The sequence below is a fragment of the Streptomyces sp. NPDC001450 genome (assembly GCF_053597295.1).
The window spans coordinates 1-46,888 of the sequence record NZ_JBSFHY010000058.1 but is presented as its reverse complement, the minus strand read 5'-3'; the positions used below and the strand labels follow the sequence as shown (position 1 = coordinate 46,888).

42 protein-coding genes are annotated in these 46,888 nt (G+C 69.7%); 36 read left to right on the top strand and 6 right to left on the bottom strand.

All coding sequences use genetic code 11. From position 1 onward, the window contains the following. Positions 1-321: 321 nt before the first annotated feature. On the top strand, positions 322-684 hold the full coding sequence (locus ACWC5O_RS40910) for a hypothetical protein (RefSeq protein ID WP_450591428.1): 363 nt from the start codon (positions 322-324) through the stop codon (positions 682-684). Between the two features lie 293 nt (positions 685-977). Here the strand turns inward: ACWC5O_RS40910 and ACWC5O_RS40905 are convergent, their stop codons facing one another. Continuing rightward, positions 978-3,353: a hypothetical protein gene (locus ACWC5O_RS40905; RefSeq protein WP_450781212.1), complete on the bottom strand. Its 2,376-nt coding sequence runs from the start codon at positions 3,351-3,353 to the stop codon at positions 978-980. Between the two features lie 127 nt (positions 3,354-3,480). Here ACWC5O_RS40905 and ACWC5O_RS40900 point away from each other — a divergent pair, with 127 nt between their 5' ends. Next, positions 3,481-3,687, top strand: coding sequence for a hypothetical protein (locus ACWC5O_RS40900; RefSeq protein ID WP_450591426.1), 207 nt, complete (start codon positions 3,481-3,483; stop codon positions 3,685-3,687). Between the two features lie 249 nt (positions 3,688-3,936). Here the strand turns inward: ACWC5O_RS40900 and ACWC5O_RS40895 are convergent, their stop codons facing one another. From ACWC5O_RS40895 to ACWC5O_RS40875, 5 genes are all read right to left on the bottom strand, one after another. Continuing rightward, on the bottom strand, positions 3,937-4,353 hold the full coding sequence (locus ACWC5O_RS40895) for a hypothetical protein (RefSeq protein WP_450591425.1): 417 nt from the start codon (positions 4,351-4,353) through the stop codon (positions 3,937-3,939). Between the two features lie 48 nt (positions 4,354-4,401). Further along, positions 4,402-5,085: a hypothetical protein gene (locus ACWC5O_RS40890; RefSeq protein WP_450591424.1), complete on the bottom strand. Its 684-nt coding sequence runs from the start codon at positions 5,083-5,085 to the stop codon at positions 4,402-4,404. Between the two features lie 844 nt (positions 5,086-5,929). Continuing rightward, positions 5,930-6,604 carry a zinc finger domain-containing protein gene (locus tag ACWC5O_RS40885; protein WP_450591423.1) on the bottom strand — a complete coding sequence of 225 codons (675 nt, stop codon included), beginning with the start codon at positions 6,602-6,604 and terminating at the stop codon, positions 5,930-5,932. Beyond that, positions 6,601-7,647 carry a hypothetical protein gene (locus ACWC5O_RS40880; protein ID WP_450591422.1) on the bottom strand — a complete coding sequence of 349 codons (1,047 nt, stop codon included), beginning with the start codon at positions 7,645-7,647 and terminating at the stop codon, positions 6,601-6,603. The genes ACWC5O_RS40885 and ACWC5O_RS40880 overlap by 4 nt, the downstream gene beginning before the upstream one ends. A gap of 479 nt (positions 7,648-8,126) precedes the next feature. Further along, positions 8,127-8,324: a hypothetical protein gene (locus ACWC5O_RS40875; RefSeq protein WP_450591420.1), complete on the bottom strand. Its 198-nt coding sequence runs from the start codon at positions 8,322-8,324 to the stop codon at positions 8,127-8,129. Positions 8,325-8,643: 319 nt separating this feature from the next. Between ACWC5O_RS40875 and ACWC5O_RS40870 the strand changes: the two genes are divergently transcribed. The 34 genes from ACWC5O_RS40870 (at position 8,644) to ACWC5O_RS40705 (ending at position 46,698) form a co-directional block, all read left to right on the top strand. Beyond that, positions 8,644-8,817 (top strand): hypothetical protein, encoded by a 174-nt coding sequence (locus tag ACWC5O_RS40870; protein WP_450591419.1) that lies wholly within the window; start codon positions 8,644-8,646, stop codon positions 8,815-8,817. 309 nt (positions 8,818-9,126) lie between these two features. Beyond that, on the top strand, positions 9,127-9,471 hold the full coding sequence (locus ACWC5O_RS40865) for a hypothetical protein (RefSeq protein ID WP_450591418.1): 345 nt from the start codon (positions 9,127-9,129) through the stop codon (positions 9,469-9,471). 194 nt (positions 9,472-9,665) lie between these two features. Next, positions 9,666-10,826 (top strand): DUF2637 domain-containing protein, encoded by a 1,161-nt coding sequence (locus ACWC5O_RS40860; protein ID WP_450591417.1) that lies wholly within the window; start codon positions 9,666-9,668, stop codon positions 10,824-10,826. Between the two features lie 413 nt (positions 10,827-11,239). Next, complete coding sequence (locus ACWC5O_RS40855; protein WP_450591416.1) at positions 11,240-12,436, top strand: hypothetical protein; 1,197 nt, start codon at positions 11,240-11,242, stop codon at positions 12,434-12,436. A gap of 32 nt (positions 12,437-12,468) precedes the next feature. Further along, on the top strand, positions 12,469-12,954 hold the full coding sequence (locus tag ACWC5O_RS40850) for a hypothetical protein (protein WP_450591414.1): 486 nt from the start codon (positions 12,469-12,471) through the stop codon (positions 12,952-12,954). A gap of 14 nt (positions 12,955-12,968) precedes the next feature. Next, positions 12,969-14,003, top strand: coding sequence for a hypothetical protein (locus tag ACWC5O_RS40845; RefSeq protein WP_450591412.1), 1,035 nt, complete (start codon positions 12,969-12,971; stop codon positions 14,001-14,003). Positions 14,004-14,372: 369 nt separating this feature from the next. After that, complete coding sequence (locus tag ACWC5O_RS40840; RefSeq protein WP_450591411.1) at positions 14,373-14,522, top strand: hypothetical protein; 150 nt, start codon at positions 14,373-14,375, stop codon at positions 14,520-14,522. Positions 14,523-14,847: 325 nt separating this feature from the next. Beyond that, positions 14,848-16,131 (top strand): ParA family protein, encoded by a 1,284-nt coding sequence (locus ACWC5O_RS40835; protein ID WP_450591409.1) that lies wholly within the window; start codon positions 14,848-14,850, stop codon positions 16,129-16,131. Further along, a complete protein-coding gene (locus tag ACWC5O_RS40830; protein WP_450591408.1) occupies positions 16,128-17,345 on the top strand; it encodes a ParB/RepB/Spo0J family partition protein in 1,218 nt (405 codons plus the stop codon). The genes ACWC5O_RS40835 and ACWC5O_RS40830 overlap by 4 nt, the downstream gene beginning before the upstream one ends. Before the next feature lie 509 nt (positions 17,346-17,854). Continuing rightward, on the top strand, positions 17,855-20,134 hold the full coding sequence (locus ACWC5O_RS40825) for a type IV secretory system conjugative DNA transfer family protein (protein ID WP_450591407.1): 2,280 nt from the start codon (positions 17,855-17,857) through the stop codon (positions 20,132-20,134). A 210-nt stretch (positions 20,135-20,344) separates the two neighbouring features. Further along, positions 20,345-21,757 (top strand): DUF2637 domain-containing protein, encoded by a 1,413-nt coding sequence (locus ACWC5O_RS40820; protein WP_450591405.1) that lies wholly within the window; start codon positions 20,345-20,347, stop codon positions 21,755-21,757. A gap of 948 nt (positions 21,758-22,705) precedes the next feature. After that, on the top strand, positions 22,706-23,812 hold the full coding sequence (locus ACWC5O_RS40815) for a conjugal transfer protein (protein WP_450591403.1): 1,107 nt from the start codon (positions 22,706-22,708) through the stop codon (positions 23,810-23,812). Continuing rightward, on the top strand, positions 23,809-24,138 hold the full coding sequence (locus ACWC5O_RS40810) for a hypothetical protein (RefSeq protein WP_450591402.1): 330 nt from the start codon (positions 23,809-23,811) through the stop codon (positions 24,136-24,138). Before ACWC5O_RS40815 ends, ACWC5O_RS40810 begins: the two co-directional genes overlap by 4 nt. Next, positions 24,135-24,425 (top strand): hypothetical protein, encoded by a 291-nt coding sequence (locus ACWC5O_RS40805; protein ID WP_450591401.1) that lies wholly within the window; start codon positions 24,135-24,137, stop codon positions 24,423-24,425. Before ACWC5O_RS40810 ends, ACWC5O_RS40805 begins: the two co-directional genes overlap by 4 nt. After that, positions 24,422-25,033 carry a hypothetical protein gene (locus ACWC5O_RS40800; protein WP_450591400.1) on the top strand — a complete coding sequence of 204 codons (612 nt, stop codon included), beginning with the start codon at positions 24,422-24,424 and terminating at the stop codon, positions 25,031-25,033. The genes ACWC5O_RS40805 and ACWC5O_RS40800 overlap by 4 nt, the downstream gene beginning before the upstream one ends. Then, complete coding sequence (locus ACWC5O_RS40795) at positions 25,030-27,657, top strand: ATP-binding protein (protein WP_450591399.1); 2,628 nt, start codon at positions 25,030-25,032, stop codon at positions 27,655-27,657. The genes ACWC5O_RS40800 and ACWC5O_RS40795 overlap by 4 nt, the downstream gene beginning before the upstream one ends. A gap of 201 nt (positions 27,658-27,858) precedes the next feature. Next, positions 27,859-28,347, top strand: coding sequence for a hypothetical protein (locus ACWC5O_RS40790; protein WP_450591397.1), 489 nt, complete (start codon positions 27,859-27,861; stop codon positions 28,345-28,347). After that, positions 28,344-30,698 (top strand): hypothetical protein, encoded by a 2,355-nt coding sequence (locus tag ACWC5O_RS40785; protein ID WP_450591396.1) that lies wholly within the window; start codon positions 28,344-28,346, stop codon positions 30,696-30,698. Before ACWC5O_RS40790 ends, ACWC5O_RS40785 begins: the two co-directional genes overlap by 4 nt. 98 nt (positions 30,699-30,796) lie before the next feature. Next, positions 30,797-31,807, top strand: a complete 1,011-nt coding sequence (locus ACWC5O_RS40780) for a C40 family peptidase (protein ID WP_450591395.1) — start codon at positions 30,797-30,799, stop codon at positions 31,805-31,807. Between the two features lie 347 nt (positions 31,808-32,154). Next, complete coding sequence (locus ACWC5O_RS40775; protein ID WP_450591394.1) at positions 32,155-32,433, top strand: hypothetical protein; 279 nt, start codon at positions 32,155-32,157, stop codon at positions 32,431-32,433. 230 nt (positions 32,434-32,663) lie between these two features. Beyond that, entirely contained in the window at positions 32,664-33,254 is a 591-nt protein-coding gene (locus ACWC5O_RS40770) for a hypothetical protein (protein WP_450591392.1), read from the top strand. Then, the gene (locus ACWC5O_RS40765) at positions 33,212-34,111 is read left to right on the top strand and encodes an ATP/GTP-binding protein (RefSeq protein ID WP_450591390.1); all 900 of its coding nucleotides are present in this window, start codon (positions 33,212-33,214) and stop codon (positions 34,109-34,111) included. The genes ACWC5O_RS40770 and ACWC5O_RS40765 overlap by 43 nt, the downstream gene beginning before the upstream one ends. Before the next feature lie 149 nt (positions 34,112-34,260). Further along, on the top strand, positions 34,261-34,857 hold the full coding sequence (locus ACWC5O_RS40760; protein WP_450591389.1) for an SAF domain-containing protein: 597 nt from the start codon (positions 34,261-34,263) through the stop codon (positions 34,855-34,857). Continuing rightward, complete coding sequence (locus ACWC5O_RS40755) at positions 34,857-35,699, top strand: hypothetical protein (RefSeq protein WP_450591387.1); 843 nt, start codon at positions 34,857-34,859, stop codon at positions 35,697-35,699. Before ACWC5O_RS40760 ends, ACWC5O_RS40755 begins: the two co-directional genes overlap by 1 nt. Then, the gene (locus ACWC5O_RS40750) at positions 35,689-37,170 is read left to right on the top strand and encodes a CpaF family protein (RefSeq protein ID WP_450591386.1); all 1,482 of its coding nucleotides are present in this window, start codon (positions 35,689-35,691) and stop codon (positions 37,168-37,170) included. Before ACWC5O_RS40755 ends, ACWC5O_RS40750 begins: the two co-directional genes overlap by 11 nt. Further along, entirely contained in the window at positions 37,167-38,084 is a 918-nt protein-coding gene (locus ACWC5O_RS40745) for a type II secretion system F family protein (protein ID WP_450591385.1), read from the top strand. The genes ACWC5O_RS40750 and ACWC5O_RS40745 overlap by 4 nt, the downstream gene beginning before the upstream one ends. Before the next feature lie 90 nt (positions 38,085-38,174). After that, positions 38,175-39,857: an RNA-guided endonuclease IscB gene (gene iscB / locus ACWC5O_RS40740; RefSeq protein ID WP_450591384.1), complete on the top strand. Its 1,683-nt coding sequence runs from the start codon at positions 38,175-38,177 to the stop codon at positions 39,855-39,857. After that, positions 39,857-40,729, top strand: coding sequence for a type II secretion system F family protein (locus ACWC5O_RS40735; protein WP_450591383.1), 873 nt, complete (start codon positions 39,857-39,859; stop codon positions 40,727-40,729). The genes iscB and ACWC5O_RS40735 overlap by 1 nt, the downstream gene beginning before the upstream one ends. A 51-nt stretch (positions 40,730-40,780) precedes the next feature. Next, a complete protein-coding gene (locus ACWC5O_RS40730; RefSeq protein ID WP_450591382.1) occupies positions 40,781-41,017 on the top strand; it encodes a hypothetical protein in 237 nt (78 codons plus the stop codon). Positions 41,018-41,028: 11 nt separating this feature from the next. Beyond that, positions 41,029-41,439: a TadE family protein gene (locus tag ACWC5O_RS40725; RefSeq protein WP_450591381.1), complete on the top strand. Its 411-nt coding sequence runs from the start codon at positions 41,029-41,031 to the stop codon at positions 41,437-41,439. Further along, positions 41,436-41,882, top strand: coding sequence for a TadE/TadG family type IV pilus assembly protein (locus tag ACWC5O_RS40720; protein ID WP_450591380.1), 447 nt, complete (start codon positions 41,436-41,438; stop codon positions 41,880-41,882). The genes ACWC5O_RS40725 and ACWC5O_RS40720 overlap by 4 nt, the downstream gene beginning before the upstream one ends. After that, positions 41,879-42,325 (top strand): pilus assembly protein TadG-related protein, encoded by a 447-nt coding sequence (locus ACWC5O_RS40715; protein WP_450591378.1) that lies wholly within the window; start codon positions 41,879-41,881, stop codon positions 42,323-42,325. The genes ACWC5O_RS40720 and ACWC5O_RS40715 overlap by 4 nt, the downstream gene beginning before the upstream one ends. 5 nt (positions 42,326-42,330) lie before the next feature. Further along, positions 42,331-45,672 carry a LysM peptidoglycan-binding domain-containing protein gene (locus ACWC5O_RS40710; protein WP_450591377.1) on the top strand — a complete coding sequence of 1,114 codons (3,342 nt, stop codon included), beginning with the start codon at positions 42,331-42,333 and terminating at the stop codon, positions 45,670-45,672. 297 nt (positions 45,673-45,969) lie between these two features. Further along, complete coding sequence (locus ACWC5O_RS40705) at positions 45,970-46,698, top strand: prepilin peptidase (RefSeq protein ID WP_450591376.1); 729 nt, start codon at positions 45,970-45,972, stop codon at positions 46,696-46,698. Positions 46,699-46,888: the final 190 nt, after the last annotated feature.

Genomic DNA, 46,888 nt, shown 5'->3' with positions numbered 1-46,888 from the left:
CGAGGCCGCGCTCGGCGGCACCGACGAGGTCGTCGTCGACTACCTGCGCAACGGCTGGAAGACCGGAGCCGACCTCACGTGCAGGTGCGGTCGGCCGCCACCCGGGCAGTCAGGTGGAGGAGGAACGCGTGAGGCCGACCACGCGGGAACGGTCCGGCGGCCGCAGCCTGACCCTGGCCCGGACCCCCGCGCTCCGTCGGTGGGCACGGCGGTCCGGGCACACCTATCTCCCCAATCATCCGAGGGTTTTTAGTAGCATCCGTGAGCCCTGCCGGGTCGACCGGCGCAGATTCGACCGGCACAAAGGAGCGCCAAACCGCCATGGCCAGCTACCGCAAACAGGACCTGTGGGTGTTGGACACCGTGTGGGAGGACGCCAAGGCCCGCGCCAAAGACGTCGACCACATGCCCCTCGGCACCGTCCTGGACCACCTCCTGCGCGAGTACGCCGCCGGCCGCATCCCCCTGGAGATCCCCCAGGACGCCGACCGGGGCCCCGGCCGCAGCGCCAAGGGCGCCGGCGTCGATCCCGACAACTGGAAGGCCGCCGCAGAGCGCGCCGAGGCAGACGGCCTGTCCGGCTCCCGCGTGGCCGAGCTCCTGCTCACCGACTACGCCGCCGGCCACCTCGAACTGACCGTGTCCGTACGCGTCAAGAAACGCCCTCGCCGCACCGCCGCCTGACTCGCCAGACGACATACAACTCCCGCGGCCAACCTCGGTGATGCGGCGGGCGGCGGGCAACCAACCCGTACGGAAGGGGCGGGGCAGCACCGTCTGGTGCTGCCCCGCCCCATACGACGCCCGCGAAGGGCTTCCAGGGGCGGTGCTGCGGCTTCGGCGTTAACGAAGAGGAGGAGGCCACCCCCGCCGACCCGGCTCAACACGTCTACGGCTCCCTGACTGAACTCCCGCACATTTGCTCAGGGGCGGCCGTGTGACAGCTGCGCGCGGATATCTCGCCGTAGTGGGATCCGTCACCATGGGGCAGATGGCGTGCCGTCAGGGTTAAGCCCGTGCGGCCAGAGACCCCACATCCAGACGAACTTGACCAGGTCATAGTTGTAGCCGGTGGCAGCGTCGGCGGCTTGGCGTAGGAGGCGTTCGGCTCCGTCTCGGTCCCCGGACTCCCGCCGCATTCGGGCGAGCTCAGCAAGGGCGGAGACGCTGCCAGCGTCGGCGGCTTGTTCTAGTAGGCGTTCGGCTCCGTCTCGGTCCCCGGACTCCCGCCGCATTCGGGCGAGCTCAGCAAGGGCGTAGGCGCTGCCGGTGGTGGCGGCCTTGTGTGCGAGTTGTTCGGCTTCGTCTCGGTCTCCTGTTTCCTCCCGCATTCGGGCGAGCTCGGTCAGGGCGGAGACGTCGCCGGCGTCGGCGGCTTGTTCTAGTAGGCGTTCGGCCCCGCCTCGGTCCCCGGCCTCGTCCCGCATCCGGGCGAGCTCAGCCAGGGCGTAGGCGCTGTTGGTGGTGGCCTCGTGTGCGCGGGGTTCGGCTCCGTCTCGTTTTCCGGCTTCCTCCTGTATCCGTGCGAGCTCGGCCAGGGCGTAGGTGTCGTTGGCGTCGGCGGCTTGGCGTAGGAGTTGTTCGGCTTTGTCTTGGTCTCCTGTTTCCTCCCGCATTCGGGCGAGCTCGGTCAGGGCGGAGACGTCGCCGGCGTCGGCGGCTTGTTCTAGTAGGCGTTCGGCCCCGCCTCGGTCCCCGGCTTCCTCCCGCATCCGGGCGAGCTTGATCAGGGCGTAGGTGTCGTCGGCGTCGGCGGCTTGTTCTAGTAGGCGTTCGGCCCCGCCTCGGTCCCCGGCCTCGTCCCGCATCCGGGCGAGTTCGATGAGAGCGTGGGTGTTGCCGGTGCCAGCGGCCTTGTGCCACAGATGGTGGGCCCAGTAGGTGCGGAGGCGGGTATCGGCGGCGCGGGCGAGCCGGTTGAGGTCGCCGGGGCGGGTGAGGTGGTGGTAGGCCGCCTCCCAAAACGACGTTGGAGGGCACAGCATCCGACGCCTGCGGTGTCCGTGTTGTTCAAGGTAGTCAGCGAGCAGGTAGGCCGGGGGCGACGGTTGTTCCGTGGCCTGCGTTCCGGGGGTGCGGCGGGCTGGGCGGTGGCGTACCCGGCGCAGCGGGGCGAGGTTGCCGTGCACGGGTTGGCCGAGATCGGCGAGGGCTTGTTCGAGCCAGTTTTCGCCGAGGGCGTGGTAGTCCTCGTCGCTGAGGTAGTCCTGGGCCGCATGCTCAAGGAAGGCCATCGGCAGGTGGAGGCCGACACCGAGGCGGCGGGCGTCCATGGCCGCGTGCAGAACGGCGCAGGCCGCCGGGGAGGCGGTGGCATAGCGGTGTAGGAGCTCCGGTGCGCCGGCCAAGAACTGGGTCAGGCACCCATTACGGGCATGGGCAAGAGCGTGGGCAAGCTGCTGGTCGCCGTCATCAGCCAGACTCTGCGCCGCGTGAGTCGCTGCGGTGTCGAAGCGGTCAGGCAAGTGAATCAGCCGTCCGGCCAGCAGTTCCCGGGTCCGGGAGTGTGGGTCGGGCTGCCATGGGGCGGGGCACGCGGTATAGGTGGTGACGTATTCGGGCCACAGCGTGCCCAAGACCAGAACTGGGCCGCGTGCCCGATCGGTGAGCAGGTCGTGGAGGGCGGCGGCGATACGCTCGCCCACTCCTTGCTCCGCGCCCACGTAGTGCTGGGCCTCGTTCAGCCACACGACGGTGTGCGGCGTGACACGGGCTAAGTCGGCCAGGACCGCGTCGGCACGGGTGGGGTCGAAGGGATGCCACAGTCGCCAGCCGAGCTCGGCGAGCGCTTGCACGGCTTCCCAACAGGCTCGCGTCTTGCCGGTAGACGAGGAGCCGACCAATACCGCCAACTGGCTGCTGCCCTTCGCAGCGGCGCCGACAAGCCTGGCCAGAGCGGCATCGTGGGGCCGGAACACATAGCGGGGCAGCCGGACCGCCGCCCGCGGCTGCATGGTGGTCGTAGCCGTGCCAGCGCTGTGGTGTGGCGGTTCGGCAGCTGGGTGGACCTCAAGGTCGTGGGGGTCCCACTCAGCGATTGGCCGACCCACCCCACGCGAACCGCCGGTCGTTGCTCCCGCCGTTGAGGGCGAGGCCGCTATACCAGCGGCGATGGCGCGCAAGTCTAGTAAGTCGCGGGCTTCCAGCCCAAGTCCGCGTGCGATCGCGACCACGGTGTGCGCCGAAGGCGCAGGCGCGGAGTGGCTGAAGGCGCTGCTGACGGTGGTGCGGCCCAGCCCGACCCGGCCGGCCAGCGTTGTCTTGGACAGACCAGCTGCGGCCAAGCCCGCCTCCAAGCAGGCGCGCAGCTCACGCAGTGCTGCCACCGGGTCCTGGGCATCCTCTGTGCTCATGCCGTTCCCGCCTTGCATGTGGCCGGTGTTCGTCGGTGTTCATCTTCGACCGCCCGCACCATGGCGAACACCAGCTTCGAGATATTCGGCCTACAACACCCGCCATGCCGAAGAGGAAGTTACGATCATGCCCGATCACACCGCCGTAATCCTGCTCGCCTGCACCGTGATCGTCGTGGTCGCCGCCCTGGTTGGGGCCGCCGCCGGCTACCTCGCTCGCCGCGACCACGCCACTTACCCGGCTGCCGTCACCCGCGCTGCCATCGCCTTTGCCGGGGCGCTCACCCTGGCCGCCGTCCTCACTACGGCACTGTCCGCGTTGCCCCACAGATAGCCGCTGGTGGTGTCTGTTGCCCGGACGGCGACGAGCAGCAGGCGTTCAGGGCGCACTGACCGTGGCCGTGCGGGTCAGAAAGCGCCCCCGCCGCACCGCTGAATGACACGGCCTGCTCCCGCTGCGCCAGGAGGTGTACGCCGGGCCGGTGGACGGTCCGATGCGTGGGTATAGTGCAGGCACGTTACTCAGGCACAAGAACCCCCGCCGATTGCTCGGCGGGGGTTCTTGCTTTCGAGGCGGACCCGGTCAGGCGACCTGCAGGTTGGGGCGTCCCTCGGCAGGTGGCACGGCGGCGTAGGCGGGCAGCTTGAGGTTGGGCAGGTCGCCGGCTTTGATGCCGGCGATCGCGGTCCGGAAGGCCGCCTCCATGTCATCGGGGCTGGCGTACTTCGCCGCCAAGGGGTGGAGACGGTAGGAGTTGCCCTTGCTGCCGTCCTCGTTCTGCGGGCGCAGCACGATGTTCAGTTCGCACAGCGGCGCGATGAGGTTGCTGACGGCCTGCGGGGTCACCTGGTACTCGCGCGCCATGTCCTTCTGCCGTACGGGCAGCTGCCCGCCGAAGTCGGAGCGGTAGAGCAGGTACTGAAGGAACTTCACCGCCGCTCCGGAGACCGGCAGGGCCCAGATGCGCTCGGACACGACCGGCGACATGACCTCGGCCATCACTATCCCTTCCTTGTGGGTGTGCAGCAGGGCGGTCGGCGGGGTGCCTCACCCGGTACGCCGTCCGCTTCCATACTGCGGGCGCTGGGCCAAGTCGAGGTCCAGCTCCTCCTGGTGGATCTCGGGGCCGATGGCATTGGGGAACGCCTCGGGGTCCCGTTGGTGCCCGACGGCCAGCTGCGCGAGGACGGCGTGCTGGGCGTTGCTGTTGCCGTGAAACCACAGGCGGACGTTCAGCTGGATCAGGCCGTTGCCGAGCTGCTCCACCCACTTGTAACCGACCAGGGCCTTGATGGCTCGGTTGACCGTCGAGCGCGTGATCCGTTTGCCGCCCGTCATTGTGGCGATCTTGTTCAGCCCGTCGGTGATCTCCTGCTGGGTGTACCGGGCGATGCCGGTGCCGCGCTTTTGGCCACCGGCGACGTACAAGAACACGCACAGCTGGGACTTGGTGATCGAGTTGGCCACCGCGAGCTGGGCCAGAAGCTGGGTGAACCAGTTCGAGGCCAGGCTGTAGCCGGCGCCCCCGGCCATGTCGTGCACGGCCGTGGGGTCAGGCTCGTACTCGAAGGAGACGCGCGTCAGCTTGCGACGGGTCCGGGGATCGGCGCCCTCGGTCGCCTCGCCGAGCTGCTCCCCCAGGACCTGCAGGAGGTCCTCGAAGCCGACGTCGTCGGATGCAGCGTCAGGGACAGCGCGCGGCCTCCGACGTGATGGTGGATCAGATGTCACCGGGACCTCCTCGTTACTCAGGCGTCCCGAGACTAACCCGAAAATCAAGCAGGACTTGTCTTTTGCTGGCAGCGGCGCGCCGACGGGTCTCGCTCGCGGCCGTTCGCCGCTGGACGGGCCCAGAAATCAACCAGAACTGGAGTTTTCGAGCCTCTCGGCGCCACTAATCAAGCAGAGCTTGTTTTCCTGTGCCGGCATTGCGGCACATTCCCCGGCTGCCGGGCCTGCGTCACGACGGTACGGATACACCTTGCACGCGCTTGTGACCTGCGACGTTGCCGACCGAAGCGACGCCCTCCGTAAATCAACCACAGCTTGATCCAAGGGCCGGAATGTGCGCGCCGGACGGACATCTCGACCTCTCGAATGTGCTCTCCAGAACACCATGGGTCACGGAAACCGGCAGGTCAGGAGCCTGATGCCGTCCGCGCCTCTTACTAAAGAGCGATCGCCGGACAGCTCGCCGACGAACTCTCCCCCGCCCTGATGGGCGACCCCTGAATCCCGCAGCATCTCCGACCTGCCCGCTCGTACCAGCACCACCGAAAGGCAACCCCCATGACGCCGCGGCCGCAAACGAACGAACGGAGGCCACCTGCACCACGCACGGACATCAGCCACGCTATCCACTCTGTGACCCCAACCACCCACTGCCGATACCGCGTTGGCCACATCCCCTATTCGCCGATGCTGCGGACAAGAACGAGGGCACGACAAGGACAGCAGCGCCGAGGGGCGGTCGCCGTCATACCGTTACCGGCTGCGACCGCCCCTCGGCGGCAGGAGACAGGACGCCCCTCTATGGACGCCCGCGGCTCAAAGGCCTCGCGGACCGGGTCCGGTGTCAGCGGCGGCTCTGCGACACCAGGGTCCGCCGTTTGATATGGGCACGGGGTGAGCCATCCACATGCGTGTACGGCGCGCGCGAGGCGAGCTTGGTGTCGACGCAGGGCTGGCCGGCCGGCGCGTGGCAGACCGGGCAGGCGACGGTGAAAGCCCGGCACTCTCGCTGGTTCCGCTCACGGGTGGCCTGCTCGAGCGTGCGGATGGGCTGCTGGTCGGAGCAGAACCGGGCGTGCAGCCCCGCCGCCTCCTCGACCTCGGCGCGCTTGCGCTTGCGGCACTCCCAGTCGCACTTGCGGCAGCGCGCGACGTAGAAGGCACGGCCGGGACAGCGCGGGTCGCGCTCGGGGAGCTGGCGGTGCCGGCCCTTTCCGGTGCGCGGGCAGCGCGTGCCGTCCTCATGCTCTGCGGTCAGCCGCCACTGGGACTGCTTGAGACTCACCAGCGTGCCGGGGGCGACGCTGGTGTCGGAGTAGTGCAGACCTCCGCCGTGATGGTGGTGACCGTCGTGCTGGTCACCATGGGCGCCGACGGCGACCCAGCGGGCCATGTGCACCCCTATCGTGCCGGGACACAGCTCGCCCGGCGCCGCGCCGCACGTGGGACACGGCACCGATGTGGCTGCCGCGTCCGGCAGCAGCTCGATCTCGTCGTCCTGCATCTTCCCTGCCCTCACCGCGTGATTGCTGGTGCTGCCAACGCGTACGCCGCCGGCACCGTGCCGTTCACGCCGCCCGCGAGCGCCTGGTCCTTACGGCACTCCCGGCACAGACCATCTGGCGTCCGCCCCCCCATCCGTACCCGGCACCTGCCGCACCGAGGCTTGTCGAACCCGGAATCCTCCGGCGCGAACTGCGACCGCACGTACGGCGTGCCCTTTTTGGGCAGACGCACGCGAGCGTACCGGTAGGGCAATTTGAGCGCAGTGCTTCCGCGGTGCGGGCGCTCCCGCAGCTTCTGCATGAGCAGTTCCTCCGGCCACCCGCTGCGGATCAGCGACGCCATCAGGTTCACGATCCAGTCGGCTTCCTTGTGGGTCGGGTCGAACCACTCCGTCTGGTCATGCAGACGCTCCATGAGCCCATCCTTGAACCCGTCCCCGGTGTAGGGCATGCGGTATGTGCCCAGGCGGGTCTGTTCCGGGGCGAGGATGAAGCGGTCCGGGCGGCGGACGATCAGGGGCTTGTTGTTGCGGTCGCGGCCGGTGACTTCCCCTTGGGCGTCGAACGCGACCAGGCCCGCGGCGGCGAGACTGTGCCCGATCTTCTCCACTGTGTGGCCGGTGCGCAGGTGCATGCGCACCGTCCACTCACTCAGTTCGAGACGCTCAGCGAGCGTGCGCATACTGATCTGACCGGCCCAGTCGCCGCGCGCGATTTTCGCCAATTCGCACAGGATGCACCGGCACGTCCGGCAGGATTCCGGCAGAGCGACCGAGGACGCCCACTGCAGCGGCGTGGGCGGTTCCTCATCAGGGGCCTGCGGCAGCGGGGGATCCAGCGGCACGCCCGTGGGAATGCCGTCCTTCACCAGCCCGTACAGGGCCAGGTGAGCGGTGTGAACCTGGACGGCGCGGCGCCCCAGCCCCGAACGTTCCATCACGGCCGCGGTCGTCGGGACGACGGCGGGATTCTCGGCGGCCAGCTCGGTGCGCGCGGAGAGTGTGATCCGACACGTTTTGCAGTCGTTCGGTGGGCAATCACGGTGCTGCTGTGCCACGGGTGGCCTCTTTCTGGCTGCTGCCTGGTGGAGGGAGAACAGCACCCCCGCTACACTCGACAGCAGACCTACGCGCTGGTCACGCTCCAGCCCCGAAGTCCGGCCCAGGATTGCCGTCCTGGGAGTCCCCGGCTCGGGGCTTTTGCGTGTCTGGAGTTTCTGGAGATCCTACGCCTGATCAGCAGCGCGGTGTCCACGGCGTGCGGGGGCGAGCCGTCGTCCCGACGAACTCTCATCTCCACTGTTCGACCGGGCACTTACCGTCTCGCTTGCCACCACCAGGCCACGGATGTCACCGAGTCATAACTCTCGCCTGGTGCGACCGTGGTGAGTAGTCAGTGGGCTCGTGGTGAGGGGCGCTGCCGACTCCGTATCCCCGCAGGGGCTGGGGGCTGTCGTACGTCATGACGCCGCTCACGGATGAGCGCCGGCGGGCTCCGGTTGACGGGAGGTACGCCGCGCCGCCGGGTTGACGCGGGTCACTCCTGCTTGGCCTTCGAGGGATCAATCAGCGTTGGCGGCTGCCCGATGGCGTCGACGGCCTGGCGGTACCAGTGGACCGGGACCAGGACGGCGACTTCGTCCTTGTAGCGCCGCAGGACGATCGCGCCCCGGACCCGGGCGCGGATCTCGGTCAGCAGGTTCCCCCAGTTCTTGCGCGCTTCTTCGGTCGTCATGACTTCTTCCATGCCGGTGAGCGTACGGGGCGTCACAGGATCTAGAGAACACCACGAGTCGCGAGATCTCAAGAGACTTGAAAGTCAACGACTTTTGTGTGAGTCTCGACCTGCCGCAGAAAACACGGCGGCCCCGGACATCGGTGCGTGCAACACCGACCCGGGGCCTGGACCACGCATCCCTGCTTACCAGAGCTGACAAGGGAGTTATGGCCGTGAGCCAGACTGTACCGCCGCAGGTCCCGCCCGTGGACCGCAGGTCCTCCGCACAGGCCGCCGAGCGCCTGTCCCGCACCTGGACCCCCGCCGGGGGTGCCCGGTGAGCCAGCAGGACCTGGAGACCTACCGCCAGCACCAGCAGAACCGCGCCGCCCTCGCCGGGGCAGCGCGTGACCAGCTCGCGCTCAGCCGCAGCCACGCCACCGACAACCTGCCGAAGTCCACCGGCGCCGGCACCCCGTCGGGCAAGGCCCCCACCGGGGGTGAGCACTGATGCTCGGGCGCAGCAGCAAGAACAACAGCGGGACGAGCGGCGGCGGTTGGACGCCGAAGCAGAAGGCCGGACAGGACAGCCTGAACGCCCGGCGCCACGCTGCCCGAAGCGCCCCGGTCCAGGGGCGCGAGGTTCCTGAAGAGGCGCGCCGGTCCGGACGCATGGACGACTGACCGGCCGGGTCGTAGTCGCTCCGGGCCGGCACCGACACCGCACCACGCGGAAGCGCACCGGACCGGGGCGGCCACGGCCGACCGGCCACGCCGCCTACACGGCGGGATCGTCCAGCACAGAACAGGAACCGTGCTCGTGAACAAGCGAATGGCCGCCGCCGTCGCGGCAGTCACCACCACCGCAGCCCTCGCCACCCTGGGCACCGCGACCGGCGCAGCCGCCGACACCACCTACTCGGCCGAGTACTTCGGCACTCCCAAGACGGGGACCGGCGGCCTCATCCTCCGCACCAAGTACGGCACCCCCACCAACAGCGGCATCGGTGAAGGAACCCGCTTCCAGTTCCTCGGCCAGTGCGTACACGCCAACGGCATCGACCTGATCAAGATCCGCCAGACCGAGCCCGGCGGCTGGGGCCCCTCCTACACCGGCTACATCCGGCGCCAGTTCGCCAACGTGCCGCCCAACCTGCCGTGCTGACCCGCACCTGAACACCACGCCCCCGGCCCCGGTCGGGGGCTCCAGCCCTCGTAGCCCAACAGCAGAGGCACCCGCCCAGTTACGCGGCCACAGTCCGGGCGCGAATCCCGGCGAGGGCACCACGACCAGCAGCCCAACACCCTCCGCACGGAGCCGTCATCACCCCTGACCCCGTCACCAGCAAGGAACCTCGCATGGCCATCCCCGTGGACGTCGACACCATCGACCAGACACTGTCCGAGTACGAGACCGAGATCAAACGCATGGCCGAGGCCGGACTGCTCGTCGACTCCAGTCCCGCCGCAGAGCAGCCGTCCGAGCAGACCCCGGACACGCCCGAGCCCCCCAGCGAGCCCCGCCGCTGGCCCCTGTGGCTCCTCCTCGCAGCCTCCGTCCTCGGGGCGGTCATCGTCGGCGTCATCGGCTTCGCAGGTTCCTACAGCGCCGTTCAACATCTCGCCCTCGACCACGGCATCAGCCCGTCCATCGCCCGATGGGTCCCGATCGGCGTGGACGCCGGGATCGGCGCGTTCCTCTGCCTTGATCTCGCGCTCGCCATGATGCGCCTGCCCGTCCCCGTGCTCCGCCCCGCCGCGCACCTGCTGACCGCGGCCACGGTGTGGTTCAACGCCGCCGGCACATGGGCGCAAGGCGACTGGACCGGCACCGGCCTGCACGCTGTGCTGCCCGTCCTGTTCGTGATCGGCGTCGAATCCGGCCGTAACGCCGTCGCCCAGCTCGCGGGCATCGAGGACGGGACCCGCATGGACGGCGTCCGCCTCTCCCGCTGGCTTCTGGCCCCCGTGCCGACCTTCCTGCTGTGGCGCCGCATGCGCCTGTGGGAGATCACCTCCTACACCGGCGCCCTGAAGCTCGAACGCCTCCGCCGCGCCTGCGCCCGGTACATCAAGCAGCGCTACGGCAAGGTCCGCAAGGCGCCGGTAGAGGTCTGCTCCTACTGGGAGGACGTCAGCGACGGAAGCGTCCGCGACCTTGACCGTGACGGGATGCTCGCCGCCCTCGCCGCCATCTGCGACGAGGCCGACGCCAACGCCCGAGCGATGGCACGCAACAGCCGCAAGCCTTCCCGGAAACGACCTGCCGACATGGCTACAACCCTTGCCGGTAAAGGGAAGCAGGCCACTTTGGGGGAGAAGGGCGACGCCGACGAACGGCCGCTGAGGCCGGTGGATCTGGCAAAGGTCCGCAAGGTCGCGAAGGCTCTCGGCGGAGCCGACAAGCTCTCCGTCCGCATCGTGAAGCACGCCATCGGCGGCGGACAGAACCGCTACCTCATCCGGCTTCGCAACGCGGTTCAGGAAGAGGCCAAGGCCTCCGCCCAGACCACCGACTAACCAGCAACGACGCGGCGCCCGGCCCGAGTTGTCGAGGCCCGGCCGGGCGCCGCTACTCCCGAACCTCTACGAGCACCAGGAGCACCACGCATCATGCCGAAACCGGAATCGACAATGCGTTCCCGTCAGGCGGGAACCTCACCTCTGATCGACTCTCGCGCGCACGCGAGCACCACCGCGAACGCCGACCTCGGGACCGCTGCACCGGCAGCGGTGGGCGTGGGAACCCAGACCGAGGAGCACGACATGGACATACAGGCGCCCGGCGCGGACGAGAACCGCGCCCGCGCCCTCCTGCTCGCCTGCATGCGCCGTCCCGGCGCCTGGCAGCGCCCGATCTGCGCAAACACCCCGGTAGAGCAGTCCGTAGACCCCTCTTCCGCCCCTCTTCTGACGGGGGAGGGAAGGGGCCAGTGAGCACCGATGAGGAGAGCCCGGACTGGTGGAGCACCCAGGAGCCGGACAAACCCGAGCCCGCGCCGTCCCGGCCCGCCACACACCCCGCGGACTGGCCCCCCGGTCCCTTTCTGACTGCTGAGGCCATCTCCGGCAGCACCGCCACGGCAACCCTGGACGCACCCCCCAGGCTGGAGTCTGCCCCCGCCGACAACGAGGACGACAGCGAGGGCAATGACGACGAGGGGGAGCCCGCGCCGGTCGACGACGGTGAGACCGTCGAGAAGACCGACAAGGCGGCCAAGAAGCCGAAAGTCAAGAAGAAGCAGCCGAAGAAGAGCAAGAAGGGCAGCGGGAAGAAGGGCGGGAAGGGCGCGCCCCAGAAGCCCGGGGATCCGTGCGAGTGCTGTGGCGATGAGGGGTGCTCCTGCAACTGCCTCACGCGCGGCGATCACGCCCACGATCAGGGCTGCTGCCCATGCTGCCCCTACAACGGGGGCGCCCCCCAGACCGGCACCGAACCCGTCAGCCACGAGCAAGCCGAGCGGGACGCCGAGTACGCCGAGCGTGCCCGCGACCGAGCCCGCAAAGCGGGGGCGGCCCTGTATCGCCGCCGCATGCTGGCCGCGAAGTACGGGACCGGTGCCGCCATCGGGTGGGGCCTCGGCCTTGTCACCATCGGTGATGACCACGGCTACGCGGAACAGCTCCTGGCCGGTGTTCACGCCGACCCGTCCGGGGTGATGTTCACCGCCGCCGCAGCAGCCGGCGCATACGGCGCCTGGAAGGGACTCGGCCGTATCCAGCACGGCCTGCAACCCGCGCTGAAGAGCGTGGGGGACATCATCGGGTCCATTGGCCGCGTGTTCGGCGGCATCCCGGTCGTCGGCTCCGTGGTGAACCTGTGCACGGAGCTGTTCCACGCGGTGTTCACCAACTTCGTACCGTTCAGGATCCTCGCATCCGGCACCGCCGCGGTGTTCGCCGCCCCCTGGGGATACGTCGCCACCGGCTACGCCTCCGCGCACGGCATCGACCCCGCCACCTACACCCCCCACGTCATCGGCCTCACCGTGACCGGCGGCCTGTGGTGGCTGATCGACCGGCGCACCGCCCGGTGGGAGACCACCCGGCTCGGCACCGCCGTGAGCTGGGTCTTCACCACCCCCACCGCGAGCGCAGGGCTCGCCACCCTCCTCTACATGGCCCCCTGAAACCCCCCTCTGACTTGCGAAGGAATACCGAAATGACCCGCGCCCAGAGCGCCGCTGCAATGTTCCTGCACGACAACGGCTACACCATCCTCGCGGCCGACGGCAGCGGCCTCTCCTCCAGCCTCGGCCGGTGGGGCTCCGGCGGCCTGTGCCTCATCCTCTGCGTTCTCCTGCGCGGCCTGCTCAAGTCCGGCAAGGCCAACAACAAGCCCTGGATCCTCTCCGGCCTCGGCGCCCTCGCCGCCGCCGCGTTCGCCAACGCCGCCGGCGTCTGGGGCGACCTCCTCGGCTCCGTCCGCGACATGACCACCCTGGTCAACGATCTCGGCCTCGGCGAGGCGACCCCGGCCGCCATCGGCGTGTGCGTCGGCCTGGTGCTCTGGCTGTTCGACCTCAAGCCCGTTCAGCGCGTCGCCTGGGGCTTCATCGCCTTCGTCGTGTGGTCCGCCTCCGACGGGTCGCTGTTCGAGGCCGTGACCGACTTCTTCGCCAACCTCGCGAACAAGTTCGGCGGCTGAGGGGAGCGGACGACATGAGCACACCCCAGCCCGACAAGACCATCGTTGACCCGGCCGCCACCACAAAGCCCCTGCTCCAGCTCGCTCCCACCCCGCAGGAGACGGAGCAAGGGCCCCGGCCGACCCTGGCCAAGGAGGACGCCGAAGCGCAGCCCGAAACACTCGGGGAGCACCTGCCCGAGCACGGCAGCGACGAGTACACCCCCGGCGAGGACGCCGAGCCGGACGAGGAGTACGACCAGGAAGACGACGATGACCAGGAGGACGAGCAGGGCCCCGGCCTCCTGATCCGCCTGTACCAGGAGGTCATCGGCCCCCTCGAACTGCGCGAGTTCTTCTCAGGCGTCGTCGATGACTTCGTGGTCGGCACCGTCTACCTCGTCCGCAAGGGGACTGACTGGGTCTTCGCCCCAGAAGGCGAGGACGCATGGAAGAAGATCGGGCTCCGCGCTCTGGTCATCGTCGGCCCCGGCTTCATCATCGCCCGCGCGATCTTCGTCAGCCGTCGCGGTGAGCTGGTGCCGGTGACCTTGTTCGCATGGGTCATCGCTACGTGGCTCGTCGCCGCAGCCGCCCACCGGGACGCGAAGCGCCGGCGGAAGGAGAAGAAGCGCAAGGAGAAGGAGAAGCGGAAGGCCCAGGAGAAGAAGGGGAAGAAGGGCAAAAAGAACAAGAAGGAAGTTGATCAAGAAACGGGAGAGCAGGGGAGTAGCACCACCCCCCAGCCCCCCAGCGAAGAGGAGATCCGCGCCCGCGTCGCCCTGTGGATCCGACAGAAGATCCAGGAAAACCCCCACGGCAACAACGGCATCCACCTCGGCCCCCTCTACGACGCAGCGCTCAAAGAGGGATGGACCACCCCCGAGACAGACCGCCCCACCTTCCGCAAGGTGCTGGAGCACCGCGGCATCAAAACCGGTCAGGTCAACGTCGGCGGCAAGAACCTGACCGGCGTCAAGGCCAAGGACGTTCCGGCCGCGCGCCCCGGTGACCCCGACTGGAAGGCCCACGCGAGCGTCACCCGGCACCTCCAGAAGACCCCCGAGTGAGGCCCCACCCCCACCCCTCCCGAGCGGCCACCAACACCCCACACACCCGGGCCCGATCACCACCCCGCCCACACCCCTCTCCCGCCCCACGCGAGAGGGGCCCGCCAACCCCCGCCCCACACCCGGCCGGACGGCACCCAGGGGAGCGGCACCGGCCACGAACGCGGGCCGCCCCTCTCCCCCACCCCGGGTCGGTCTACCAACCCCGCTCTATCTCCAGTAGACCCAATCTGACCTGCGGAAACGACGTCACGGTCTACGCCGCTCTACCCAGCCGGTAGACCTCTCTACCACCCTGCCAACAGCCCTACGCACGGCCGCCGTACGGCACCATTGACCCCCAACACGCAGTCGAGCGAGGAGGGGCACGTGGCCGACGACGGCAAGCGCCGCGTCTTCCGGGTCACCATCGAGCCGGAATCCGACGAGCCGCCACGCACCCGCGACTCAAAGTTCATGGCGTTCGTGCTGATCATCGCCATCATCGGAGCCATCGGGAAAGCGTGCGGCCTGGGTTAACCGGCGCGGGAGGGTGGGCCGCCGCACCCACCACAGGAAGCACGCCCCCCCATGGACCCCACAACGCGCCAAGCGGCCGACGCGATCACCCAGCCCTGCACGAGGGCGACGTCGCCGAGTCCATCCAGAACGAGAGCAGTGCCTGAGGCCCCCGCCGGACTCGGTCGGATGGAGGCCTCTGTCGCGCAGTGATAGTCGGACGCCCGTGCGCAGCTGCTCGCGGATTATCACGCCGTGATAATCCGAACCGCCCGACAGGGTGAAACCACGTCAGGAACGGCGAACCGGCTGTTGTCGGAGAGACGCGAGTCAGTAAGGTGACGCCATGTCCTCTCCATACCCCCAGGGAGACCGGGAAAAGGTAGCGTCCAAGCTGCCCTCGGCACTCCAGCAAGAGCTCAAGATCCGCTGCGCCGAACTCGGCCTGGACATCCAGGACGCCGTCACCACGGCCATCACCAACTGGCGCGCGAGCACCAGCCCGGGCCTCGACGTCGACACCGCAGGTGCCAAGTCCTTCAGCACGTGGCTCCCACCGGGCCTGTACGACCAGTTCAAGGACACCTGCACCGACCGTGGCGTCTCCTACACCCAAGGCTTGGCGCAGAGCATTCGCCTCTGGCTGGACGACAACCCTTCCCCACGGCAGGGCGGTCGGGGTGCCGAACCCCGGCGCATCATCACCGTGAACCAGAAGGGCGGCGTCGGGAAGACCGCCGTCTCCTTGGGCATGGCCGAGGCGTACGCCGAGGACGAGGAAGCCGGAATGGCGGCCCTGCGGCGCCACATCGAGTCGCTGACCTACAACGAGTGCAAGCGGATCGGCAGGACCAAGGCGGAGCTTCTCAGCGCCATCGCCGCGTGCACCCTTGGCGGTCAGCGGGTTCTCCTCGTCGACTACGACCCGCAAGGACACCTGAGCGACCAACTCGGCATCCTGCAGATCCCGCCGAAGCATGACAGCCTCGTCACCCACATGGTCGGCGAGGGCGAGGGAGACCTGCGCGACCTGGTCGTGACGATCGAGGACCCCCGCTTCCAAGGACGCCTGGACGTCCTGCCAGCCGCGTTCGACGGCTTCCTCCTCGACTCGAGGATCGCCCTGACCGCGGCCAACTCCCGCGGCTTCCAGAAGGAAGCCGCCCTCGAGCGCGCCCTGCGTCCGCTGGAGGAGTACTACGACATCATCGTCATCGACTGCCCGCCCAGCCTCGGTCTCGCCACGGACGCCGCGCTCTACTACGGGCGCCGCCGGCGAAACGAGAAGCGAGGAAGGTCCGGAGTCATCATCCCGGTCCTCGCCGAAGACTCCTCCGCTACCGCCTACATGATGCTGGTCCAGCAGATCGAAGACCTCTGCAAGGACCTCGGCCTGGAGCTCGACTACCTCGGCCTGGTCGTGAACCTCTACGACTCCCGCCGCGGCTACGTCGCCACCTCCTCCCTGGACAACTGGAACAGCCTGGAGGACCAGCGCGTCCTGGCCGTCATCGACGACCTGAAGGAACAACGCGAAGCCGTCCGCATGAAGCAGGCACTGCTGTCGTACGCGCCGGAAAGCAAGCAGGCCAACGCCATGCGGATGATCGCCATGGGGGCCGCAGGATGAGCAAGGCAGACAAGCTCGGCACCGGCTCCGCCTTCGGTGCTGCCGCCACCGCGCGCAGCTCCCGCCGCGACGCCATCGAGAGCACGATCGGGGCGCAGGCAGCGGCGACCGCAGCCATCACCGACCTGCCGGTGACCCTCATCAGTGACAACCCCGACAACCCGCGCAACCATCTGCGCAACCTTGAGGAGACGGTCCAGACCGTCCGGGAAGTCGGTGTCCTCATCCCCATCGTCGTCGCGACCGTGGACGCCTACCTCCACGACCGTCCCGACCGGGACAACGACATCGACGACGGTGCCCAGTACATCGTCGTCGACGGCCACCGCCGGCTCGAGGCTGCGCGTCGCGTCGGCATGGCCACCATCCCCGTACGCGTCGATAACGCACGCGTCGCCACCGACGAAGCACTCCTCGAAGCCGCCTTCATCGCGAACTACCACCGCGACGACATGACGGACCTCGAGGAAGCTCACGCTCTCCAGTCCTTGGTCGACTACTACGGCAGCCAGACCAAAGCTTCCAAACGGCTCGGCATCCCGCAGAACACCATCTCCAGCAAGCTCTCCCTGCTGAAGCTGTCACCGGAACTCCAGAAGGACCTGGTGAACGGCGAGCGGACGGTCGAGCACGTCCGGAACCTGGGCAAGCTGTCGCCTGAGGAACAGAAGAAGAAGGCGGACGAGCGGCGTACTGCCGCTGAACGTCGAAAGCCACTGCAGCAGACGGCAGAACCTCCACAGGCGACAGCTGAGGGAGCCCAGCCCAAAGACCAGGTCGAGGACACGGGCCAAGTATCACGCCGTGATAATTCCGAGCAGGCGCCCAGTTCGGCGGCGGCCGAGGAGGCACAGCCTGGAGAGCAGGCGGGGGAGACAGGCGAGGTATCACGCCGTGATAGTTCGGAGCCGACGCCAAGCCGGACGCCACATCAGCAAGAGACCGGAGTCCCGTCGGGAGACGGGAAGCGCATCCCGGAGCCGCGCCCGCAGGATGACGGGCAATCTCCCGCTGCCACGGAGACGATGCAACCCCCGCGGCTGCCGTATGACCAACCCCCGCTCGTTGCCATGCACCTCGCACGGAAGATGGATGAGGATGGCTTCTTCGAGCTCCTCCGGCTCCTGAACATCAAGGCACGAGAACTCGACCGGACCAGGTTCGAGAGGTTGCTGGCCACCTTCACCGAAGCGCCGTCCATGCAGGTGGACTGAGACGCCATCAGCGGGACGCCGGCCCCGCTTCTCGCCGTCACGGTGAGGGAGCGGGGCCTCTTCAGCTTGAGTACACACCGTGCAGCCCACGGGCTCCACCCGGCTGCTCGCTCACCGCGGGATCGGGCGCGCTCTTGGGCGCGGTGCCTCGCCTACGCGGCACCAGGTTCCGGTGGGCTCTCTGAGGGTCCTACCCGCGCTGACCTGCAGTGGTAAGCGGCACGGTGGCTGCTCGCGTTCTCTGACTGCCGTGCTTACCACGGCGATTGAGACCTGCCTGTGGCCATGGAGGGGCCCTGACGGTGAGCGTGGCGGTGAGGACGCCCCGGCACCATCCGCACGGGCCCGCGCTGCCGCTCTCTGTCCACAGGCATTCGACTTCAACGTGGGACCCGCAGCCGTTGAACGCGGCTGGTCGACCGGGATTCGATCCGGCCAGCAGGGTGCCACGTCCTGCCCGACGCCCACCCGCCGGAAACGTGAGTCCTCAACACATGAAAGGGGAACTGGTGCGGAGCACGACGGACCACGGACTGGTCCACACGATCGCCTCCCCCCTCACCACCACCGCCGGGCACGGTTCGGACATCGACCGGCTCACCGCCTGGCTGATCTCTGTCCTGCCCGACAGCGCCGCCGAACTCCAGCTCTGGGGCATCTGCGCAGTCGTGGTCATCGCCACCCTGTACGGGATCGGAACGCGCCGTGTGGCAGCGCAGGGCAAGAAGGAACGCCCCGGAATCGACGGAGCCGTCGACACCCTCGGCGAAGGCCTCGCGGTCACGATCGGCGGACTGCTCGGCGGCGCCTGCCGGTTCGTCGCCGGCCAGCCCGTATGGGGCGAGCCCAAGACCGACTCCAGCTTCCTCAGGCCGGGGGAGCGAATCGACCGCGCCTTCGCCGGCGACCTCGCCCGTCCCGACACGGCCACGGGCAGCAAGACGCCGCGCCCCCGCCGCTCCCGGACCGCCTTTCTCACAACCCCTCGTGCACTGACGCGGATCGGTGAGACCTGGCACCAGTGGCCCGGAGTGGCCCGCTCTGCGGTCCGGCTGGGGACGGTGACGGCGGCCGTCGGCTTGTGGCGGGAGCCTGAGTGGACGGCCGTGGTCCTCGCCGTCACCGTGCCCGTGGCGGCCGCGGCCGCCACGGTGGCCGTGCCGCGCGGCAGCCGTTCCCGCAACGACGCGGAGACCTACGGGCCCGGCCTGTGGGCGGCTCTGATCCAGGTGCTGCGTCTGTCCGCCGAGGACCAGGAGCGCGGCGAGGCCTACTGGATGCTCCTGCCGGACGACCTGTCCGACGACGAAGCGCGCATTGTGATCCGCCTGCCGTTGCAGTGGCTCGGCAGCGACAAGGAGCGCGCGATGCTCGCGCACATCCTCCATTCCCGGCTGCCCGGTGAGTGGGTCGCCTCGTACGCGCAGCGCGGCCGCAACCCGTACGTGGAGTTCACCCCGAAGCCCACGCCCAAGCCCCGCCCGCAGCTGGCCTCTTCGGTGCCGTGGCGGTCAACCGGAGACCCCTACAAGGTGTTCGTCGGCCAGGCCGTCGAGGGCGACCGCATCGTCGACGTCGTGGTGGCCACCGAATCGGAGACACCGCACTGGGGCGTGGCCGGCGACACCGGCTCCGGCAAGTCCACGATGCTCTACATCCCCGTCGTACACGGCCGGCAGAACAGCTGGGTCGTCGACATCCTCGACAACAAGGAAAACTCCATGATCGAGGCGGAGGGACACTCGGGGATCCGGATCCACAAGTCGACCCGCGCGTGCATGGGTGCCTTCGCCGAGTTCATGACCTCGATGATCGCGGCGGAGAAGGCCCTCGGCCTGGACGGCGACCCGCAGCTGCGCGCGCAGCTCATCCCGCGTCTGCTGGTCATCGACGAGCTGCCCACCCTGATCCGGTTCGCCTACACGTGGTGGAAGTACGGCATCAAGCAGAAGGGCACGCCGCCGTTCATCGACTGGTTCACCATCATCTTGATGATGGGCCGCTCCTCCAACCACCGCGTCGTGGTCGGCGCCCAGCAGTTCGACAACGCGCTGTTCGGCGGCACCATCGGCCGCAAGCAGATCGGCACGAAGATCGTCATCGGCAAGCAGGACATGGTGAGCTGGGGCGTGGCCTTCGGGCAGAACGCGCCGCGCTTCGGCTACGACACCACCGTCAAGGGGCGGGGCGCGTACGCCGACAACCAGACCGATCCGGACGGCGACTACGCCTGGGTGCGCGAGTTCCAGGCCGCGTACATCACGCCGCACGTCCAGGACCTCCTCGCAGGAGCCCCCCAGGCGCCAGCGTGGTTCGACGCGGGGCAGATGGCGCCGTGGATCACCCCCGAGGCACTCGCCCAGGCCCAGGAAGAGGCGGCGGCCGCCAACTTCCTGCCCGGCGGCAAGTTCGCCCCCTTGTCGCGGCCGGTTGTCCCGGTGCGGAGGAACAGGGGAGTGGGAGGGGGCCCGCCCAGGTCAGGTGCCGGGACAGCGCTCGTCGGGACCGGTGGCGGGACAGGGGCCGGGACAGCCGATCCGGACGCGGCGCTCGAGGCCGAGCAGGCCGAGGACGCGGCCCTGCCCGACACGTTCTCCATTGCCGACGCGTGCAAGAAAGGGATTCTGCCCTGGGGGTATGAGACCGCCCGCAAGTACCTGCTCCAGCGGTCCAAGGACCGTGGCGTCGCGGTCCCCGAAGGGGTCACAGACGGCAGGGTCACCTACTACACCCGGGCCGAGCTGGAGACCTGGCTCGCAGCCTGGAACACGGCCAAGGCCACCGCATAGGGCGACGGCCCCGGCCAGCCGGGGCCACTCCATTCACGACGCGGCATCGAGCGCGCATCCGACGTCCACGACCGGTGCGCACATGACAATGTGAAACCTGTTCATCACAGATACGGGAGGGGCAGCAGCGTGGCTGCGGCAAAGGAGTCCAAAGCAGCGACACCCACGAGGGCGCAGCGTGCCCTAATCGGGGTGGTGGTTACCGGTGCGGTGACCATCGCAGGCATCGGGTTCGCGGGTTCGTACACGGCCGTCCGCGAACTCGCCGTCAAGAAAGGCTTCGGGACCTTCGCCTACGTCTTCCCGATCGGTATCGACGCGGGCATCTGCGTCCTGCTGGCCCTCGACCTCCTCCTCACCTGGATCCGCATCCCCTTCCCGCTGCTGCGCCAGACGGCCTGGCTGCTGACGGCGGCGACGATCGCCTTCAACGGCGCGGCGGCCTGGCCGGACCCGCTGGGCGTGGGCATGCACGCGGTGATCCCGGTCCTGTTCGTGGTCGCGGTGGAGGCGGCCCGGCACGCGATCGGCCGCATCGCCGACATCACCGCCGACAAGCACATGGAAGGCGTCCGCCTAACACGGTGGATGCTCTCGCCCCTCCCGACCTTCCTGCTGTGGCGGCGGATGAAACTGTGGGAACTGCGCTCCTACGACCAGGTCATCAAGCTGGAGCAAGAACGTCTCGTCTACCAGGCCCGCCTGCACTCCCGCTTCGGCCGAGCGTGGCGCAGGAAGGCCCCGGTGGAGTCCCTGATGCCGCTGCGCCTCGCGCGCTACGGCGTCCCGCTCGCCGACACGGCACCCGCAGGCCTGGCCGCCGCAGGAATCGAGGTACCTCTGCCACAGCCCGAACTCCCCGTGCAGCACGAGGACCTGGCGCTCGCCGGCCTCCACGGGCACCCCCTCGAGCAGATGCAGGAGCACGACACCCCGTGGTTCGCGCCGCACCACCCGGCGCCGGGCACGCCGGACGTACCGCAGGCCGAGCAGATTCCCCAGCCGTTCCATGAGGCTGACGCGTCGGTCCGAGGCGGGGGAGAAGCCCCGGGGGAAAGCGTCGACGAGGAGGCCCTCCAGGTCGACCGCATGAAGAGCGAGGCGGTTGTGCCGCCGCTGGAACGCGAGCGGCAGCACGACGGCGCCGGGCTGGATCCCAACGGCCGCTGGAATGCGTCCCGGGACACTGCGGCAGACCTGGAACGAGAGAACTCCAGCTCCGAATTCCACGACATCCTCCAGGAGGAGCGGGCCGGCGCGGCCGCTGACCGAACCGGCGGTCCCAGCCGGCTCGTCGTGCAGATGCGGATCCCCGACGAGCCGAACGAGCCGGAGCCTGCGACGCCGGAGACGCCCTCCGACGAGGTTGAGGAAGAGCCGGCTGCGGACGGCGACCAGCCGCAGGAGGCGGCGGCGGCTCCGCCGGCTCCGGACGGTCTCAAGGGCGTCGAGCTGGTGGCATGGCACTACCGTCAGCTGCCCGAGGACCAGCGGAGGTTGTCGGCGAACGAACTCGCCCCTCAGCTGGTTGAGATGACCGGCTACAAGCAGAACACGGTCCGCAAGTACATCGGGGACATCCGCAAGGCCGAGGCCCGCGCCGCGCAGGCCGCAGAGGCGTGAATTCCAACGATTCCAACGCGCTGCCGGGCCGTTGGAATCCGCTGCCGCCCCGGGCCGGAACGCCTTTGATCCGCTCCGGCCACAGGCCGCTTGGGCGCCCCTGCGTGCGCCTCGTGCGGGGGGTCCAGCCGCCGTCACCCGCGGTCGACGATCCTGCCACAGCCGTGGCACGCGCGTGGACGTGACGGTGCACCCTGACCCCGGCACTCCTCTTGGAAAACTCGCTGACCTGCAATTTTCCAACTTTTCCAGCGGGAGGGCGACAGGAAGGTGCCCGGTGTAGGCACCAGTTCGCGGCGCGCAGACCGGGCAGGCCAGCGGCTGCGCAGTCGGCGGCGCGGGTCCTGTGGAATGCCGGTGCAGTGCCCCGAGCAGCACAGGCCGCAGGGTTGTTGGAACGGACAGCCTGGCCCGGGCTGGAATGCCGCCGGATGTGCGTGGGCGTCACGTTGGGCTTCTCCGCCGCCGATTCCAACGGCGCCCGGCCACCCCAGCCGTGGTCGCTCCCAGCGGTCGGCGCCGTGTCGAAGGTGTGGAATCTCGTGCGCCCCTGCCTGCCGCGTGACCGACCCCGTCGGCAACGTCCCTCAGCGTGGCGTTGAAAGTGTGGAATCTCGTGCGCCCCCTGTCGACCGCGTCATTGGTCGCGTCGACGGCCTGCAGGAGATGACGGCTGGCGGCAGGCGGCCGTCAGCGAACACAACCCGCCCGAGAGCCCTGAACCGCCCGCCGACCTGCGGTGGTGAGTGAAGCAAGGCTCACTTACCACGGCCGCAACCCACTTACCACGCCGCTTACCACGAGGTCAGAGGCCACTTACCACGACTGGTCAGCACGGAAGTTATGACCCTGTGACGCCACTGGGTCCCTGGTGGCAAGCGGGACGGTAAGAGCCGGGACGAAAGGTGTGGGCACAGACCAACCCCTCTGCACTGTGAGGAGCAGTCCATGCCCGCCTCCCTCCCACCTCGCGACCGAAGCGGCCGGTCGCGCCGCGAGCCGGCCGCCACGAGCCCGACGGTGCGCCGCACACGGACGCTGCCCGTACGCCGCACCCGGCTGGTGCGCGCGGCGGTCTGGGCCGCCGTGGCCGCCGGCCCGCTCGCGCTGATCGCCAGCTGCGCGCACGACGACCCGCCGGTGCACGCCCAGCCCGCGCCGGTGACCCGGGCCGCCGATCGCAGCGAGGCCGCAGCCGACCCGGCCGGGTACGCGGAGCTGGTCCTCAGCCTGTGGCTGCGCAGCGGAGTCGGCGAGGACTCCGCAGCCGCGCGGCAGCTGCGCGCCTTGGCGCCGTCCGTGCAGCCCCCGACGTGGGGCGAGCATGCCCCAGCCGTCGAGCGCCTGGCCGCGGTGCGCACTGCCAAGCAGGCGGACGGCGCATGGTCGGTGACCGTCGCTGTCGAGTTCAAGGACTCCGCCGCGGGGACCGCCGAGCAGGGCATCGTGCGGTACTTCGCGCTGCCCCTCGTCGCCACGGACGTGGGCAGCGCGCCCGGCTCGAAGCAGGCCTTCGCCGTCACCGACGCCCCGGCCGAGGTGGCCGGTCCCACCGTGCTGGACGAGCCGGACGACCCGTATGGCACGCAGGTGCCAGCCGGGTCGGCTCTGGCGTCCACCGTGGGGGAGTTCCTGAGCGCCTACCTGGGAGCCGAGGAAGGCGCCGAGCGCTACCTGGCCCCGGGCACCACGCTGCCCGCGCTGTCGTCCGCAGCGTTCACCGCCGTGTCGGTCGACGGGTTGCAGGCCGCCGGTCGTACAGACGGCACGGTCGGCGAGGACGGCACCACCGTGCGGGTGCAGGCACAGATCACCGCTAAGGACACCGACGGCGGGCAGTGGCCGCTGGCCTACGCCTTGGAGCTCAAGGCCCGCGACGGGCGGTGGGAGGTCGTCGCCTTGCAGTCCGGTCTGGAAACCGCCGGTGGCACCAAGACCAGCGGCACCCGCGCCAGTGCGACCGCACTGTCGACTACCACGCCGCAGCCCGTCGTACTGCGCGGCACCAACGCGCACGCGGGCGCCCGTGTCACCGATTGGGAGGTCACCCGATGACGCATCTGATCCTCGCGGCCGAGCTCGACGACATCGGCAACCACCTCCTCACAGTGGGCAACGGCTGGGCCGAGAAGTCGCTCAAGCTCGCTCTGCTGACCATCGTCGTCGGCACGGTGATCAAGAAGCTCTCGATCAAGGCTGGCATCGGTACCCTGATCGGCCTGGTCATCGCCAACGGCATCTACGGCGCCCGCACCGACATCTCCGACGCGGTCACAGACGAGGTGACCCACGTCAAGGGCGCTCCAGCCGTGCACGCACCTCTGGTCCCCGGCCCCGGCACACCCGCCCAGCGGACATCGGCGGCTGGTGAGCGCGCATGAGTTCCCTATTGGCCCTTGGCGCCCTGCTCGGCGCCGTCGCCACCCTGCTTGCCCTCGCCGTGCACCGGCGGCTGACCCGCACCCCGCACTGCGGCTGGTGCGCGACCGCGTCCGGCTGGCCCACCAGCGACCACGACGCGAGGCAGTGCCGCGGCTACGTCCAGGAGCGCCGCCGCGAGCGGCTGCGCGACATCGCCCACGGCCGTACCGTGCCGGAGCCGAGCCCATGGGGCGAGGCGTGGCTGCTGCCCGAGGAGATCGCCCAGCGCGCGGAGGCTGACGCATGAGTTCCACTGCCGCGGCGCCTCGCGTCGGCCGCAGCTACACCCGCGCCCGCCGCCACCCTTGGGTTCTGGGCAAGGTGGGCGACTGGGTGCTGCCGCTCGGACCCTACACCCCCACCCAGCTGGTCATCGCCGCTGTCGGAATCTTCGTGCTGATCAAGACCTTTGCCTGGTGGTCGTTCCTGGGGCCGGCACCCGTCGTCGGTCTCGGCGTCGCGGTGTGGATGGCCCGCGCCACCCGCATCGGCGGCCGCTCCCCGCTGTGGATCGCCTACGGGTGGGTGCAGTACGTCCTGCAGCCCAAGAACGGCCGCATCGGCGGCCGCCCCGCCCGCGAGCGACGCACCCGCGTCCTGCACGGCACCCTCCTCATCGAGGACACCACGCCCGACCCGGGCCTCGATACTCCCGGAGCGCAGGCGACCGCGGCCGCGAAGACCCGCACCCGCACCCGTGGCCCGCGCCCCTCGGCAGCTGCCTCGGTCCGGCCCGTACGGCGCCGCTCCGGTCGGCGCCGCACGGCGGCTCCACGCCCCTCGAGCCCGGCCGTCCGGCCGGCTCCCACGCCCCTGCAGCAGATGCTGCGTGCCCGACAGGAGGTCGGACGGTGAAGCTGGCCATCCGTCACATCGTCGACAACCTGGTGTGGTCCACCTCCGGCACGGTGTGGGCGATCTGGTCGCTGACCCCGCAGGGCTCGAGGTACATGGACGAGCGGGCCCGCGAGGAACTGCAGTACCGCGTCACCTCCCTGGTGCGCTCCCTGCCCGGCGGCGCCCGCCTGTACGGGCTGTGCGCCCGCGTCGACCCCGGCGAGGTCATCGCCCGCACCGTCGAGGGAGTCGACTACCGCCGGCACCCGCACTGGGCCGAGGTCGCCGACGCCCAGCTGCGGCTGCTGGCGGGGGAGGACCTTGCCACGCCGGTGGAGATGCACCGGCGCACCCTGTGGCTGGCCGTGCCGCTGGAGAAGCCCAGCGCCCGCGCGGAGCTGTCCGCGGCCTTCGCCACGGCATGGGCGGAGCTCGCCAGCATGCTGGGCCTTCCCCCAGCGCCCGTGTCGGCCGACGAGGTCGCCGACGTCCAGCAGCGCGCCCGCCAGATGGCCGCCGAGCTCGGCGGCGGCCTCGGACTGATCCCGGCCCGCCCCGCGGAGATCGTGTGGATGCACCAGCACGCCGTCGCGCGCGGCCTGGAGGAGCCGCTGCTGGCCGAGGCCGAGCGCTCCGCGATGCGGGGCAGCCGCCTGGTCAGCGGTGCCCTGCGGGCGCCCTCGCACGCCGACCTCGGCGAAGTGCGGCTACTGGAAGGCGGCTTCGACGACGAGCCGGAGACCGCGGCCGGCCGCAGGGTGTCGAAGAAGCCCGCCGGCTGCAGCCGTGGCAAGGGCCACAGCAGCATGACAGGGCGGCGGTGGCTGCAGGTGGAGTCCGAGGCCGGCTGCTCCTACCAGGCCCACCTGGCGCTGGCGGAGATACCGCGCAAGTTCACCGCCCACAGCGGGGACTTCTTCGCCTGGCTGGACCGCTTCCCCTTCCCCGTCGACTGGGTGGTCGACATGAAGCTCGTGCCGACCGAGAAGGTCGCGGAGGAGGTCCGCAAGAAGAAGCGGGATCTGGTCGACCAAGCCGACCAGTACGCGGCGCAGCGCGAGACCGGGCTGCCCGAGGACATGCACGACGCCGCCGAGGACCTCGGCGACCTCGGGGCGCGGGCTGGGCGCAACAGCGTCGAGGCCGAGGTCCAGTCCGTCACCGTGTTGACCGTCTGGGGCACCACCGCCGCCGAATGCGACGAGCGCGCCGGACGCCTGCACGCCCGTCTGCGCGGCTCCAACTTCCGGCTGCAGCGGCCACGCGGCGGCCAGGAGGAGCTGTTCACCCTCACCCTGCCGGCCACCACCAGCCCCGCAGCCACCCGCCAGTACACCCAATACGAGCTGGGCGAGGACTGGGCCATGCACGCCGCCCTGACCGGGCACGCCTTCGGCGACCCCACGGGCGCCATGATCGGGTTCTCCCAGGACGTCGGCACCGTCACCCCCACCCTGCTCGACATCGCCAACGCCCCCGTCCACAACGCCTCGGCGTCGTTCGGAATCGCCGGCGACCTCGGCGGCGGCAAGAGCGTCCTGCTCAAAATGATCTCCTCCTCCGTCGTCGACCGCGGCGGCCGCGTCATCGCCATCGACCGCACCAAGCGCCGGGAATGGGCCCGCTTCGCCTCCGCGGCCGCCGCCGGCCGTTGTCAGGTCGTCGACGCCGCGAAAGCCGAACTGTCCATCGACCCGCTGCGCGTGTTCGACGACCCGGCCGTCGGCGCCCGCTACGCCCTGAGCTACCTGACCGTGCAGCTCGGCGTGGGACCGATGACCGAGCACGGCGCCCTCCTGAAGAAGGCCGTCAAGCAGGCCGCGAACCACTCCTTCCCCTGCATGGCCCAAGTGCTTGTCGCACTGGAGGAGATGGCCGAGGGCGAGGGGCCCCGCGCCGAGCGCGCCGCCTCCCTCGTCGAGTGGCTGCAGGTCGCATCCGACGAACCGCTCGCCGCCGCCGTCTTCGACCCCGAACTGCCGCCACTCGACCTCGTCTCCGACGTCAACAGCGACTTCGTGGTGATCACCACCAGCGGACTGAGCCTGCCGCCCAGGGAAGCGGTCACCAAGCCGGAGCTGATGCGCACCCAGCCACTGGAGGCCCTCATCGGCCGGGCCGTGCTGTACCTGATCGCGGCGATCGCCCGCGAAGTGGCCTTCGCCGACTCGAGGTTCTGCCTGATCCCCCTGGACGAGGCGTACTGGCTCACCTCCTCCGCCGAGGGCCAGGCCCTGGTCGACGAGATCGTCTTCGACGGCCGCAAGCACGGCGCGGGAGTGGGCCTGGGCTGCCACGACGTCCTCGAACTCGGCACGTCGACCGCGCGCGGCCTGCTCGCCTACCGGTTCCTTTCCCGCACCGCCGATCCCGTCCTGGCCGCGCGCGGCCTGGAATGGCTCGGCCTGCCCGGCGACGACGAGGCCCTGCTGCGCATGGTCACCACCGACCTGTCGCCGTTCGGCCAGGCCGAGCGGGCCGGCGAATTCCTCGCCCGCGACCCGCGCATGCAGATAGGCCGCTTCAAGGCCCTCGTGCCCGCCGTCGACCGGCTGATGGCCGAGATCTTCACCACCCCCGACGACACCGCACCCGCCCAGGACACCCCCGGTCCCTCCGCCCTTGCCGGACCTGCCCGGTGAACCGGCGGCCGACCCCGGCCGACCGCCGCCCGGCCCGCCCCTGAGGCGCTTACCAACCGCGCCGGCCGCACTTACCACGCCTGGCCTGGCCGGGAGTTATGGCCCTGTGACGCCCCGGCGCCCCTGGTGGCAAGCGGGGCGGTAAGCGCCGCGGCGAACCCTGGGATCACCAACCCACCCCTCCACTTCCGAGGAGCCTCCATGTCCGCCCGCCTCCTGCCCCAATGCTCTCCCGGCGCCTGGGCGATCGACTCCGGTCCCCACCATCAGACCGTCACGATCACAGTCCCGCACCAGGCCGCGCACGCTGTCGACGCGACCGCCACGGGCGGGCCGGAGCGGGCCGCGAACGACGCCTTCGCGCGCCGCCGCAGCGGCCGTGCCGCCCTCGTCCTGGCGCTCGTCCTCCTGGCCGTGGCCGGCATCGTGACCGCGCTGCTGCTCGCCCACGGCGTCCCCGACGCCTGGTGGCCCCACACCGGGCACGCCTTCACCCCGCGCGGCACGACAGCGCAGCACAACGCCTGCGATCTGATCGCTGGGCCCGCGCGTGCCTACTGCCAGAAGACCGACCCGTCCCACCCGGCGGACCTCGCACATCACGGCATCAGCCCGACCGGACTCCTGCTCCTGATTCCCGTCGTCATCGGCATCGTGTTCCTGCTGAGCCTGCACCGGAGGCAGGCGTGAAACCGACAACCCGCACCTGCTGGCGGGCGACGGGAACCGTCGTCGCCCTGACCGTGCTGCTGACGGCGATCAGCAGCACTCCCTCCTTCGCCGCAGACAGCTCCTCGGGTGGTCTGCTCGACCCGCTGAACGTCAACACCCCTGAGGGCTTGCCGATCGACCGCTACGAGCTGACCGCCGACGAGGACGGCCCGATCGACACCGTGCTGAAGTTCTGCCTGTCCGGGATCTTCGCCCTCAGCCGCACCACCGTCGGCTTCAGCTGCTGGCTGATCAACTGGGCCTACAAATTCCCCGTTCTGAACAAACTCAACGGCCCCGCCCAGCAGCTGTCCGACACCTACCAGGTCAAGATCATCGGCCCGCTCGGACTGGCCGGGCTGTTCCTGTCCTGGGCCTTCGTCTTCGGACTGGTCCTGATCATGCGCGGACGAGTAGCCCGCGGCATCGGCGAGATCACGCTCACCCTCCTCATCGGCGCGCTCGCCGCGACCAGCGTCGTACGCCCCGCCATGCTGCTCGGCTACAACGGGCCCATTCAGCAGGTCCAGCGTGCCGCGCTGGAAGCGGCCACGATCACCGCCAACGCTGGCAGCAGTGACAGCGACAACGACGGCTCCTGCAGTCTGATCGCGGGCCCCGCCCGAAAGGCCTGCCTCGACGCGGCCAAGGACACAGAGGCCAGGGAGGCCAAGGAGCGGGCCAGGCAACGCGAGAAGAACTGTGACCTGATTGCCGGGCCGGCCCACGACGCCTGCGTCAGCGGCGAGCCCGCTCTCAACGCCGCCGAAGTGTCCAAGCCGATCACCCGCACGCTCACCGACACCCTGGTCGTGCAGCCCTACATGCTGCTGGAGTACGGCCAGACGATCGAGAAGGACAGCCCCCTCTACAAGGTCCACAAGGAAATCGTCGACCCTCCCAAGCCCGAAGACGGCCCCTGCAAGTACATCGTCGGCCCCCTCAAGGAGTATTGCCAGCGCGATCACGGCGTCAAGGCAGCCGAAGGGAAGTTCGAGAAGCTGGGGGACGAGGGCAAACTCGCAGCGTCGACCATGAAGAAGGTCACCTGGGAGCGCACCATCGGCGCGCTGCTGGTCCTGGTCGCCGTCCTCGTCATCGCCATCGTCATCATGGCCATGGTCATGGCCCTGTTCGCCGCCCAGTTCGGTTGTGTGATCGCTGCCGTCTGCGCAGTCTTCGTCTTCGCCTGGGCCATGCTGCCCGGCCCGAACCGAGGCGTGCTGTGGCGGTGGGTGGGCTACTACGCCTCCGCCGCGGTCATCCTGTTCGGCGTCTCCGTCTTCATCCCCGCCTTCGGCATCGCCGCCAGGGTTCTCCTGGCGAACAACGAGACGCCCTTGATGGAACGGCTTCTCAGTCTCATCGGCCTCGCCATCACTGCCCTGGTCATGCACCGCATCATGCTCCGCAAGGGACACAGCCTCGGGCACCGCATCGCCGAGCGCATGCGCTACGCCCGCATCGGCGGCAGCACCACCATGGACCCTCAAGCCGCTGCCACCGCCGCAGCCCTCTCCTCCGTCACCTACGGAGGGCAGGCGGGAATCGGCGGCTCCGGCGCCCACGCCTCCTTCCTGAACCGCCACGCCGGCCTGGTCTCGGGTCTGCGTGCCCTGAGCGACTCCACCGGCCTGCCCGGACATCCCGGAGCCTTCCTCGCCGAGGGCCTCGCCGAGGGCCGCCGAGCGCTCGCCCCCCTCGCCCTGGGCATGCGCACCGCTCACGCCGCCCTGATCGGCCCCAGGCGTCCGAAGCAGCAGCTCACTCCCGTGGGCCCGGACGGACAACCCCTGCCCACGCTCATCGACGGGAAGACCGGCCGCATCATCGACAACAGCGCCGACGGCGTCATCCCCGTGGGTGCCCGACTTGAAGCGGGCCTGCGCCGCACCCGGGCCGGCCGTGTCCTGGTCCGCAGCGGCAAGCTCGCCTACCACTCCACGGTGGGGCTGCCCGCCACGTGGACCCGCGTGCGCCGCGGCGCGAGCGAGATCACCGGCGAACTCCATCGGGAACTCGGCCGCCAGAACAACCACTACCGGCACGTCGCAGACCAGTGGACAGCCGACACCCGCGACGGCGCACGCGACCTCACCACCCCAGTCCGCCGCAGCTACGAAGCCGTCACCGAACCCATCCAACGAGCCAACCGGCTGCGTAACTGGCAGCAGACCTGGCTCGACGAGAACGGCCGCCCCCACTACTACGGTGGCCCGCCCACCGACGACGGCCACGTACCGGACCACGTCTGGATTCGGCGCCACCCCTGGGAGCCCGACCCCTGGGACGGTCACGCCTGGGATGGCGACCCGGAGGCGGATCGGTGAAGAAACTCGGCTGCGCCGGCCTCGCCCTCGGCCTGCTGCTGCTCACCCCTGTGTTCCTCGTACTCTTCGCCGCCGCCCGAGAACAGGACGCCCCCGACATGGAGACCGTCGGCAAAGTCTCCGGAATTCCGGCACGGATGCTGGACGCCTACCAATCAGCGGCCGCCCAACTGCCAGACCAAGCACCCAAATGCAAGGGCATGACCTGGGCGATCCTGGCCGGCATCGCCAAGATCGAAAGCAATCACGCCACAGGACGGAAGATCGCCCCCAACGGCGACATCACGCCGCACATCCTGGGACCAGTCCTCGACGGCTCCGGCACGGGTGGCAACACGACAGCCTTCCCCGACACAGACAACGGCCGCTGGGACGGAACCGCCACAGCCGAACGCGCCGTCGGCCCCTTTCAATTCCTCCCATCGACCTGGGAGAGCACGGGACGCGACGGCAACAGCGACGGCACGAAGAACCCACACAACGCCGACGACGCCGCCCTCGGGGCTGCCGTCTACCTCTGCGGGAACGGCCGCGACCTGACCGACCGATCCCAACTCAAGGCCGCCATCCTTCAGTACAACCACTCCGACGCATACGTCGCCGATGTTCTGTCCTGGATCGACCGCTACAGCCAGCTCGGCGACGGCACCATCCGCATCGGCTCCAAAGCCACCGGCGACGCCCGCACCGTCATCAACGCCGCCCTCGCGGAGATCGGCACCCCGTACTCCTGGGGCGGTGGAAACGCCAAAGGTCCCACCAAGGGCACCTGCTGCTCCCCGAGCGGCAAGTCCGGCACGAACACCACCGGCTACGACTGCTCCGGACTGACCACCTACGCCTACGCCCAGGTGCGCATCAACCTGCCGCGCACCGCCGCGCAGCAAGCCAACGTCGGCCAGCGCATACCCGCCAGCCGGGGCGTAGGCGCACTGAAGCCGGGTGACCTGGTCTTCTTCGCTGTGGACGCGTCCAGTCCCAGCACCATCTATCACGTCGGGATTTACCTGGGGGACGGTCAGATGGTCAACGCCGCCCGGCCAGGGACCAAGGTGCGGACCGAAGCGGTCTGGGATCACGGGTACGCGGGGGGTGCACGACTGCTGTGACCGCCAACACTCGTACAAGGCGCATGCCGTCCGTCCTCCTCCCTCTGCTGGGAGGCGCCCTGTGCTTCGTGCTCGGCTTCGCACTGCTCCGGCCCGGCGCGCCCGGAGGCAGCCGCGTCGACCACGGCGTTATCCAGGCACAGCCCGCTCCGCCCACTGCGTCCCCCACGGTCTTGCGCACCGCGCCGAGTCGCACGGTGTCCGCCATCCCGTCCACGTCGGCATCCGCGAGGGTTAGTGGAGACCCCGGTCCGGTTCCCATTCCCGGCGACGGGCCTGCTGGCGACTACGCGGTCCAGGAGCTCCTGGACCGCTCATCACCCCCTGACCTGCCGCACGCTCAGGAGGTGAAGCTCGTCGACCTCGCCTCACGCATCTGGCGAGCTGAGGCCACGGGTATCGGCAGGGAGAAGTGGCCGGACTACTTCGGCGACGAGCCGCTGCGCGCCCCGTACCGCGATGTACGGATCCAGGCAGGTATTGCTCGCACCGTCGGCAGCAGCCCCGACCGCGCCCGAGTCCGCCTCGTGTGGGCGGGAGTTGACCCCGCTGGCGATGAAGAGGACGGACGACTGGCCCAGGTCGTCTTCATTCGACACAACTCGGCCTGGCACCCGATTCGGTGATGACCACAATCCGTCGACCTGCGAGAATTTGTGGTCCTGTGTGTATCGGGTTGCGACAAAGGACTACCGGAACCGGCTGGGCTCTTGACGCAGCGTTTATGTACCGTGACAGGTGCGCTGTAGAAGCAGAGGGTGATCGCCGCAATTGGGGCAGATGGCGCCAACGTGCTGATTCATGCAGAAGAACACAGTGGCTACTCGGCCCGCAAGGGCCATACGGGGAGGACGACTTGACCACCGCACCACACTTGCGCCGTCGCCGACCCTCGCACGTACGGCTGGGCGTCATCGCGATCGCGTTGGGATCCCTCGCCACCGTGACCGGATGCGGTCACAGCAGCGACGACGCCAAGACACCAGCAGCCTCGACGCCAGCACCGACGGCATCACCGTCCACGTCTCCGACTGCCGACCCCGAGGATGCCGTCAAGGAGGCCTACAAGCGCTACTGGGAAGAGCAGGTCAAGGCGTACGCAAAGGGTGACGCGAAGGGCACCCAACTGAGCGTGTACAGCGGGGCGCTTGCTCTCTCGAAGACCGAGGATGACCTCAAGGACCTGCGGGCGAAGGGCATCGTCACAACCGGTGCGCCCAAGCATGACGTTGAGGTCACCAGCTTCAAGCCGAATGAGAAGGTCCCCCAGGCGAAGCTCACGGACTGCCTGGACACGTCCACCTGGAAGTTCCTGTACCGCGACTCCGGCAAGCCGGTGGAAATGCCGAAGGACCGGCTTGTTCGTTACGTGACGAAGATCGATGCGGAGAAGTGGGGGAAGCAGTGGAAGGTACTGAACGTCGATCAGCAGCAGACCGCCTGCTGAAGTCCGTCGGCCTGGCCCTTCCAGCTGCGCTACTCGCCACTCTGGTACTGCCAGCGACCGCCTTCGCGAATCCCTCCGACGGCGGCTCCTGCGACGGAGCAGGCCAGTGGATCATCTGCAAGGCCGACGATGACACCGCCTCACCGGGGCATCATGCCGAGCCCTCCGGCAACGGGAAGGGCAGTAGCAAGCCACCGGTGTGCACTTACAAGAAGATGGAACCCCAGCCCCCGGCTGGCAGCGAGTACCGCCTCGGGCACGGCGCAGATGAAAAGGGCGCCATCTACATCCGTCACTGCACTCTGACCAGCAAACAGGGCGGCACTATGCCTGATGAGCAACTGGTCTGGGTCGCGGACGGTCAAAAGCCACCTGCCGTTGACCCTAAGGCGGTGGCGCAGATGGCCGTCGGCAAGATGAAGCTCGTCGGTCCTGACATTGCTAGCCCGCGAGCAGCCGGAAAGTACACCGTCGGCATCCCTCTGTGGATGTGGGTCCATCAGAGCCCCACCACTTACGGACCCAACGAAGCGAGCGCGACCGCTGGCGGTGTGACTGTCACCGCCACCGCCAAAGTCACGAAAATCGTGTGGAACATGGGAGACGGTTCCACGGTCACGTGCAATGGTCCGGGCACGCCCTACACCGCGTCCAAGGGCATGGCCGAGTCGCCGACCTGCGGCCACACCTACTCCAAGACCTCTGCTGATGCGGGCGGCAAGTTCAAGCTGACTGCCACGTCGACCTGGTCGATTGACTGGGAGGTCGCCGGGGGCGGCGCGGGTGGACAGTTGACCGAGGTCCGCCAGTCCCAGGTCCAGGTGGTCGTCGGTGAGCTGCAGGCCGTAGGCAGCTGAGCAGCTGACATGACGTCTGTTTCAGAAAGGCAAGCATCGTGAGCAACACGGCGGCTCCGGCCACCCCAGCAGGCCAGGTGCCCGCGGCGACGCCCAGTCAGGTGCCGAGCGCGGCGGTCGGGTTCCGGGCGCGCCGACGACGGCCGGGCATGTACGCCCTGGCGGTCGCGCTGATCGCCGCGGGCGGCGGAGGCGGTCTTCTCGCCTACCAGGCGACGGGAGAGCGCTCGCCGGTCCTGGCCGTTGCCCACGAGGTTCAGGCTGGCGACGTGATCAAGGATTCCGATCTGGTCGAGGCGTCGGTGTCGCTGGACCCGGCGCTCAAGCCGATCCCTGCCTCGCAGCGTGGCCAGGTGGTCGGCAAGCGCGCCGCGGTGGCCCTGGTGCCCGGTGCCCTGCTGTCCAAGGGACAGGTCACCACCCGCACGCTGGTCAAGCCGGGGGAGCGGCTGGTGGGCATCGGGCTGAAGCAGACGCAGATGCCGGCCACCCGGCTCTCGCCCGGTGACAAGGTGCTGGTGGTCTCCACACCCTCCGATGGATCCCAGAGCACGACCGGCAACGACAAGAACAGCTCCTCCCCGAAGTCGATTCAGGCACGCGTCGTGCGGGTGGGGGAGAGGCAGCAGAACACCAACGAGCAGGTGGTCGACGTCGCCGTGCCCGAACAGGACGGTCCCGCGCTCGCCGCGCAGGCCGCAACCGGTGACGTCGCGCTCGTGGTGGACGCTCCCGGAGGCTCCTGATGGCAGTGATCACTCTGGTCGGGCTGCCGGGCGCGCCCGGGGTGACCAGCACCGCGCTGGCGCTGCTGCGCGCCTGGCCGCTGGATGATGGCCGGCGCATGGTGCTGGCCGAGTGCGACCCCGACGGCGGCGCGGTGCTGCCGGGAGCGCTGCAGGGCCGGGTTGCGGCCGACCGCGGCCTGCGGAACCTGACCGTCTCCTCCCGTACGCAGGAATTGGTCGCCGCGTTCTGGCCGCAGCTGATCGCCCTGGAGAATGACGAGCGCCGCTCGGAGCGCAACCGGCTGCTGCTGCCCGGCCTGACCGCGATGTCCCAGGCGGCGAGCCTGACCCCGGTGTGGAGCCAGCTCGCCGACCTGTTCGCCGGCATCGACAACCACGGGCACGACGTCCTGGTCGACCTCGGCCGCGGCGGCGCGTTCGGCCCGTCCGGTGTGCTGGCGCTCAGGGCGGATGCAGTGCTGATGGTCATGCGCGGCACGGTGCGCAGCCTGCACAACGCCCACTCACGCATCAGCCAGCTGCGGGCGCTGCTGGACGGGGAGAACGGCCGCGGATCGGGCTCCCTGGGCATCCTCCTGATCAAGCAGGGCCCCTACGGCGCCCGCGAGGTGGAGGACGAGCTCGCCGCTCCCGTCGTAGCGACCCTGCCGTACCGGCCGGAGGAGGCCGAGGTGCTCTCCGACGGTGCGCCTGAGGGGCGCGGCTTCCTGAACGGCAAGCTGATGAGCGCCGCACGGGATGCGACCACGCCGATCAGGCAGCGCGTGGCCTCGCGCCGGGCCCGGCTCGCCTCCCCGCTGCACCAGAGGCTGATGAAGGGAGTGACCGGTGCGCGCTGAGAACATCTACCCCGCGCCCGTTCCCCAGCCGTACGCCGCCGTACCCACGCCGGCAGCGGGGCACGATCCGCGCCGCGCCGCCGGGCAGGCCGCATCCCCTGCGATGGTCAACGACCGCGCCGTACCCCGCGTGCACATCGACGCCCAGGCGGCCGGCGAGATCAAGCGTCGCGTCAACAACCAGCTGCTCGCCGAGGCCAAGTCCAACCCCAACCTCGTCGGGCCGGCCCGCGAGCAGCGCGGCCGCGCGCTGATCAATGAGCAGGTCGCCGTGTGGGGAGATGCGGCCCGCGTCTCCCGCGAGGTCACCGCGGCGGACGAACACCAGATGGCCGCGCTGGTCTTCGACATGCTGTTCCGGGCCGGCCGTCTGCAGCGCTACCTCGACGACGACCGGGTCGAGGACATCTGGATCAACGGCCACGACCAGGTGCACCTGAAGTTCAGCGACGACACCGAGCCCGTCCCGGCCGACCCGGTAGCCGAGTCCGAAGAAGAACTCCAGGACCTCGTGCGCGACCTGATCCGCAACAGCGGTCAGAGCGGCCGCACGTTCTCCACGGCCAGCCCCGACGTGGCGCTGCGCCTGCCGGACGGCTCGCGCCTGCAGGCCCTCCACCCGGAGATCACCGGCGACCGTACGTTCGTGACGATCCGCCGCCACCGACTGCAGGACGCCACCCTCCAGGACCTCGTCCACCGGGGCACCATGGACGCCACCATCGCATCCCTGCTGGGCGCGTGCGTCCGCGCCCGCCGCAACGTCATGGTCGTGGGCGAGCAGTCGAGCGGGAAGACCACCCTGCTGCGCGCGCTGATGAAGGAGATCCCCCAGCACGAGCGGTTCGGCACCATCGAGACCGAGTTCGAGCTGTGGGCCCACAAGAACGGCTACCACACCCAGGTGGTGCCGATGGAAGGGCGCGAGTCCAACGGCGAACGAATCGACGGCCGCGCGGTCGGTGAGATCACCCTGCTCGACCTGATGTACCGGGCGAAGCGCATGTCGCTGAAGCGGGTCGTGGTCGGTGAGGTCCGCGGCCCGGAGGTCACCGCGATGATGCAGGCCCTGACCAGCGACCGGCCCGGCAGCATGTGCACGATGCACGCCTCCGAGCCGCACGTGGTGTTCGACCGCATCGCCGAGCTGTACCTGCTGGCCCGCGGCAACTTCTCCGAGCAGCTCGCCTACCGGCAGATCGCCAACGGCTTGCACTTCATCGTCTTCATGTCGGTCGACGAGTCCAGCCCCGTCCCGCGCCGACTGGTCAGCCACGTCTGGGAGATCACCGGCATCGGCGAGAACGGCCGGCCCGCCTACAACGAGATCTGCCGCCCGGCCAACGAGTGGGACCTGCGCGCGGTCCCCGCGGCGCCCCTCTCACCACGCTCTCGGCGCCGCCTGGAACTGGCCGGCTTCTCCAGCCACTTGCTCGACCAAGCCGCCGCCTACCAGGGGGTGGGCGCATGACGACGGCACTGTGGTGGATGCTCTGCGGGGCGCTGCTGGCCGGCGGCCTGGTCGCGGCCGTGGTGGCCACCGTCGGCACCACCGCGCCCCCGGGACAGGGACGCCTCGCCCGCTGGCAGGCGCAATGGTCGGGCGGACCGGACGGGAAGCAACGCATCGCCCGCCGCCGGACGTTCGCCGCCGCCGCGGCCGTCACCACGGCCCTGGTGTGGCTGTTCAGCGGAGTGTTCGTGGCCGCGGTCCTGCTCGGCGCGGCCGTGATCGGGGTGCCGTGGCTGCTGTCCCCGGCCGCCTCGGTCAAGGGCCGGATCGCCAAGCTGGAGGCGCTCGCCGACTGGACCCAGCGCCTGTCGGAGATCCTGCGCCTCGGCTTCGCCCTGGAGCAGGCGCTGATCACCAGCCGGAAGAACCCGCCCGCGGCGATCGAGGACGAGGTCAGCGAACTCGCCGACAAGCTGAAGGCCGGCTGGCTACCGGTGGACGCGCTCAAGGACTTCGCGGACCGGCTCGATGACGTCACCGCCGACAAGGTGTGCGCCGGGCTGATGCTGTGCGCGGTCGACCCGGGCCCGGGCCTGGCCCAGGTCCTCGAGGACGTCTCCGCCTCGATCCGGGAAGAAGTCGCCCAGCGCCGCAAGATCGAGTCGGACCGGGCCAAATCCCGCAGCGCCGTGCGCACGATGACGATCATCAGCCTCTGCCTGGTCCTGGGCGGATTCCTCGTTCCCTACACCGCCCCCTACAGCTCCCTGCTCGGCCAGCTGGTCCTGGCCCTGCTGGGCGCCGCGTTCGCCGTCGTGCTGTGGTGGACCCGCCGCCTGGCCAGCCACGACCCGGTGCCCCGCTTCCTGATCACCGACCCGCGCAGCCGGGTCAAGCAACCGGAGCCCACCGTCGAGGAGTTGGCCGCATGAGCGTAACCGGATCCCTCGCCTGAAGGCGGGGGCATTCAGCCCGTTGGGCTGAGGCCCGCGTGTTACCAGACCAGCCAACACATCAAGGAGGTGAACGAGTTGGCTACGTTCCGTGCAGGACAGAAGATCCACCAAGCTGTGCTTCCTCAGCAGCTTGCTCTGGAATTCGAGTCAGCAGACAACCTTGGGATCAGGGACGAAACGGGGCTCGAAGCCGCCACCACAGCGGACCCGAGCACGGGACACGGTCGAGAGGAGACGTGCGGCGGTTCACCTGCCGCTGCACGCGTCACCCCCGCGCCTTCCGAGGCCGGGGAGCAGGGACGTGAGTCCCATCCCTACGTGTTCGTCCTTGACAAGCACGGCCACCCGCTCCAGCCCTGCCCACCGGCACGGGCCCGCCAGTTGCTCAGGAACGGACGTGCTGTTGTCCATCGGCACACGCCGTTCGTCATCCGCCTCAAAGACCGCACTGTGCAGAACAGCGAGGTGGACGGTGTCGAGATAGGAATTGACCCCGGCAGCAAGCACACCGGTCTCGCCGTGTTCACCGCCCAGGCCGGGGAACGCCGGGGGCGGTACACCGTCCAACTCGACCACCGCGGCCAGCAGATCAAGAAGAAGCTGGAACAACGCGCCGCCTACCGGCGCGCACGGCGGTCCCGGAACCTGCGCTACCGGACCCCGAGGTTCCTCAACCGCCGGCGCCCCGACGGCTGGCTACCCCCGTCCCTCCGCCACCGTGTGATCACTACCGTGTCCTGGGTGGACCGCATCTCCAGCTGGGCGCCGGTCCGCGCCGCGCACGTGGAACGAGTCGCCTTCGACACGAATGCTCTGTCTGCTGGCCAAAACCTTGAAGGAACTGAGTATCAGCAGGGCACCCTGCACGGCTACGAGCTGCGCGAGTACCTCCTTGCCAAGTGGGGCCGCACGTGCGCTTACTGCGGCGCGACCGGCGTGCCGCTGAACATCGACCACATCCATCCCCGCTCACGCGGCGGGACGGACCGCGTGTCCAACCTGTGCGTGGCGTGCGTGCCCTGCAACCAGGCCAAGTCCAACCGCCCGGTGGACGACTTCCTCGCCGGGAAACCGAAGCTCCTGGCCAAGCTCCTCGCGCAGGCCAAGACGCCCCTCAAGGACGCCGCCGCTGTCCAAGCGGTGCGCCGGGTCCTGTGGTGGGAACTCGACCAGCGACTCCCCACCCATGTCGGCTCTGGGGGGCGCACGAAATACAACCGCACCCGCAGTCACCTGCCAAAGACCCACACCTTGGACGCGCTGTGCGTGGGCAAGCTCGTCGTTGTGACGGAGACCATCACCACAGTCCTCGTTGCCGGATGTACCGGGCGGGGCACGCACTGCCGGACCCGCACCGACAAACACGGCCTCCCGAGACTGCGCCTGCCCCGGCAAAAGACATTCCACGGATTCCAGACCGGCGACTTTGTCCGAGCCGTAGTCCCCTCGGGGAAGAAGGCCGGAACGCACACCGGGCGCGTGGCTATCCGGGCCAGCGGCAGCTTCAACATCGCCACCGCCACCGGCACCGTCCAGGGCATCCGGCACAAGTACGTACGGATCCTCCAGCGAGCTGACGGCTACGCCTACACCACCACGACCGAAAGGACCCCAGCGCCGGTGACGTGCAGGAAGACGCGGCCGGACGCCGGATCGCCTGGGAGGCGATCCGGCTATCCCTGCCCTGCCCCGCTGGGGCTCCGTTTCCTCCCCCGCCTGACGGCGGGGCTATCCACGGAGGAAGCCTGATGACCGCCCTGGTTGTCTGCGGCGTCCTCGTCGGGGCCGGCGTGGCGCTGCTGGTGCGCGAGCTGGTGCCCTCCGCGCCCAAGCTCGGCCCCACCCTGCGCCGCCTCGACCCGCCCGCCACCCGCCCCGGCGACCGGGCCCGCCGCGCCAACCCCTCTACCGCCTGGGCCGGCCGCTGGGCGGAGCGGATGCCTGGCACGCTACCGCGCACCGACCTGGACCTGCTGGGCCAGACGCCCGAGCAGTTCCTGGTCAACAAGGTCGCCCTCGCCCTGCTCGGCCTGCTCGCGCCGGTCGTCCTGGTGGTGGGCTGGACCCTGATGGGCCTGTCGGTCTCGCTGCTCATCCCCGCCGGCGTCGGCGTACTGCTTGCCGCGTTGCTGTGGTTCGTGCCCGACTGGGGCGTGGCCAGCGAAGCCGAAAAGGCCCGCACCGAGTTCGCCTATGCGGCCGCTGCCTGGATGGACCTGGTCGCCACGCGCATGGCCTCCAACGTCGCGGCCGACCAGGCTCTGGAGGACGCCGCACGCATCGGCCGCGGCTGGGCCTTCCTGCGTATCCAAGAAGCCCTGCTGCGTGCGCGCACGGAGAAGTCCTCACCGTGGCAGGCCCTGGACGACCTCGGCACCCAGCTCAACCTGACCGTGCTGAACGACGTTGCCGACATCATGCGCCTGTCCTCCGACGACGGCGCCAGCGTCTACGACACACTCCGCAACCGGGCCAAGGCCCTGACCAACGAACTGCTCACGGCGGAAGCTGCCCGGGCCAACGCCGACAGCGAGAAGTTGCACGTTCCGGCAGCGCTGCTCGCCGTGATCGTCATGATCGCCGTCGCGTTCCCCGCCGTGCTGAACGTCTTTTCCATCTGACCATCACGCACCCACCCACCGGTGCGACCAGAAAGAACAAGGGGACCTCTCGTGGACAAGCCGCTGCTGAAGGCACAGATCGCCGTGGCCCGGCAGGCCTCAGCGCTCCGTACCCGCCTCGACCAGGCCCAGGAAGAGATCAAGGCCCGCGGCGACCGCGGCGACAGCCCGGTCTCCACCGTCATCATCATCGTCGCCATGATCGTGGGCGCCCTGCTCATCGCCGGAGGCCTGGCCGCCCTCTACGCCAAGGCCAATGGCAAGCTGGGCAGCATCGACCTCGGCTGACGCACACGACCATGAACAGAGTGCTGTCGCTCCACGAACGCGACCGGGGCTCCTCCCCGATCCAGGTGGCCATCATCTTCCCCTTCGTCATCCTGCTGACGCTGGCCGCGGTGCAGGGCTTCCTGTGGGCCTACGCCCGCAACGTCGCCTACACCGCCGCCCGGGAAGGCGTTTCGGCTGGCCGGATGTACGAGGCCGGACCGGCGGACGGGGCTGCCAAGGCGCAGGACGCGGCGGCTTCGCTGGGCGGCAACATCCTCACCGAGCCTCAGGTTTCCACCGCCGGCAGCACTCAGGAGCGCATTCGTATCCGGGTCCAGGGACAGGCCATCTCCCTGGTGCCCGGCGTGGGCGGATGGACCGTCAGCGCCACCGTGTCCGGGCCCATCGAGCGGTGGACCACGGCACAGGGAGGCGGATGATGCGCCAGTTCCTCACCGGCCGCGACAAAGACCGCGGCGACGTCGCGATCGAAGCGGTCATCGTGGTGCCCCTGCTGCTGGCCCTCGCCCTGGTGTTCATCGCCGGCGCACGGTTGTCCATCGCCGGACAGAAGACCGATGCCGCCGCCCAGGCCGCGGCCCGCGCTGCCTCGCTGGAACGCACCCCGGGCGCCGGCCAGGCCGCCGCCCGTCAGGCGGCCGAGGACTCCCTCACCTCGCAGCAACAGGGCTGCTCCACCACCAGCGTGCGGGCGAACACCAGCGGACTTGCCGCACCGGTCGGACAGGTCTCCCAGGTCACCGTGACCGTCTCGTGCACCGTCCCCCTCGGCGACTTGTTCTTCCTCGGCGGCGGCCCCGGCGTCCGCACCGTGACCAGTTCCTTCACCTCGATCGTTGACGCCTACCGGGAGCGCGGATGACCCGCACACAGCGCCGCCCCTCACGGTGGACCTGGAACGACGACCGCGGAGGCGTCTCCGTCTTCATCGCCATCATCGCCGTCCCGCTGCTGTTCCTCGGCGGCCTGTTCGCCGTCGACGCCTTCGGCGTCACCCGCGCCCACGAACGCGCCGACGCCGTCGCCACCGAAGCCGCCCGCGCCGCCGCCCAGGCCATCGACCCGACCCAGGCCATCACCGGCAAGGCGATCGTCGCCAACCCCCAAGACGCGGCCGCGGCCGCCCGCGCCTACCTCAGCAAGGCCGGCGTCACCGGCACCGTGACCGTCAGCGGTGACGGCCACCGGATCACGGTGACCGTCACCGACACCTACACCGGCAAGTTCGCCCCCAAAACGTGGACCGTCCACGCCACCAGCTCCGCCTCGCTGCTGCACGGGATCACCCAACCCGAGAAGGACTGAATCGGATGCCCAAGACCCGATCCCGCCCCACCGCGCCCGCCGGGCGCCGGCCGCTGCGCCTGCTGCGCGCCCTGGCATCCGTGATCGTCCTGTGCGCCGTGCTGGCCGGCCTGCCCTGGCTGCTGTGGCAGGCCACCACGGCGATCTGGGACTCGGGCAGCGATGCCTTCGCCCACCTGCTCACCCGCCCCGACACCGGCGCCGCGTTCATGCTGGCCCTCTGCGTCGTCGGGTGGATCAGCTGGGCCAGCTTCGTGCTGTCCCTCCTGCTGGAAATCCCCGCGCAACTGCGCGGCCGCAGCGCCCCGCGCCTGCCCGGCCTGGGCGTCAGCCAGCGTGCCGCAGCCACCCTCGTCGGCGGCATCATGCTGCTGTTCACCACTGGCACCCTCGCCTCCGCCGCTCCCGCCTCCGCCACCGTCACCGCCTCGGCCGACCACCATCCCGGCCCGACCACGCAGGTCACCGACCACACGCCGACGCAGCAGACAGCCCCGGCCGAGCAGACCACCAGCCGCACGCAGACCCAGCAGACCTACACCGTGCGCAACACCCGCCCGGCCGAGAGCCTGTGGAGCATCGCCGAAAAGCTCTACGGCCACGGCGAGCTCTACACGAAGATCGCCGACGCGAACGAAGGCCGCACCATGGTCGACGGCAGCGTCTTCCACGCGACCGCCCCGATCCAGCCGGGATGGATCCTGCAGCTGCCCGACGAACCGACCACCGGCCTTGCCACGCAGACCGACCACACAAAGCCGGCCGACGCCGCCAGCACGACGTCGTACACCGTGCACACCGGCGACAACCTGTGGAACATCGCCGAGGACCAGCTGGGCGACGGCACCAAGTACATGAAGATCTTCGAGGAGAACCGCGGCGCCCCGCAGCCCGGCGGCACCACCCTCACCGACCCGGACGAGATCCGCCCGGGCCTGAAACTCGACATCCCACACGCGACCGCCCCAGCGCCCGCACACCCGGACCACAACGGCTCCAAGCCGCCGTCCAGCAGCGGCGGCCAGGACGACGAGCACGCCTCCGGCCACGCCGACCACGACGAAGAACCGGCCACCCCCGCCCCGCACACCGCCAAGCCCGAGCAGGACCAGGACGCCACCGCCCCGGCAGCACCTGCCCCTTCGGCCTCTACCGAGCACACGGCCAAGCCCACGGCCCCTTCAGCATCCCCCTCGGCCTCCGCGCCGTCGGCCTCAGCCCAGCAACAGGAGCCGGCTCCGACCGCCTCCTCCCCGGCGCCGTCGAAGACCAGCCAAGCCTCGCACACCGCCGAACCGGCCGACGAGGACAGCGACACCTCGGGCATCGGCGTACGGGAAGGGGCCGGGATCGGGATGCTGCTGGCGGGCTGCCTGCTCGTCACCGTCAGCGTCAAGCGGATGCTGCAGCGCCGCCGTCGGCGCCCCGGGGAGACGATCACCATCGCCGACGAACCCACCAGCGTTGAGAAGACGCTTCAGGCCAGCGCCGAACCGGCCAGCGTCGACCTGCTCGACCGGGCCCTGCGATCCCTGGGCAAGGAAGCCGAGCAGGAGGGACGCCCCCTGCCCGCCGTCCGCGGTGCCCGCGTCACCTCCCGCACCGTCGAACTCCTCCTCGACACCGACACCGCCGGCGAACCCCTCGCCCCCTTCACCGCAGCCGGCGCCGGGCGCTGGACACTCACCGCCAGCGACTTCACCGACGACGAGACAATCCGCAGCCTGCCGGCCCCCTACCCCGGGCTGGTCACCCTCGGCACCGACCTCGACGGCAACCACCTGCTGCTCAACCTGCCGTCCGCGCGCGTCCTGATGCTCGACGGAGACGACGACGCCGTACGCGACACCGCCCGCGTCATCGCCCTCGAGGCCGCCACCAGCACCTGGAGCGACCACGCGGAGATCCTCACCGTCGGCCTGGGCGACGAGCTGCCCGCCCTGCTGCCCCAAGGCCGCCTGCGTGTCGTCCCGCACCTGCGCGCCGCCCAGAGCGACCTCGGCGAGCTCCTGCTCGAATACCACCAGCGCGACGACGCCGACGAGGACCTGACCCCACTGCCCTGGCTGCTGATCTGCTCCGCCGACGCTGCTGAAGCCGACACCCGGCAGCTCGCCGGCGCGCTCGCCACGGCCCACGACCTTCCCGTCGCCCTGGTGCTCCCGGCTAAGGACGCCGGCGACGCGTTCCCCGACGCCGTACGCCTGACCGTCGGCACCGACACACCTCAGCACCTCGACGTCCTGGACAGCGACGTCATCGTGCAGTCCCTGACCGAAGAGGAGTACCGCGAGTTCCTCGGCGTGCTTCACACCGCGCAGGAACCGGCGCGCCCCGCCGAGGGCCCGTGGACCCTCGTGCCGCCCGTCTCGCTGGACAAGCCCGCCGAGACGAGCACGCCCGCAGCCGCCTTCGCCGGGCCGGCCGCCGTACCCGACACACCCTTCGCGGCGCTGGCCGGAGCCGCCGCGGCGCACCCGAACAACGACTTGGTCCGCGTCCTGACCCCCGTGCCCCCACAGCGCACCGACGGCGACGACGCCCCGGACACCACCGCAACGGCCCCAGCGGAGCCCTCCACGGCTGCCGCTGACGAGGAACCCGCCGAACCGGTCGACCTACACGCACCTGAGATCCAGGTCCTCGGACCGGTCACCGTCACCGGCATCGAGGCCTCCGGCCACGGCTTCAAACTCGCCCTGCTCGCCGCCCTGCTGTACTTCAAACCCGCAATCAGCAGCGACACCGCACGCGAGGCCATGGACCCGCGCAAGCCCTGGACGAAGAACACCCTCCAGGCCCGCATCAGCGAGCTGCGCAACCGCCTCGGCAACGACGCCGACGGCACCCTCTATCTCCCGCGCGACCGCAGCGGCAGCTACCGCCTGTCGCCCAAGGTCCGCTGCGACTGGACCACCTTTCAGCAGCGCGCCGAGCGCGGCCTCGCCAAAGGCCCCGCCGCTGGCATCACCGACTTGGAAGCGGCCCTCGCCATGGTCCGCGGACGCCCCTTCGCCGACACCGAACCCATGTGGGCGGCCGCCCGCATCCAGGAGATGCTCGTCCGCATCACTGACGTCGCGCACACCCTGGCCACCTGGCACCGCAGCGCCTCCCGGCCCGACCTCGACGCCGCCCGCCGCGCCGTCCGTATCGGCCTCGACATCGACGACAGCGCCGAACTCCTCTACCAGGACTGGATGCTGATCGAAGACCAGGCCGGTAACCGCGACGGAGTCAACAGCGCCTACAACACACTCCTCAGCATCAACAAGCGCCTCGACGTCAGCATGGAGCCCGAAACGGAACGCCTCTTCGACTCGATCATGAGCCGCAGCGCCAGCTGACCTGCAACGCGCCGCAAGTAACCGCGCACTACGACGAGGCGCACGACGAGCTGCTCGGCCTCGCCGTGCGCCTCGACCGTCCTGCGACAGGAGGACGACTCGGTCGGCCCGCACGCGACCCTGGCGCTGCACGCAGTCCGGTTCACCGCCGTGCTGGCGCGCATCCCCGGCGCGAAGGTTGGCAGCCACACTGAGCAGTCCCGGCGGGGGAGGGACAGACACCTGTGACGGCCCCCGCCGGGCCCCGGGGAGAGGACGGCGGACGCGGGTGATGACGGGGGTACTAGGGTCCGCTCGGTGGAACAGTTGCTGATCATCGTGGCCGCTGCCCTGTGGGGCGGCGGTACAGGCCTGCTCATCTCCAGAGCGGCGTACCGGTTCTCCGTCGCTCCGGACGAGTCGTGGCGGACAGCGTGTCCGGCCGGGCACCCGATCACCGGCCTGGGACGGGGATGGGTCGGGCGAGCCCGGTGCGCCGACGGATGCCAGTACGGCCCGAACACCGCGCTCGTTGCCGCGATCACCGCACTTGCCTGCGCCACCCTCGCCGGTGCCGCCGGTGTTCGGCCCGAACTCGGCGTCTGGCTGCTACTCGCCCCCGTCGGCGTCCTGCTCGCGGCCGTCGACCTCGCGGTACACCGTCTGCCGGACGTGCTGACGCTGCCGCTCGCCACGGCCACGCTCATGCTGCTCGCCGTGACCACGCTGCTGCCCGGCGCCAAGGGCCGCTGGACGACCGCTCTGCTCGGTTCCCTCGTCCTCGCAGCCGGCTACTTCATCCTGTTCCTGATCAGCCCCAAAGGCGTCGGCTTCGGCGACGTGAAGCTCGCCCTTTGCCTGGGCGCCGTCCTGGGCTGGTACGGCTGGGCCATCGTCCTCGCCGGCACCTTCGCTGGGTTCTTGCTCGGCGCGTTTTACGGTGTCGGCCTCATCCTCGCCCGCCGCGCCGGACGCACGACCAGCATCCCCTTCGCTCCGTTCCTCCTTGGCGGAGCCCTCATCGGGATGCTCCTAGGCGCCCATTGAGAACGTGGCAGAAGCCTCAGCTTGATCCTTCGGCGTTCCGAACATAGCGAGCAGCGCGAGCAGATCATGGACCCCGCGCAGATCAGGGCCATGAGTGGCTATGTGCACGAGTTGCGACAGCGGTTGTTCACCGTCTCGGGAGGCGGCCGGATCAGTCCTGGGGCGGTGTTCACGAGAACGGGAGGCACCC

Excerpts from the sequence above, each read along its gene's own strand:
- ACWC5O_RS40910 (WP_450591428.1), top strand. The coding sequence starts at position 322 with ATGGCCAGCTACCGCAAACAGGACCTGTGGGTGTTGGACACCGTGTGG.
- ACWC5O_RS40905 (WP_450781212.1), bottom strand. The coding sequence starts at position 3,353 with ATGAGCACAGAGGATGCCCAGGACCCGGTGGCAGCACTGCGTGAGCTG.
- ACWC5O_RS40900 (WP_450591426.1), top strand. The coding sequence starts at position 3,481 with ATGCCCGATCACACCGCCGTAATCCTGCTCGCCTGCACCGTGATCGTC.
- ACWC5O_RS40895 (WP_450591425.1), bottom strand. The coding sequence starts at position 4,353 with ATGGCCGAGGTCATGTCGCCGGTCGTGTCCGAGCGCATCTGGGCCCTG.
- ACWC5O_RS40875 (WP_450591420.1), bottom strand. The coding sequence starts at position 8,324 with ATGACGACCGAAGAAGCGCGCAAGAACTGGGGGAACCTGCTGACCGAG.
- ACWC5O_RS40860 (WP_450591417.1), top strand. The coding sequence starts at position 9,666 with ATGGCCATCCCCGTGGACGTCGACACCATCGACCAGACACTGTCCGAG.
- ACWC5O_RS40850 (WP_450591414.1), top strand. The coding sequence starts at position 12,469 with ATGACCCGCGCCCAGAGCGCCGCTGCAATGTTCCTGCACGACAACGGC.
- ACWC5O_RS40845 (WP_450591412.1), top strand. The coding sequence starts at position 12,969 with ATGAGCACACCCCAGCCCGACAAGACCATCGTTGACCCGGCCGCCACC.
- ACWC5O_RS40835 (WP_450591409.1), top strand. The coding sequence starts at position 14,848 with ATGTCCTCTCCATACCCCCAGGGAGACCGGGAAAAGGTAGCGTCCAAG.
- ACWC5O_RS40830 (WP_450591408.1), top strand. The coding sequence starts at position 16,128 with ATGAGCAAGGCAGACAAGCTCGGCACCGGCTCCGCCTTCGGTGCTGCC.
- ACWC5O_RS40815 (WP_450591403.1), top strand. The coding sequence starts at position 22,706 with ATGCCCGCCTCCCTCCCACCTCGCGACCGAAGCGGCCGGTCGCGCCGC.
- ACWC5O_RS40810 (WP_450591402.1), top strand. The coding sequence starts at position 23,809 with ATGACGCATCTGATCCTCGCGGCCGAGCTCGACGACATCGGCAACCAC.
- ACWC5O_RS40805 (WP_450591401.1), top strand. The coding sequence starts at position 24,135 with ATGAGTTCCCTATTGGCCCTTGGCGCCCTGCTCGGCGCCGTCGCCACC.
- ACWC5O_RS40800 (WP_450591400.1), top strand. The coding sequence starts at position 24,422 with ATGAGTTCCACTGCCGCGGCGCCTCGCGTCGGCCGCAGCTACACCCGC.
- ACWC5O_RS40790 (WP_450591397.1), top strand. The coding sequence starts at position 27,859 with ATGTCCGCCCGCCTCCTGCCCCAATGCTCTCCCGGCGCCTGGGCGATC.
- ACWC5O_RS40780 (WP_450591395.1), top strand. The coding sequence starts at position 30,797 with ATGGAGACCGTCGGCAAAGTCTCCGGAATTCCGGCACGGATGCTGGAC.
- ACWC5O_RS40760 (WP_450591389.1), top strand. The coding sequence starts at position 34,261 with ATGTACGCCCTGGCGGTCGCGCTGATCGCCGCGGGCGGCGGAGGCGGT.
- ACWC5O_RS40755 (WP_450591387.1), top strand. The coding sequence starts at position 34,857 with ATGGCAGTGATCACTCTGGTCGGGCTGCCGGGCGCGCCCGGGGTGACC.
- ACWC5O_RS40745 (WP_450591385.1), top strand. The coding sequence starts at position 37,167 with ATGACGACGGCACTGTGGTGGATGCTCTGCGGGGCGCTGCTGGCCGGC.
- ACWC5O_RS40735 (WP_450591383.1), top strand. The coding sequence starts at position 39,857 with ATGACCGCCCTGGTTGTCTGCGGCGTCCTCGTCGGGGCCGGCGTGGCG.
- ACWC5O_RS40725 (WP_450591381.1), top strand. The coding sequence starts at position 41,029 with ATGAACAGAGTGCTGTCGCTCCACGAACGCGACCGGGGCTCCTCCCCG.
- ACWC5O_RS40720 (WP_450591380.1), top strand. The coding sequence starts at position 41,436 with ATGATGCGCCAGTTCCTCACCGGCCGCGACAAAGACCGCGGCGACGTC.
- ACWC5O_RS40715 (WP_450591378.1), top strand. The coding sequence starts at position 41,879 with ATGACCCGCACACAGCGCCGCCCCTCACGGTGGACCTGGAACGACGAC.
- ACWC5O_RS40710 (WP_450591377.1), top strand. The coding sequence starts at position 42,331 with ATGCCCAAGACCCGATCCCGCCCCACCGCGCCCGCCGGGCGCCGGCCG.